Annotated in this window: 51 protein-coding genes (2 of these 51 only partly in view); 22 read left to right on the top strand and 29 right to left on the bottom strand. The window is 65.2% G+C overall.

The features are described from left to right. Window positions 1-645, top strand: the 3' portion of a protein-coding gene (locus K7G82_RS04525) for an N-acetylmuramic acid 6-phosphate etherase (RefSeq protein ID WP_222988656.1). 237 nt of this gene lie to the left of the window's left edge; 645 of the gene's 882 nt are visible here — the last part of the coding sequence; its start codon lies off the left edge, out of view; its stop codon occupies window positions 643-645. Here the strand turns inward: K7G82_RS04525 and K7G82_RS04520 are convergent. The 6 genes from K7G82_RS04520 to K7G82_RS04495 form a co-directional block, all read right to left on the bottom strand. Then, a complete protein-coding gene (locus K7G82_RS04520; protein WP_222988655.1) occupies window positions 642-1823 on the bottom strand; it encodes a BaiN/RdsA family NAD(P)/FAD-dependent oxidoreductase in 1182 nt (393 codons plus the stop codon). The genes K7G82_RS04525 and K7G82_RS04520 overlap by 4 nt on opposite strands. A 58-nt stretch (window positions 1824-1881) precedes the next feature. Continuing rightward, window positions 1882-3042: an alpha-hydroxy acid oxidase gene (locus K7G82_RS04515; protein WP_222988654.1), complete on the bottom strand. Its 1161-nt coding sequence runs from the start codon at window positions 3040-3042 to the stop codon at window positions 1882-1884. A gap of 87 nt (window positions 3043-3129) precedes the next feature. Next, the gene (locus K7G82_RS04510; RefSeq protein WP_222988653.1) at window positions 3130-3639 is read right to left on the bottom strand and encodes an SRPBCC domain-containing protein; all 510 of its coding nucleotides are present in this window, start codon (window positions 3637-3639) and stop codon (window positions 3130-3132) included. A 5-nt stretch (window positions 3640-3644) separates the two neighbouring features. Further along, window positions 3645-3980, bottom strand: a complete 336-nt coding sequence (locus K7G82_RS04505; protein ID WP_222988652.1) for an ArsR/SmtB family transcription factor — start codon at window positions 3978-3980, stop codon at window positions 3645-3647. Window positions 3981-4072: 92 nt separating this feature from the next. After that, the gene (locus K7G82_RS04500) at window positions 4073-4492 is read right to left on the bottom strand and encodes a CHRD domain-containing protein (RefSeq protein WP_222988651.1); all 420 of its coding nucleotides are present in this window, start codon (window positions 4490-4492) and stop codon (window positions 4073-4075) included. Window positions 4493-4592: 100 nt separating this feature from the next. Then, the gene (locus tag K7G82_RS04495; RefSeq protein ID WP_222988650.1) at window positions 4593-5381 is read right to left on the bottom strand and encodes an AraC family transcriptional regulator; all 789 of its coding nucleotides are present in this window, start codon (window positions 5379-5381) and stop codon (window positions 4593-4595) included. A gap of 87 nt (window positions 5382-5468) precedes the next feature. Here K7G82_RS04495 and K7G82_RS04490 point away from each other — a divergent pair, with 87 nt between their 5' ends. Further along, on the top strand, window positions 5469-6737 hold the full coding sequence (locus K7G82_RS04490) for an MFS transporter (protein ID WP_222988649.1): 1269 nt from the start codon (window positions 5469-5471) through the stop codon (window positions 6735-6737). Here the strand turns inward: K7G82_RS04490 and K7G82_RS04485 are convergent. Both K7G82_RS04485 and K7G82_RS04480 read right to left on the bottom strand, forming a co-directional pair. Beyond that, entirely contained in the window at window positions 6727-7290 is a 564-nt protein-coding gene (locus K7G82_RS04485) for an esterase/lipase family protein (RefSeq protein WP_222988648.1), read from the bottom strand. The genes K7G82_RS04490 and K7G82_RS04485 overlap by 11 nt on opposite strands. A 28-nt stretch (window positions 7291-7318) precedes the next feature. Next, the gene (locus K7G82_RS04480; RefSeq protein WP_222988647.1) at window positions 7319-8842 is read right to left on the bottom strand and encodes a M20/M25/M40 family metallo-hydrolase; all 1524 of its coding nucleotides are present in this window, start codon (window positions 8840-8842) and stop codon (window positions 7319-7321) included. A 186-nt stretch (window positions 8843-9028) separates the two neighbouring features. On the opposite strand from K7G82_RS04480, the gene K7G82_RS04475 reads away from it, so the two are divergent. Then, the gene (locus K7G82_RS04475) at window positions 9029-10204 is read left to right on the top strand and encodes a hypothetical protein (RefSeq protein WP_222988646.1); all 1176 of its coding nucleotides are present in this window, start codon (window positions 9029-9031) and stop codon (window positions 10202-10204) included. A gap of 9 nt (window positions 10205-10213) precedes the next feature. Here the strand turns inward: K7G82_RS04475 and K7G82_RS04470 are convergent, their stop codons facing one another. The 5 genes from K7G82_RS04470 to K7G82_RS04450 all read right to left on the bottom strand — a co-directional run bounded on the left by K7G82_RS04470 (window position 10214) and on the right by K7G82_RS04450 (window position 18632). Beyond that, window positions 10214-11830 carry an AMP-binding protein gene (locus K7G82_RS04470; protein ID WP_222988645.1) on the bottom strand — a complete coding sequence of 539 codons (1617 nt, stop codon included), beginning with the start codon at window positions 11828-11830 and terminating at the stop codon, window positions 10214-10216. 38 nt (window positions 11831-11868) lie between these two features. Next, window positions 11869-13848 carry a flavin-containing monooxygenase gene (locus K7G82_RS04465; protein WP_222988644.1) on the bottom strand — a complete coding sequence of 660 codons (1980 nt, stop codon included), beginning with the start codon at window positions 13846-13848 and terminating at the stop codon, window positions 11869-11871. Between the two features lie 62 nt (window positions 13849-13910). Next, a complete protein-coding gene (locus K7G82_RS04460) occupies window positions 13911-15062 on the bottom strand; it encodes an MDR/zinc-dependent alcohol dehydrogenase-like family protein (protein WP_246623265.1) in 1152 nt (383 codons plus the stop codon). 73 nt (window positions 15063-15135) lie between these two features. After that, the gene (locus K7G82_RS04455) at window positions 15136-16251 is read right to left on the bottom strand and encodes a CaiB/BaiF CoA transferase family protein (protein ID WP_222988643.1); all 1116 of its coding nucleotides are present in this window, start codon (window positions 16249-16251) and stop codon (window positions 15136-15138) included. Window positions 16252-16286: 35 nt separating this feature from the next. Next, the gene (locus K7G82_RS04450) at window positions 16287-18632 is read right to left on the bottom strand and encodes a TonB-dependent receptor (protein WP_222988642.1); all 2346 of its coding nucleotides are present in this window, start codon (window positions 18630-18632) and stop codon (window positions 16287-16289) included. Window positions 18633-18774: 142 nt separating this feature from the next. Between K7G82_RS04450 and K7G82_RS04445 the strand changes: the two genes are divergently transcribed. After that, window positions 18775-20895 carry an alpha/beta hydrolase fold domain-containing protein gene (locus K7G82_RS04445; RefSeq protein WP_222988641.1) on the top strand — a complete coding sequence of 707 codons (2121 nt, stop codon included), beginning with the start codon at window positions 18775-18777 and terminating at the stop codon, window positions 20893-20895. A gap of 109 nt (window positions 20896-21004) precedes the next feature. Then, window positions 21005-21610 carry a TetR/AcrR family transcriptional regulator gene (locus K7G82_RS04440; protein ID WP_222988640.1) on the top strand — a complete coding sequence of 202 codons (606 nt, stop codon included), beginning with the start codon at window positions 21005-21007 and terminating at the stop codon, window positions 21608-21610. Window positions 21611-21639: 29 nt separating this feature from the next. Here the strand turns inward: K7G82_RS04440 and K7G82_RS04435 are convergent, their stop codons facing one another. Both K7G82_RS04435 and K7G82_RS04430 read right to left on the bottom strand, forming a co-directional pair. Further along, window positions 21640-22953 carry a sensor histidine kinase gene (locus tag K7G82_RS04435; protein ID WP_222988639.1) on the bottom strand — a complete coding sequence of 438 codons (1314 nt, stop codon included), beginning with the start codon at window positions 22951-22953 and terminating at the stop codon, window positions 21640-21642. A gap of 10 nt (window positions 22954-22963) precedes the next feature. Then, window positions 22964-23689 carry a response regulator gene (locus tag K7G82_RS04430; protein WP_222988638.1) on the bottom strand — a complete coding sequence of 242 codons (726 nt, stop codon included), beginning with the start codon at window positions 23687-23689 and terminating at the stop codon, window positions 22964-22966. Between the two features lie 69 nt (window positions 23690-23758). Here K7G82_RS04430 and K7G82_RS04425 point away from each other — a divergent pair, with 69 nt between their 5' ends. After that, window positions 23759-24640, top strand: a complete 882-nt coding sequence (locus tag K7G82_RS04425) for a MipA/OmpV family protein (RefSeq protein WP_222988637.1) — start codon at window positions 23759-23761, stop codon at window positions 24638-24640. Beyond that, window positions 24637-24936 (top strand): hypothetical protein, encoded by a 300-nt coding sequence (locus K7G82_RS04420; protein ID WP_222988636.1) that lies wholly within the window; start codon window positions 24637-24639, stop codon window positions 24934-24936. The genes K7G82_RS04425 and K7G82_RS04420 overlap by 4 nt, the downstream gene beginning before the upstream one ends. Here K7G82_RS04420 and K7G82_RS04415 read toward each other — a convergent pair. From K7G82_RS04415 to K7G82_RS04405, 3 genes are all read right to left on the bottom strand, one after another. Next, window positions 24912-26156, bottom strand: a complete 1245-nt coding sequence (locus K7G82_RS04415) for a dicarboxylate/amino acid:cation symporter (RefSeq protein WP_222988635.1) — start codon at window positions 26154-26156, stop codon at window positions 24912-24914. The two genes, K7G82_RS04420 and K7G82_RS04415, sit on opposite strands and share 25 nt — an antisense overlap. Window positions 26157-26258: 102 nt before the next feature. Further along, on the bottom strand, window positions 26259-27260 hold the full coding sequence (gene dgcN / locus K7G82_RS04410) for an N-acetyltransferase DgcN (protein ID WP_222988634.1): 1002 nt from the start codon (window positions 27258-27260) through the stop codon (window positions 26259-26261). Between the two features lie 68 nt (window positions 27261-27328). Further along, a complete protein-coding gene (locus K7G82_RS04405; RefSeq protein ID WP_222988633.1) occupies window positions 27329-28213 on the bottom strand; it encodes a LysR family transcriptional regulator in 885 nt (294 codons plus the stop codon). Window positions 28214-28368: 155 nt separating this feature from the next. Between K7G82_RS04405 and K7G82_RS04400 the strand changes: the two genes are divergently transcribed. After that, complete coding sequence (locus K7G82_RS04400) at window positions 28369-28848, top strand: GreA/GreB family elongation factor (RefSeq protein ID WP_222988632.1); 480 nt, start codon at window positions 28369-28371, stop codon at window positions 28846-28848. A gap of 106 nt (window positions 28849-28954) precedes the next feature. Beyond that, on the top strand, window positions 28955-29665 hold the full coding sequence (locus K7G82_RS04395; protein ID WP_222988631.1) for an HPP family protein: 711 nt from the start codon (window positions 28955-28957) through the stop codon (window positions 29663-29665). Here the strand turns inward: K7G82_RS04395 and K7G82_RS04390 are convergent. Continuing rightward, on the bottom strand, window positions 29653-30024 hold the full coding sequence (locus K7G82_RS04390; protein ID WP_343228537.1) for a YbaN family protein: 372 nt from the start codon (window positions 30022-30024) through the stop codon (window positions 29653-29655). The genes K7G82_RS04395 and K7G82_RS04390 overlap by 13 nt on opposite strands. A 236-nt stretch (window positions 30025-30260) precedes the next feature. Between K7G82_RS04390 and K7G82_RS04385 the strand changes: the two genes are divergently transcribed. From K7G82_RS04385 to K7G82_RS04370, 4 genes are all read left to right on the top strand, one after another. After that, window positions 30261-30584 carry a DMT family transporter gene (locus K7G82_RS04385; protein ID WP_222988630.1) on the top strand — a complete coding sequence of 108 codons (324 nt, stop codon included), beginning with the start codon at window positions 30261-30263 and terminating at the stop codon, window positions 30582-30584. Between the two features lie 237 nt (window positions 30585-30821). Then, window positions 30822-32447: an amidohydrolase gene (locus tag K7G82_RS04380; RefSeq protein WP_222988629.1), complete on the top strand. Its 1626-nt coding sequence runs from the start codon at window positions 30822-30824 to the stop codon at window positions 32445-32447. Window positions 32448-32507: 60 nt separating this feature from the next. After that, the gene (locus K7G82_RS04375; RefSeq protein ID WP_222988628.1) at window positions 32508-34115 is read left to right on the top strand and encodes an MFS transporter; all 1608 of its coding nucleotides are present in this window, start codon (window positions 32508-32510) and stop codon (window positions 34113-34115) included. Next, window positions 34115-35170, top strand: a complete 1056-nt coding sequence (locus K7G82_RS04370; RefSeq protein WP_222988627.1) for an alanine racemase — start codon at window positions 34115-34117, stop codon at window positions 35168-35170. The genes K7G82_RS04375 and K7G82_RS04370 overlap by 1 nt, the downstream gene beginning before the upstream one ends. Window positions 35171-35239: 69 nt before the next feature. Here K7G82_RS04370 and K7G82_RS04365 read toward each other — a convergent pair whose 3' ends face one another. Then, complete coding sequence (locus tag K7G82_RS04365) at window positions 35240-36412, bottom strand: acetyl-CoA C-acetyltransferase (protein WP_222988626.1); 1173 nt, start codon at window positions 36410-36412, stop codon at window positions 35240-35242. A gap of 36 nt (window positions 36413-36448) precedes the next feature. Then, window positions 36449-37510, bottom strand: a complete 1062-nt coding sequence (locus K7G82_RS04360) for an alpha/beta hydrolase (protein WP_222988625.1) — start codon at window positions 37508-37510, stop codon at window positions 36449-36451. Between the two features lie 25 nt (window positions 37511-37535). On the opposite strand from K7G82_RS04360, the gene phaR reads away from it, so the two are divergent. From phaR to ligD, 3 genes are all read left to right on the top strand, one after another. Continuing rightward, on the top strand, window positions 37536-38081 hold the full coding sequence (gene phaR, locus K7G82_RS04355; protein ID WP_222988624.1) for a polyhydroxyalkanoate synthesis repressor PhaR: 546 nt from the start codon (window positions 37536-37538) through the stop codon (window positions 38079-38081). A 138-nt stretch (window positions 38082-38219) separates the two neighbouring features. Then, on the top strand, window positions 38220-39089 hold the full coding sequence (gene ku, locus K7G82_RS04350) for a non-homologous end joining protein Ku (protein WP_222988623.1): 870 nt from the start codon (window positions 38220-38222) through the stop codon (window positions 39087-39089). Between the two features lie 131 nt (window positions 39090-39220). After that, window positions 39221-41821 carry a DNA ligase D gene (gene ligD / locus K7G82_RS04345; protein ID WP_222988622.1) on the top strand — a complete coding sequence of 867 codons (2601 nt, stop codon included), beginning with the start codon at window positions 39221-39223 and terminating at the stop codon, window positions 41819-41821. Between the two features lie 114 nt (window positions 41822-41935). On the opposite strand, the gene K7G82_RS04340 is transcribed toward ligD, so the two are convergent. Further along, window positions 41936-42742: a class I SAM-dependent methyltransferase gene (locus tag K7G82_RS04340; RefSeq protein ID WP_222988621.1), complete on the bottom strand. Its 807-nt coding sequence runs from the start codon at window positions 42740-42742 to the stop codon at window positions 41936-41938. 59 nt (window positions 42743-42801) lie between these two features. On the opposite strand from K7G82_RS04340, the gene K7G82_RS04335 reads away from it, so the two are divergent. The 4 genes from K7G82_RS04335 to K7G82_RS04320 all read left to right on the top strand — a co-directional run bounded on the left by K7G82_RS04335 (window position 42802) and on the right by K7G82_RS04320 (window position 48380). Next, window positions 42802-42987 (top strand): hypothetical protein, encoded by a 186-nt coding sequence (locus K7G82_RS04335; protein WP_222988620.1) that lies wholly within the window; start codon window positions 42802-42804, stop codon window positions 42985-42987. Between the two features lie 122 nt (window positions 42988-43109). After that, the gene (locus K7G82_RS04330) at window positions 43110-45932 is read left to right on the top strand and encodes a TonB-dependent receptor (protein WP_222988619.1); all 2823 of its coding nucleotides are present in this window, start codon (window positions 43110-43112) and stop codon (window positions 45930-45932) included. Next, a complete protein-coding gene (locus tag K7G82_RS04325) occupies window positions 45932-47332 on the top strand; it encodes a purple acid phosphatase family protein (RefSeq protein WP_222988618.1) in 1401 nt (466 codons plus the stop codon). The genes K7G82_RS04330 and K7G82_RS04325 overlap by 1 nt, the downstream gene beginning before the upstream one ends. A 1-nt stretch (window position 47333) precedes the next feature. After that, window positions 47334-48380, top strand: coding sequence for a phytase (locus tag K7G82_RS04320; protein ID WP_222988617.1), 1047 nt, complete (start codon window positions 47334-47336; stop codon window positions 48378-48380). A gap of 39 nt (window positions 48381-48419) precedes the next feature. Here K7G82_RS04320 and K7G82_RS04315 read toward each other — a convergent pair whose 3' ends face one another. Both K7G82_RS04315 and K7G82_RS30175 read right to left on the bottom strand, forming a co-directional pair. Then, complete coding sequence (locus K7G82_RS04315; protein WP_222988616.1) at window positions 48420-49952, bottom strand: TadA family conjugal transfer-associated ATPase; 1533 nt, start codon at window positions 49950-49952, stop codon at window positions 48420-48422. A gap of 94 nt (window positions 49953-50046) precedes the next feature. Then, entirely contained in the window at window positions 50047-50766 is a 720-nt protein-coding gene (locus K7G82_RS30175) for a helix-turn-helix domain-containing protein (protein WP_222988615.1), read from the bottom strand. Window positions 50767-50847: 81 nt separating this feature from the next. On the opposite strand from K7G82_RS30175, the gene K7G82_RS04305 reads away from it, so the two are divergent. Next, entirely contained in the window at window positions 50848-51294 is a 447-nt protein-coding gene (locus K7G82_RS04305; RefSeq protein WP_222988614.1) for a DUF6265 family protein, read from the top strand. A gap of 133 nt (window positions 51295-51427) precedes the next feature. On the opposite strand, the gene K7G82_RS04300 is transcribed toward K7G82_RS04305, so the two are convergent. From K7G82_RS04300 to K7G82_RS04280, 5 genes are all read right to left on the bottom strand, one after another. Then, window positions 51428-51688: an ATP synthase F1 subunit epsilon gene (locus K7G82_RS04300; protein ID WP_222988613.1), complete on the bottom strand. Its 261-nt coding sequence runs from the start codon at window positions 51686-51688 to the stop codon at window positions 51428-51430. A 143-nt stretch (window positions 51689-51831) separates the two neighbouring features. Then, a complete protein-coding gene (gene atpD / locus K7G82_RS04295) occupies window positions 51832-53355 on the bottom strand; it encodes a F0F1 ATP synthase subunit beta (protein ID WP_246623262.1) in 1524 nt (507 codons plus the stop codon). Window positions 53356-53382: 27 nt separating this feature from the next. After that, window positions 53383-54264, bottom strand: a complete 882-nt coding sequence (locus K7G82_RS04290; protein ID WP_222988612.1) for a F0F1 ATP synthase subunit gamma — start codon at window positions 54262-54264, stop codon at window positions 53383-53385. A gap of 19 nt (window positions 54265-54283) precedes the next feature. Beyond that, on the bottom strand, window positions 54284-55813 hold the full coding sequence (gene atpA / locus K7G82_RS04285) for a F0F1 ATP synthase subunit alpha (protein ID WP_222988611.1): 1530 nt from the start codon (window positions 55811-55813) through the stop codon (window positions 54284-54286). A 2-nt stretch (window positions 55814-55815) separates the two neighbouring features. Next, window positions 55816-56370, bottom strand: coding sequence for a F0F1 ATP synthase subunit delta (locus K7G82_RS04280; protein WP_222989012.1), 555 nt, complete (start codon window positions 56368-56370; stop codon window positions 55816-55818). A 197-nt stretch (window positions 56371-56567) separates the two neighbouring features. Between K7G82_RS04280 and K7G82_RS04275 the strand changes: the two genes are divergently transcribed. Then, window positions 56568-57100 carry the 5' portion of a dienelactone hydrolase family protein gene (locus K7G82_RS04275; RefSeq protein WP_222988610.1) on the top strand. The gene runs 145 nt beyond the window's last position, so 533 of the gene's 678 nt are visible here — the first part of the coding sequence; it begins with the start codon at window positions 56568-56570; its stop codon lies beyond the right edge, outside the window.

The raw sequence follows: 57100 nt of genomic DNA, 5'->3' as shown, positions 1-57100 counted from the left end.
ACCCCCACCTATGACTGGCCGTCCGATCGCCTCGTCTATCTGATGGCGGGCGGCATGGGCGCGCTCACCGAAAGCGTGGAGGGGGCGGAGGACGATGCCGATGCCGCGCGCGCTGAAATCGCCGCGGCCGGTGTCGGCCCGCTCGATGTGGTCATCGGCGTCGCCGCGAGCGGGCGCACCCCCTATACCGTCGCCGCCGTGGAGGCGGGGCGGGCCGCCGGCGCGCTCACCATCGGCATCGCCAACAATAAAGGCGCGCCACTGCTCGCGGCGGCCGAGCATGCGCTGCTCGCCGAAACGGGCAGCGAACTGGTGGCGGGATCGACGCGCATGAAGGCGGGCACGGCGCAGAAAGCGGTGCTCAACCTGTTCTCGACCGCGACGATGCTGCGTTGTGGCCGCGTCTATCGCGGGCTGATGGTGGATATGCGCATTTCCAACATCAAATTGCAGCGCCGCGCCGCCGCGATGGTCCGCGATCTTGCCGGCGTCGATGAAGCGACCGCACAGGCCGCGCTCGACGCCGCAGGGCGCGACATCAAGGCGGCGGTGCTGATCGCGGGTGGCGCCAATGTTGATGAAGCGCGTGAACGACTGGCGGCTGCCAAGGGCAATCTCCGCTCGGCTCTTGAACGGAAGCCTTAGATCGCCTGGCCGGCGGCCCAGCCGCTGGCCCAGGCCCATTGGAAGTTATAGCCGCCCAGCCAGCCGGTGACATCGACGGCTTCGCCGATCGCGTAGAGCCCCGGAACCTTGCGGGCTTCCATCGTCTGTGACGACAGCCCGTCGGTGGCGATCCCGCCCACCGTCACTTCAGCCTTGGCGAAGCCTTCGCTGCCATTGGGCATGAAGCGCCAGTCCGCGATCAGGCGCTCGGCCTGTTTCAGCGCGGTGTCGCTTTGCGCGCCGAGTTCGCCCGCGGGCAGCCTGTCCGCGAGCGCGGTTGCCAGCCGGTCGGGCAGGGTCGCGCCCAGTGCGGTGCGCAGGGTGGTGCGTGGACGCTGGCGTTTCGCCTGGATCAGCCAATCGGCTTCGGCGCCGGGGGCGAAGTCGATCGAGATCGGCTGGCCGTGCCGCCAATAGGAAGAGACCTGCAGGATCGCAGGGCCGGAAAGGCCGCGATGTGTGAACAATGCCGCTTCGGCGAAGCTGGCCTTGCCGCACCGGGCGATGACGGGCGCGGAGACGCCGGACAGGGACCGGAACAGGGCCTCGCTGTCGGGCAGCGTCAGCGGAACCAGCGCGGGGCGGGGCTCCACCACTTTCAGCCCGAAACGGCGCGCAAGATCATAGGCGAAGCCCGTCGCGCCAAGCTTGGGGATCGACGGCCCGCCCGTCGCGATCACCAACGCCGGCGCGGTCGATACGCGATCGCCATGCATGACGCGAAAGCCGCCATCGGCGTGCGCGACGTCGCGGATCGGCGATCCCAACGCCAGCCGGACACCGCCGGCATCGCATTCGTCGAGCAGCATCGCCACGATCTGGCGGGCGGAGCCGTCGCAGAAAAGCTGGCCCAGGGTCTTTTCATGCCAGGCGATGCCGTGGCGATCGACCAGATCGATGAAATCCTGTGCGCGATAGCGGCTGAGCGCCGATTTGGCGAAATGCGGATTGGCCGAGAGATAGCGATCGGGGGCGACGTCGATATTGGTGAAGTTGCAGCGTCCGCCGCCTGAAATCAGGATCTTCTTGCCCGCCGCATCGGCGTGGTCGATCACCAGCACGCGTCGCCCGCGCTGGCCGGCGACCGATGCACACATCAGCCCCGCCCCCCCGGCACCAAGGATGATCGCATCGAACTGGCTGGGGTCGGCGGGCATGGCGATGCCCGTGGCACAGATCGCGGCGGCGGGGGAGGGCGTTTTTATCCGCGGGCCGTCAGCCGCGCGAAATGCCGCGAATATGGCGGGGCTGGATCTCGCCGATATCGGCGATGCCGGCGAGCACCATCGTGCGGTCGAATTCCTCGCGCAGCAAGGTCAGCGCGCGATCGACGCCGGCTTCGCCGCCAGCGGCCAGGCCGAACAGATAGGGGCGCCCGATCGAGCAGCCGGTGGCGCCCAGCGCCAGCGCCTTCACCACATCCGATCCGCGCCGTATCCCACCATCGCAGATCACGTCCGGCCCGTCGCCCAGCGCTTCGCGGATCGGCGCGACCTGATCGATCGGCGCGGGGGCTCCGTCGAGCTGGCGCCCGCCATGATTGGAGATCATCACCCCCGTCGCCCCCGCCGCGATCGCGTGTTTCGCATCCTGCGGCGTCATCACGCCCTTGATCGAGAGCGGTCCGCCCCATTCGGCCGCGAGCCATTCGACGTCGCGCCAGGTCAGCGTCCGGTCGAACTGGCCGCCGATATAATCGAACAGGCTCATCGGTCCATCGGCCAGCGCATCGACGCGGTGGCTGACATTGGCGAAATCGAAGCGCGCGGCGGAGAGCGCGGGGATCGACCAGCCGGGATGGCGGGCATAGCTGAGCATCGAACGCAGCGTCAGGCGCGGCGGCACCGCCAGGCCGTTGACCCGGTCGCGCTCGCGATTGCCCGCGACCGGCGTGTCGACGGTGAGCGCCAGGCCGTGAAATCCTGCCGCCTTGCAGCGTGCGACGAATTCGGCAGTGAGGCCGCGATCCTTGAAGATATAGATCTGGAAGATCTTGGGCCCGCCAAACGCTTTGGCGAGATCCTCCAGCCGCGTCGTGCCCAGCGTCGAGAGGCCGTAGGGCAAGCCGTGGCGCGCGGCGGCGCGGGCGACGGCGAGCTCGGCGTCGCCATGAAACATCCGGTTGAGCCCGGTCGGCGACAGCATCAGCGGCCAGGCGGCGGGCTGGCCGAACATCCTGGTTTCGGTGCGGATGCGCGAGACGTCGACAAGGACGTCGGGCACCAGTTCGTACCGCGAAAAGGCGGACATGTTGCGCGCCAGCGTCACTTCGTCGTCGGCGCCGCCATCGATATAGTCGAAGATCGGGCGCGGCAGCCGCCGTCGCGCCATCAGGCGCAGGTCCGCGATATTGTAAGCGCGCTCCAACCGTTTCACCCGGGTCTCCGCAAACCTGCCCGGCATCGTACCGGGCAGGCCGTTCCTATCAGGATGCGGAGAACGCGCCAGTCAGAACGAGCGGGGTCATGCGGGCTGCGACGCCAGCACGGCGTCGAGTTGCTCGAAGCTGCCGCCCCAGCCCTCGTTCATCGAGGGGATCTGCTCGATGAAGATGCGGCATTCCTCCGCCGTCGCGCCGATCGTTTCCGATGTCAGCGTCATCCGGGTGCGGGCGCCGTCTTCCTCGAACACCACGCTGTTGAGCAGTTCGAGCGGCCAGATGCCGTCGAAAAAGGGCGCGCGCGCCAGCTCTCCCCGTTCGTCGGCGAAGGAGTGCACCCAGCTCAGCCGAGTGGGCTCCGTCACTTCGCGATGGACGAACCGCGCCCAGATCGCGCCGCCGCCGGGCATGTCCATGCGCAGATGCGTGACGCCGCCGGGGCGCGGATCATGCGCCAGGACCGTGGTGGCCGTGCCTTTCGGGCCGAACCAGCGGGCGAGCAGGGCCGGATCCGTCCAGGCCCGCCAGACGAGCGCGCGCGGCGCATCGAGCATCCGGGTCAGGGTGAAATGGGCATTGTTGGTTTCGGTCATCGGGATCATTCCTTGCTTTCGGGTTGCTGCAAATCGGCGAGAAGTTCGTCGAGCCGGTCGAAACTGTCGTCCCAGAGCTGGCGCACGCCATCGATCCAGGCGCCGGCCTCGGCGAGCGCCGCCGTGTTCAATCGCCGCGGTCGCGACTGGGCCGCGCGGCCGCGCTCGATCAGTCCGGCGCCCTCGAGCACTTTCAGATGCTTGGAGATCGCGGGCTGGCTGATGCCGAACGGCTTCTGGAGATCGGTGACGGTCGCCTCTCCCTGCGCGAGCATGGCGAGAATGCCCCGGCGCGTGGGATCGGCGAGCGCGGCGAATTTCAGGTTGAGCGAGTCATTCATAACGACTCGTCTATATATCTAGTTGGCTATATAATCAAGCGAGCGCAAGGATGCCCGGCGCGGATCGCGCTGCAAGCGAGCCATTCCTTGTCCTATTTGCCGAGCTGGCCGCGAACCGCGCCCTTGGGGAAGGCCGCATTATGGACGTTCACATAATGATCGGCCGGGGCGGCGATAAGCGCGGCGATCACGGCCGCTTCCGCCGCCTTGCAGCCTTCGGACGTGCCGCCGGCCGGCGCGTCGAGCGTGACCACCGGCGGGCCGGCAACGCCGGTCGCGCCCTTGTGGATATGCGCCATCGTCGCCGCATCGATGCCATCGACGGAGAGCGTGTAGCAGACTTCGCCCTTGGCGGCGTTCACGCTCACCGTCGCGGTGCCGCTGCCGTCGGGATCGCCCGGGCCGGGCACTTCGGCGGCGCCGCTCAGCTTGGTGACCATCTTGACCGGATCGGCGGCAATGGCGGGCGTCGCGACGATCGCGGCCGCTGCCAGGATCAGCATGGTTCGCATGGCATCTCTCCTCTCAGGCTATCGCGCGACCATAGGCGCTGGCGGCGATCAGGCGCCATTCCTTTGTCGGGCGATGTCTGCGGTTGAGCCTGCCCGGCACTCATCCCGTCGCGGAGCGGTCCGCGCGATAGCGTGCCGGGGAGATGCCGAGCAGCCGCTTGAACATGGTGGAGAACGCGGCCGGGCTGTCATAGCCGAGGTCCATCGCGATCGCGGTGATCGGCGCGCCGGTCGCAAGGCGGGGCAGGGCGACGAGCAGGCAGGCCTGTTGCCGCCATTCGCCGAAGCTCATGCCGGTTTCGCGCCTGAACGTCCTTGTGAATGTGCGCCGTTCCATGCCGAGGCGTGTCGCCCAGTCGTCGATCGTGTCATGCGGCGCCGGCGTTTCCAGGAAATCATGGCACAGGCGCGCCAGCGCGACGCTGGCGGGGAAGGGCACGGCCAGCGGAATCCGTGGCGCGCGTTCGAGTTCGGCGACGATCAGCGCCATGACAAGGCCATCGCGGCCGGCCATCTCGTAATTGGGATCGATATCGACCGACACGGCGAGCAGGCTGCGCAGCAGCGGAGAGACCGCCAGCACCATGCAGTCGCCGCCCAACGCGCGGCTCGCCGTCGCGTTGAGCAGCAGGCTGCGCGTTGAAACCGGGCCGACCATGCGCACCGCATGCATGATCCCGGCGGGTATCCACACCGCGCGCTCGGGCGGGGCGATCCAGACGCCCTGGGGCGTGGTGGCGACGACGACGCCGCTGGCGGCGTAGAGCAATTGTCCCCGGCCGTGCCGATGCGGCGCAAGCTCGAACGAGGGCGGATAATCATTGCCGATCGCGACCACGGGGCGCGGCGCATGATCGTAATCGTCCGGATCGGTCCACGGTTTCGCCATGTCCCACTCGCAAAACTGAAAGTCCCAAGCGAAGATGCGGGACAGGTTTGGCGGGCCTATCGCATCGTGACGTCAAAGGAAATGCCGATGTCCAGCAGCCCGATCGATGCACCCCAATCCGCCGCGCCACAACCCGTCGCGCCACTACCCGTCGCGGTCGAGACCACCGTGTTCCCGGTGATCTTCGCGATCAGCTTCTGCCATCTGCTCAACGACATGATGCAGGCGCTGCTGCCGGCCATCTATCCCAATCTGAAGGAAGAACTGGGGCTCAGCTTCAGCCAGATCGGCCTCGTCACCCTGGTCTATCAGATCACGGCGTCGATCCTCCAGCCGCTGATCGGGCTCTATTCGGACAGGAAACCGTCGCCGCTGGCCTTGCCGGGCGGAACCCTGTTCTCGCTCGCTGGGCTGGCGGTGCTCTCCGTCGCGCACAGCTATGCCTTGCTGTTGGTCGGCGCGTCTCTGCTCGGCATGGGATCCTCGGTCTTCCACCCCGAATCCTCGCGGGTCGCGCGTATGGCGGCGGGGCCGCGCAAGGGCATGGCGCAATCGCTGTTCCAGGTGGGCGGCAATGCCGGCTCGGCGCTGGGGCCGCTCGCCGCCGCGCTGATCGTTGTGCGCTTCGGCCAGAACAGTCTCGCCTTTTTCGCGCTGCTCGCGCTCTTGTCCTGCGCGATCCTTTGGCAGGTGGGCATCTGGTACCGCGATCACGGCCTCGCGCGATTGCGGGCGGGTCACAAGAGGCTGGAGGGGCTGGAACTGCCGCGCGGCGCGGCGCGCAGGGGCATATTGATCCTGCTCGCGCTGACCTTCTCGAAATATGTCTATCTGGGCAGCATCACCAGCTATTTCACCTTCTACCTGATCCATCGCTTCGGCGTGTCGGTGGAGACCGCGCAATTCCATCTGTTCGTGTTCCTGGGCGCCGTCGCGGTCGGCACATTTGTCGGCGGCCCGGTGGGCGATCGCATCGGCCGCAAGTTCGTGATCTGGATCTCGATCCTGGCGGTGCTGCCATTCAGCCTGCTGATGCCGCATGTCGATCTGTTCTGGACGAGCGTGCTCAGCGTCGTGATCGGCCTGTTGCTGGCATCGGCCTTCCCGGCGATCGTGGTGTTCGCGCAGGAATTGATGCCCGGCAAGGTCGGCATGATCTCCGGCATGTTCTTCGGATTCTCGTTCGGCGTCGGCGGGCTCGGCGCGGCCGTGCTGGGCGAGGTGGCGGACATCTACGGGATCGAGACGGTCTATACGATCTGCTCGTTCATGCCCGCGATCGGGCTGATCGCCGCCTTCCTGCCCGATCTGCGGCATCCGCGATCCGGGCCGAAGGAGGCCGTGGCTACCGGCTGAAACGGCCGTTCCGCAGAAACGCCAAGGCCTGGGCGCGGACACGGCGGTCATAGACCATCAGCGTATGCGATACCGGCAGCACGATATGGTCGCGCATGCCCGCGACGCGCGTGGCGCTGACGCTCACCTTCCCGTCATTGGGGCGCGGCACCAGCAATCTGGGAAAGACCGGATCGATCGGGCGATCCCCTGCGATCACGCCGAGATCGAAATCGACGGGGCCGAGCACCGCTTCCTCGGCCGCCGCCCGGCCAGTGCGGAGATGGGGGCCGCTTGCCCCCAGCATGACGACACGTCCCGCCCGTGCCGGGCGATGCGCCTTGAACAGCGCACGGGCGACCAGACCGCCCAGCGAATGCGTCACCATATGAAGCGGGCCGCCACATTCGGCGGCGAAGGTCGCGACGCGCGGTTGCAGCCCGTCGACGATCGCGTTCAGCGATCGCCGCGCAGGATAGTGCGGCGCCAGGGTCGCATAGCCCGCCTTGCGCAATGTCGCGGCCAGGCCGCGCATCGAATGGCCGGTGCGGCCATGGCCGTGCAGCAGCAACACGCCACCGCACGGCCCATCGGTGTCCGTCTCAGGCAGTCGCCGCGACCTGATAGAGGAAATCGACAAAGGCGAGCGCCGCGTCGTCCATGCCCAGCACCTTGGGATTGGCGCTTTCGATCAGGAAGAACTCGTTGGGTGCATGCGCGCCCGAACCATGGCCCAGCCCGAACTGGCCGGCGGGCAGGTTGAGCGGCGGGCCGGTGAAGATCACGCCCGGCCAGCTTCCCGCGATGCGCGGATAGACCGTGGTCTCGACGCCGAACCGCTCATAGGTGGCAAGCTGCGCGCGCGTCAGTGCCGCGGTTTCCGGCGTCTCGGTCGGGCCATAGCCGCCGGTGACGTTCACCTCGACATCGGTGAAGCCGCGCTTGTCGAGATGCGCGCGCAGTTTCGCGACCGTCTCTTCCTTGGTCATGTTGGGCACCAGCCGCATTTCCACCTTAGCGACCGCGCGGCCGGGCAACACGGTCTTGCCGCCGGGGCCGGTATAGCCGGAGACGAGGCCCTGGATGTTGATCGTCGGCACCGCCGCCAGCCGTTCGAGCGACTGTTCCCACGTCATGTCGTCGATCCAGCGCTGCACGCCCAGTTGCTTCTTGGTCGATGCCTCGTCGGTCTTGGCGGCCGTCGCCGCGATCAGCGCGCGTTCGCGATCGGTGAGCGGGCGCACCTGATCCTGGATGCCGTCGATCATCACGGTGTTGCCGTCGGGGCTCACCAGCGTCGAAAGTGCCGCGACCAGCCGCCATGGCGGGCTGTCGACACGCGCCTTTTCGCTGGAATGGATGTCGCCCTTGGGGCCGCGGCCCCATTTCTCGCCCGAGACGACGATCTCCATCTCGATCGCGCCCTTGGCGCCCAGGAACAATGTGACCGCGCCGTTCGCCGGATTCTGCGCGGCGAAGGGAATGATCACGCCCACACTCTTCTTCAGCGCTTCTGCGACATGCGGCCTGGTGACGATCTCGTGGAAGTTGGGGGAGGCGATCTCTTCCTCGCCTTCGGCGACCAGCACGAGATTGACGGGCAGCTTGCGGCCCGCCGCCTTCATCGCGTGGAGCGCCGCGAGCACCGTCGATTCCGGGCCCTTCTGGTTGACGGCGCCACGGCCCATCAGGATCTTGCCCATGCCCGGCCGGTCGAGGATGCGGCCTTCCAGCGGCGGGCTTTCCCATTCGGATGCGACGAACTGCTTCACGTCGTACATGAAATACAGGCCCAGCGTCTTCTTGGCGCCCGCGTCGAGCGTCGCGAACACGCCTGGCTTGCCCTTGGACGGCACGATCTCGGCATGCTGGAAACCCGCATCGAGCGCGAGCTTGCGCATATAGTCCGCGCCCGCCGGATAGTTGAGATTCTCGGCCGCGATCGAGGGCAGGGCGATCCAGTCCTGCAAGCGCTTGACCGATGCGTCATGGCCCGCCGCGATCGCCTTCTTGACGTCGGCCAGCTTGTCCGTCTTCGCCAGCGCCGCGCCCGGCGCCATCATCGCCGCGCCGGTAACCGCCGCGGCGCTCGCCAGCAGGGTGCGCCGATCCGTTCCATTCTTCATCCCGTCCGCCATGATGATCCCTTTGTTGGTGTTCGGCACAGCAGTATCCGCTGAAATGACAAGCGCAAGCCGCAGACGTCATTGGTCGAACTCTGTCGGCGGTGATCGGCGGGGTGCTTGACCGGCGATGGCGGTCGCGTACGCCTTGTGCTCTCAGGTTGTGCCCGCAGGAAGGGATGCCGGATCATGTGTCGTCGATTGATCGCGCTGCTCGGGCTGTTGTTCTTCGCGCAGCGCGTGGCGGCGGAGGCGCCGACTCGCGTGATCGTGCTCGGCGTCGAACATGCCGCGCAGCTTGTTGCGAAGGGCGACCAGCCGGGCGCGCTTGCTGCCTTCGCCACCGCGCTCGCGCCCGATGCGATCTGTATCGAACGGGCGCCCGAGCAGTTCGCGCGCGGCGACCATTATGAATTCACCTACGAGATCCAGGGCATCCTGCTACCGCTGGCGGCGGAAACCGGCGTGGATATCTGCCCGTTCGACTGGATGCCCCCGGTCGAGGACCAGAAGCTGGCGCTGGGCCTCGACCTGGAGACGCCGCCGGAGATCCGTCCGCAATCGGGATTTCGCGGTTTCCTGAGCTTTCCCGATCCGGCGATCCTGAAACGCGATCTGTTCGACGCCGACCGCGCCGAAACCACCGGGCAGACGCGCCGCTGGGCGGGAACGGCGGCGCCCCGGGCGGATCGCGATTTCCCCAGGCGGCTCTACCTCTATCGCACCTTCATGCAGGCCCGGCGCATCCGCGCGGCGGCGGCGCGGCATCCGGGCGGCACCGTGCTCGTCGTGGTCGGTCAGTTCCACAAGCCCGATATCGAGGCGATCCTGCGTGACGATCCGGCGATCGCGCTCGTCCAGCCCTCCAGCCTGCCGCGCCCGAGCCCGGACGAGGTCGCGCGCGCAACCAGCCAGGCGCATCGCGCGGCGATCCTGTCGTTCAACCTGCTGGGCGTGCAGGGCGAGGGCGGCACCGTTGACTGGCCATGGGTGGGGGCGGTGCTCGATGCGTTCGAGGCCGGCTCGCCGGGGCCGGAGGCGCGGCTCTATCGCATCCGTTACCGTCAGTTGACCAAGGCGGCGGCGCTCGCGGAAGCGATCGCGGCCTATCGGGCGCTTGCGCGCGATCCCGGCGCCTCGGTCATGCCGGTCTGGAACGGCGCGAAGGATCCGGCGCGGATCGATTCCTATTTCGATCCCTTCGGCAACCTCTCCATCGCCCAGCGGGCCGGGGTGGAACTGGCGCGTTGCCTCGCCGCGAACGGCAAGCGCCGCGACGCGGCCGATGAACTGGCCCGGGTCCGCGCCGACCTGCCGGACGGCAAGGCGCGACAGTTGGATGGTTATGCATCCCGGCTGTGGTGATCGCGGGGATCAGCCCAGTTGCCGGCGCTTCGCGATCAACCCGGCCGTTGCCGCGTCCCAGCAATCTTCGGTCACGCCGGCGTCGCGCAGCTCGCCCTTCTTCACTTTCAGGCTGGGTGTCTTCGGCAGCGCATCGACCAGCCTGATATAGCGCGGCACCATGAAATGGGGGAGGCGCTGCTGAAGGAAGCGGGTCAGTTCTCCAGGGTCGAAACGGGCTTCATCGACGATGGAGAGCACGGCCATCACTTCCTGCTCGCCCAGGGGGCTGGGAACGCCGACCGCCGCGGCTTCGCGGATGCCGGGATAGGCCAGGATCTCACGCTCGACCTCGAAGGACGAGATATTCTCGCCGCGACGGCGGATCGCATCCTTCACGCGATCGACGAAATAATAAAAACCATCCTCATCGCGCCGGAACAGGTCCCCGGTGTGGAACCAGCCATTTCTCCATGCCCTGGCGGTCGCGTCCGGCGTACCCAGATATCCGCTGTTGAGAGCCCAGGGCAGATCGGTCCGGACGATCATTTCCCCGATATCGCCGGTCGCGACGTCGATGTCGTTGCCGTCGACCAGGCGGACGTCGACGCCATCGCGCTTGACCCCGCACGTGCCCGCACGCGATGGATGGGGGCCGGAAACGATCGGCGACGAGATCTCGGTCATGTTGAACAGCGTGAACGCGGTCACGCCGAAGCGATCTTCGAACGCCGCCGCGTCGGCGGGAAGCGGCACCAGCACGACGGTTTTCAGGTCGTGCCGCCTGTCTCCGTCGTCCGCAGGCTGCGATGACAGGAAATTGGCCATCGCCCCGATCAGGAACGCGACCGTGCATCGCGTGCGGCGGACCAGCGGCCAGAAGGCGGCGGTCGAGAATTTCTCCATCAGGACGATCGATCCGCCACGGATCAGCATTGCGATCGGCAGGCCGATCCCGCCGAAATGAAAGATCGGCATGTTGACGAGGAACCGGTCGTCCGGCCCGACAAAGGGCCAGGCGTCCGGCCCCGCACTTTGATAACAATGGAAATAGGAGGAGATGACGCCCTTGGACGGGCCCGTCGTGCCCGATGTATAGCAGATGGTCTGCGGATCCCATGGCTCGATCGGTCGTTCGGGCGGCGACAGCCCGTCCGGGTCCCCGTCGATCGCATCGAACAGCCGGCAATCGAAGCCGGCGGGCAGCGCCGGCGGCAGGCGATCGGGAAAAATAAGACCATCGATCCTGCCGGTTTCGACCGCTGCGATCTGATCGACCAGATCGGAGTGGAGAATGAGGAATCGCGCGTCGCTGAGCTTGAGCGCATGTTCCAGCATCGAGCCGCGAAACGCGGGGTTGAGGGGAACGAGGACCGCGCCGATATAGTTGACGGCGAAGAAGGAGAGCAGCGCCGCGGGGCCGTCCGGCAGCATCAGCGCGACATGGTCGCCCTGGTCGATGCCGAGCATCCGCAACCCCGCCGCCTTGGCGCGGACGCGCTCGCGCATCTCGTGATAGGTCCAGCTCTCGCCGGTCTCGAAAACCACGTAGATATCGTCCGGCTGGCGTTCCGCGCGGTCGTCCAGCACATAACGCAGCACGCAGCGGCGCCTGTCGAACAGGGCGCCCATCTGATCGTCGCTCATCGCGTCTCTTCTCCCATCCAGCCGCGTGCTCTTTCCGGTTATGCGATGTCCGGCGCCGGACGCCCGCCGCCGCCGAACCTGATCGCCGCCGGATCCAGCGATCCCGTCATCTTCCAGAAATCGACCAGGCGATAGGGCAGGACAGCAAAGACCCGGCCGGCCGGATTGCGATACCAGCTTTTGACGCCGGGATAGGACCAGACCATGCCGTCGTGCAGACGATCGACATCCTCGACATAGGCGTCATGCGCCTGATCGGTGACCTCGGCCGCCTCATGGCCGCCATCGAGCATCTGTTTGATGCACAGCATGACGAAGCGCATCTGGCATTCCGTCACGAAGATCGCGTTGCCGCCATGCGCCAGGCTGGTGTTCGGCCCCAGCAGCGTGAAGAAGTTGGGGAATCCGGGCATCATCGTTCCCAGATAGGCCGTCGCATCATCGGGTTTCCAGATCTTGCGGAGCTGGACACCGTCGCGCCCGACGATCTCCATCGGCGCCAGCATCCTGCTCGCCTGAAATCCGGTGGCGCAGACGATGGCGTCCACCTCATGGACAATGCCGTCGGCGGTCTCGACGCCCTCTGGCCGAACGGCGACGATGTCGTCGGTCACCAGCGCGACATTGTCCCGCCGCAGCATGGCGTACCAGCGATTATCGATCAGGATCCGTTTTCCATAAGGCGGATAGTCGGGAAGGACTTTGGGAATCAGCGGCGATCCCTCGCCAAGTTCGGATTCGATGAACCGCTCCATGAAGGCGCGATGCCGGTCGTTGGCGGCATTGATCGATCGTCCGTCGCCATTCCAGCCAGGATCCACGCGCAAGGCGTCGTGCAGGCCGTCGGCGAAGGCCCAGAACAGCTGGAAGCGATACCAGCGCGCATAGAAGGGGATATGCTCGAGCGCCCATTTCTTGCCCTCGGACACGCCGAGGAAATAATTGGGATTGGGCACCACCCAATGGGGGGAGCGCTGGAAGATCGTCAGTTCGGCGACGTCGGGTGCGATCGTCGGCGCGATCTGGTGGCCCGATGCGCCCGTGCCGATCATCGCGATGCGCTTGCCGCGCCAGTCGAAATCGGGATCCCAGGCGCCGCTGTGCAGCAGCGTGCCGCCGAAGCTTTCCAGCCCCTCTATCTCCGGCCATTTCGGGCGGTTGAGCACGCCGACCGCCGAAATGACGACGCGCGCCGTCACCGTTTCCGTCGCGCCGTCTCTCTCCCGGAACACGACCGTCCAGCGCGCGGATGTTTCGTCATAGGTCGCACTGATGACCTCGGTGCCGAAACGCGTGTGGGGGCGAAGCCTGTGCCTGTCGGCGACATCCTCGAAATAGCGCCATAATTCGTCGCGTTTCGCGAAGAAGTGCGACCAGTCGTTGTTCGGTTCGAACGAATAGGAATAGAAGTGATTGGGCGTATCGACGCCGCATCCCGGATAGCGGTTCTGATACCAGGTGCCGCCGAACGCGGCGTCCTTTTCGAGGATGGTGAAAGGGATGCCCGCCTGCTGGAGATAGATGGCGGCGGCGATGCCCGACATGCCCGCGCCGATGATGACCGCATCCATGTCGATCGGTGCGTCCCCGCCTTGGCCGAACGGGCCCGGTTCCGCCGGTGCATAATGGTCCGGATCGAGATCCTGATGCATCATCGCGGCATAGTCGCGCCCGATCGGCTCCCCGACCGCCGTGCTCAACATCTCTTCGAGCAACGCGCCTTCCGGAATCGGCGGCCATTCCCGGCCATCGCCCGCGAACGCCAGCAGATGGGCAAGCAGCGCCTCGCGGATCTCGGCACGAAGCTGATCAGGCATCTTCTCCTGATAGTTCATGGGCCCGGAAATATAGGGGCGCGCGCGCTCCAGCCAATGACGCTCGCCGGTCAGCTGGACCAGGACGAGGAGCAGGGTGGCCGAATCGGCTGCTTTCATCGCCTCGACAAGACCGGCCTTGTCCGAAGGGCCGTCCGCAGCCGGGATATGGCTGGCGGGATGGGAAGGGGGCGGGGTGTCCATCGGCATCTGTCCTGCGGTCGTATCGATATACTTTTAGTAAGTAAAATATACTAATGAGTAGATCAAGCTGTTTCGGAGGGACGGCGAGCTGGGTTGACCAGCATCTTCGCGCCGGTTCCATTGCGTGCGCAGGCCCGGAGCGTTTCGGGCGTCAGCAACTCCGCAAGCGATATCTCGCGCGCGTACCGGGTTCGGAATATGGTGCCGAGATCGGCGATCACGCGCTCGCGCAGGCGGGCGGCGCGCTCCGGGCCGATCCGCTCCAGAAACGGCAGGACCAGCCAGCCGCCGATACCCCAGGCCATGCCCGCCTTGCGATCGATGATCGTCGGGCCGGGATCCAGGCTGCCATAGATATAGACCTGCTTGTGCACCGCCGATCCGTAACGGCTGTAGCTCCCGGCGCGCCGATCGAGCGCCTTCTCCATGCTGCTCAGGATCCGGCCCGCCAGTCCGCCGCCGCCCACGGCATCGAACGCCAGTGTCGCGCCGGTTTCGGCGAGTGCCGCGACCAGGATTTCCTCGAAATCGGGTGCGCTACTGTCGCAGACAAAAGCCGCGCCGGCGTCGCGAAGCAGCGCGGCCTGGGGCGCAGAGCGAACGACATTCACCAGCGGAATATTGTCCCTGATGCATAGCCGGTTGAGCATCTGGCCAAGATTGGAGGCGGCGGCGGTGTGGAGCAGCGCGTGATGCCCCTCGCTGCGCATCACCTCGACCATGCCGAGCGCCGTCAGCGGATTGACGAAAGCGGCCGCGCCCTTCGCGGGATCCGTTCCCGGCGGCAGAACCAGGCAGTCGCGCGCGTTGATGGTGCGATATTCAGCGTACATCGCGCCGCCGAACATCGCGACGCGCTTGCCGATCATTGCGCGCATGGCGCCGCCGGCTTCGACCACAATGCCGGCGGCCTCGTTGCCGACGCGCAATTCCTCTCCGAAGCGCCCGGCCAGCCGCCCCCGGTGTTCGGGCGCGATCATGCCGGTGACATAGGCCGTTTCCCCGTCGCCATGGCGGGTGAGGCTCGCGAGATCGACCGGGCCGAGCAATGTTCCCAGATCCGACGGATTGACCGGCGATGCCTCGATCCTGACGGTGATCTCGTCATCGGCGGGCGGCGGGACGGGCATTGTCCGGAGATGCAGCCGGAGTTCGCCTCCGGCGCTGACCAGCGACCGCAGTTCCAGGCCGTGCAGCATGTGCGTGCCGGTCAAGTTGATCCTCCATGACATGGATGATGTGGCGGCCGTCCGCCGGAGCGGGACGGCCGGTTCGGGCAGGTGCTCGTCACGCGCGGTCCAGCCCCCATCGCGCGAGAATGTCGGCGGAGGAGGCGCCACGTCCATCGGGTGCCCGCAACCGTGATCGGGGGTGACCGGCGAAGCGTGGCGCTGGCGCCGGGACGGCCTGGCCCATCATCTCTCCGAACAATCCGCGTGAGACGTTCGCGGGGGCGATCACGGCCTCTGCGGGCGAAAGCACGGGCGTCACACAGGCATCGATCGGCGCGAAGATATCCGCCCATGCGTCGCGCGTTCGTGTGGCGATCCGCGCCGCCAGCCGTTCCCGACGGGGGCGCCATGACGCGCGGTCGAACTGATCGGGGAATTCGGCCGGATCGAAGCCGAAGCCCCGAAGCATCGCTGCATGAAATTGCGGCTCTATCGCCCCGATTGCGAGATATCCGCCATCCGCGGTTTCGTAGCATCGATAGAAATATGCTGCGCCGTCGAGCAGGTTGCTCTCGCGGGCATCATGCCAGAAGCCCATCGCACGCCAGGCATGAAGCTGCGTCGCCAGCAGCGCGGCGCCGTCGATCATCGCCGCATCGATCACCTGCCCCCTGGCGGTGACGGTCCGCCGGAGGAGTGCCGCGACGATGCCGACGACCGCGAACAGCGCGCCCCCGCCGAAATCCCCGACCAGATTCAGCGGCGGCGGCGGCGGTGCGTCCGATGGCCCCATCGCATGGAGGACACCGGCCTGCGCGATATAGTTGATGTCGTGCCCGGCCTTGTCGGCAAGCGGGCCGGATTGTCCCCAACCCGTCATCCGCGCGTAGACGAGCGCCGGATTCCGCGTGAGGCAGGTCTCCGGCCCCAGGCCCAGGCGTTCCATCACGCCCGGCCGGTTCCCCTCGATCATGGCATCGGCGCGGTCGATCAGCCCGAGCGCGATTGCGCGGTCATTCTCGTCCTTCAGGTCGAGCGCGATCGAAGGGCGCCCGCGATTCAGCGCGTCGAGCGCGGCATTGCCGGCCGACACCTCCGGCCCGGTGCGTCGATCGATGCGGATGACGTCCGCTCCCAGATCGGCAAGCATCATCGCCGCGAAGGGTGTCGGCCCGAGCCCCTCGAATTCGATGATCCTGATGCCATCGAGCTGACCGCCGAAACCGGGCATCTGCACCGTGTCCATGAGGAAACGACCGGACGATTTCAGAACCGGACGCCCAGCGACGCGCCGAGCGTGCGGGGCGCGGCGACCTGGCAGCGGACGGCGGTACCGCCAGTGGCCGGATTGCGGACACCGAATGCGTTGTCGAGAACCTGATAATAGGTCTGAACGCAATAACCCTTGTCGGTAAGATTGTCGCCGAACAGGCTGATATTCCAGCGATCGTCCCTGCCATAGAGCGTCAGTCGCGCGCCGATCAGCGCATAGCCGTCCTGGATCGTCTGCGGATTGTTGTCGGTCACCTGTCCGATATTCATGTCGGAAACGAAGGATATGTTCGCGCGCGCCATGAAGCGCATGCCCGTATTGCCGATCTCGTTCTTGTAGGTCGCGCCGAAGGATCCGGAATATTTGGGCGAAAAGGTTGCCGGAGCGCCCGTCAGATCCTGGGTTCCGCCGAACGCGGGCAGGCCGGATGCGCCCTTGAATTCCAGGAATTTGGAATCGAGATAGGCAAGCGACCAGTCGACCTGGAAATTCCGGTCGGGCGACAGGATCGCGTTCAGTTCGGCGCCCTGCTGCCGCAACCCGCCGGCATTGCTCACGACGAAGCTGACGCCGTCGAAACTGCGATCCTGAAATCCGGCTATATCCATGCGGAACAGCGTCGCGTTGAAGATCAGGCCGCCATCGAGCCATCTGGTCTTCGCGCCGATCTCGTAATTCTTGACGAATTCGGGCTGGAACACCCGGCGCGCACCCAGCACGGTGCTGCCGCCGCCGGAATTGAAACCGCCCGATTTGTAACCGGTCGAATAGGAGGCGAAGAGCATCTTGCCGTCGGCCGGCTTCCAGCCGACCTGTGCGCGCCAGGTCAGCCGGTCTCCCGAGAATGCCAGATTCGCGGTTTCCGGTGCGCGCAGCACGATCCCGACGGGATTGGGGCTGGTCTGGACGAACGAACCGGTCTTGTCGTCGCGCGTCCAGCGCGCGCCCAGGGTCAGATCGAGCGTGTCGGTGAAGGCATAGGTGGCCTGACCATAAGCGGCATAGCTGTCCACCGACTGGCCGAACCGCAGATCGGTGGCGCCGGTGCTCGGCCCGGCAAGGCAGGCGTTCACCAGATTGGGCGCGAGCAGCCCCACGATGGTCGGGCAGAAGCTGGGCAGGAAGGCGAAGCGCTCGACGATCTTGTAGCGCTCGTGGAAATAGTAGAGCCCGGCCACGAAATCGAGCCGTCCGCCCATCAGGCGTCCCTTGGGGGAAATGATCTGCAATTCATGGCTTTGGCTCTTGCTGTCATAGACGCCGTCCCGTCGCAGGATCGGGATCGGGACGAACAGGAGATCGCCATCCTCCTGCCGGCTTTCCCAATCGCGATAGCCGTTGAGCATCCGGGCGGTGAAGCCGTCGCCGAAGTCCAGCGACAGGTCGCTGGAGATCCCCCATTGCCTGTCGTCGACAAAATCGTCGAGATACTGGTTGCTGCGCCGGTCGAATGGATCCAGATCGGGCAGCACGCCTCCCAGCCTTGCCTTGAACGTCGCCAGCCCGGCCGGCGTCACTGAATCGGACAGGAACCCGACCAGCGGGAATCCGCTGCCTTTGAGCCTGGAATAGTCGGCGCGCACCAGCCAGGTGACGGCCCCGGGCGTCGCCTTCATCGACAGGCGCCCGGCGATGGTATCGGCGCCGCCAAATCGGCGATCATGCTGATCACTGAACCAGAGGCCGTCGAATTTCTCGCCGATCGCGGCCGCCCGGAATGCCAATGTATCGTTCACCGGCAGATTGACGAAACCGTCCAGCCGATAGCGGGCGCCGGTTCCGATCTCGGCGCGCAGTTCGCCCGAAAAATCATTCTCGGGCTCGATCGAGCGCAACGCCACCGCGCCCACGCTGGCATTGCGCCCGAACAGCGTGCCTTGCGGTCCCCGGAGCACCTCGACGCCCTCGACGTCGAGCATCGATCCGAACAGCGCACCGGGCCGCGCCACATAGATCCCGTCGAGGAAGGTCGCGACGCTCGGTTCGACGGCGGTGTTGCCGGAGGCGCCGATGCCGCGGATGTTCAGGCGCGCACTCGCCAATTGCGGACCACGCGTGACGGTGAAGTTCGGAACCAGCTTCGCAAGGCCGGTGACATCCGTCACATTCCGGTCGGCCAGCCCCTGTCCGCTGAACGCCGCGATCGAGATGGCGACATCCTGGATGTTTTCTGCCCGCTTCTGCGCGGTGACGACGATGTCGCCGCCATCGGCCCAGTCAGGGGCGGCGGCTTGTTCCTGGGCGGCGTTTCCGGCCTGGTCCGGTGCTGCAAGGCCAGCGCCGTGCATCGCAAAAACGGTGAGTCCCAGCGATAGCTGGCGCAGCTTCCGGCCGTTCATATCCATCTCCCGAAATCGTCGTTATGATTAATATACTCATCGGTATATTTGAGTTCTATCGGGTAGACATGGCGTTTGCAAGCGGATAATATCGGCAGCAGCAGGCCGGTCGCACACCGGCGAGGCGATATTGGGAGACGGTATGAAGGCATTGATTGCGGGCGGTGGCGTTGCCGGGCTCACCGCGGCGCTCGCGCTGTTGCGCGAGGGCATTGATGTCCAGCTATTCGAGCGCGCACCCGAAATGAGCGAGATCGGGGCTGGCATCCAGATGTCGCCCAACGGCACCCGCATTCTCGATCATCTGGGTCTTCTCGATGCCTTCCGGGAACGGGCGGTGGCGACGGAACGTCTGGATTTCCACGATCTGGAAACCGGCTCGCCGGTCTATACGGTGCCGTTGGGCGCGGGCGCGGCGGAGCGCTATGGCCAGACCTTCTATCAATGCCATCGCGCCGATCTGCTCCAGGTCATGGTCGACCGATTGCCCCCGAACATCGTTTCGCTGGGGGCGGACATTGTCGGCGTTGGCCAGGATGGCGATCGGGCATGGCTGAAAACAGCCGATGGCGTACGCCATTGGGGCGATGTCGTGCTCGCCTGCGACGGCATTCATTCGGTCGTCCGGGATCGGGTCTTCAATGCCGTGCCGCTCCGCGATTCCGGACTGTCGGCATGGCGGGCGCTGATCCCATGGGAAATCGCGCGGGATTTCGGCATCGGGCACATCTCGGCTGCATGGTTCGGCAAGGCCCGCGCCGCCGTCGCCTATTGGGTGAGGCCGGGCGAACTGTTCAATCTTGTCGGCATTGTCACGGCGACCGAGGTCAATGCCGAATCCTGGACAAGGCGCGGCGCCGTGACCGCGCTTCGCAAGAGTTTCGACGGGTGCAATCCGGTATTGCGCAGGATCGTCGACAGCGTCGATGATGCGTTCCTGACCGGGTTCATGCATCGTTCGGCGCTGGAAAGCTATGTCAGCGGCCGCATCGCGCTGGTCGGCGACGCGGCGCATGCCATGCTGCCTTTTCTGGCGCAGGGCGGCGTGCAGGCGATGGAGGACGCGGTGACGCTTGCGCGGCTTCTCGCGAAGCACGGCGCGGGGGACGTGGCGGGTGCGATGGCGGCCTATGATGCGCTGCGGCGGCCGCGCGCCAATCTCGTCCAGAGCACCGCGACCGCGATGGCGTCGCTATGGACCATCGGCGACGAGCAGCAGATCCGCATGCGCAACGGCCGATTTCGCGGCATCATGCGGATCGATCCCTATGCGGAGACGATCTGGGGATGGCTTTACGGTCATGATGCGGTCGCGGCCGCCGATGCCCGCATCGTCGATGCCCCGCCACCGCCGGCACTCGATCGTGACGTCGCTCGGCACGCTTTTGAAATCTGCTCGACATTCATCACACCGGAAGATCATGAACGCGGCATTCCCGGGCTGCGGGACGCCTATAATCGCCTGCTGGCGCGCTTTCCCGCGACGCCGGGCACGCAGGTCACTCCGGTGTCGTGCAACGGCGTGTCCTGCCTGATCGTCAGCGACCCCTCCGCCTCTGAAGAATTGCGGGTAATGCATTTCCACGGTGGCGGCTATGTCGTGGGCTCGGCCGAGGGCGCGGTGGAATATGCCGGCCGATTGTCGCGCGCGTCGGGCCATTCCGTGCTGGTCGTCGATTATCGCCTGGCGCCCGAGCATCCCTTTCCCGCTGCGGTCGAAGATGCCGGCGCGGCCTATGCGTGGCTATGCGAACAGCATGAGGCGCCGATCCTGATCAGCGGCGAATCCGCGGGAGGGGGATTGGCGGTGATCCTGGGCCTGCGCGTGCGCGACGAAGGCGTGCAGCGGGCGCCTGCCGGCTATTATCTGCTGTCGCCCTACACCGATCTGGAGATCACCGGGGCCTCAGTGGACGAAGCGAAGGGCAGGGACCCGCTGGCCAACCGGGATCTGCTCGTCGCGCTTTCGGGCGCCTATCTGCAAGGCCATGATCCCTGCGATCCGATGGCATCGCCGATCCACGCCGATCTGACGGGTCTCGCGCCGATGCTGATCGGCTGTTCGGCTGTCGAGGCGTTGCGCGGCGACAGCGAGCGCCTGTTCGCAGTCGCACAGGCGAACGGGGTGCCGTCGCGCCTGCTGGTCTATCCGGACACGTTGCACATCTTCGCGCTGTTCCCGTTCCTGCCGGAAGCCGATGAGTGGCTTGGCGAATTGCCGGCGTTCGCGAACGCGGCCCATGGGGGCCTGTGCGAAGCGTGAAACGAAGGCCGGGCCGCAGCTATTTGATGTTGCGTCGCTTCATGGGAAAACCGGTTCCTACTTTTCCGCACGATGTTCTATATGCGGACAACGCAGAGGAAGAGTTTGAATGGCCCGTGCAAGTGCATTGAAGACCGAGGTCGCCGCGCTCAAGCGCGCGCGCATACTCGAACATTCGCGGGAGCTGTTCGCGCGCAAGGGCTATCAGAACACCACGCTGGACGAGATCGCCGGCAGCCTCGAAGTGACCAAGCCCTTCATCTATTCCTATTATGCGAACAAGGGCGCGATATTGTTCGAGATCTCCCAATTGGGAATCGCCTGTTCGCTGCAGGTGATGAACGAGATCCGCGCCCATGACATCTCGCCCAGGGAAAAGCTCTTCAGGCTGGTCGAAGAGGTGACGGTCGTCACCTTGCAGAACCAGGACAATCTTGCGGTCTATCTGCGGGAGGAGAAAGAGCTCGATCCCGACAGGTCGAAGGAGATCATGGAAAAGCGCGGCGAGTTCGACCACGGAATAGCCGATATCCTCGAAGACGGAATCGCGAAGGGGCAGTTCGATATCAACGATGTCAGCGTCACGTCCAAAACCATCGGCGGCATGATCAGCTGGGTCGTTTACTGGTACCGGCCGGGCGGATCGCAATCGCACGAAGCCGTTGGCAGGATGATCGCGGACATGGTCATGAAGATCGTTTCCCGCCCCGGCTGAGCGGAGTACGAAATCGCCGATCCTGCCCTCTATCGCACCAGCGTGACCCGCACGGTAAATCCCTCCGGCAGCGCGACGAAGGCGATTTCACCGCCCTGACCGGCCACCGCCTCGCGTGCGATCGTCAGGCCCAGGCCGGTTCCGCCGGAATCCCGGCTGCGCGATGCTTCAAGCCGTTCGAATGGCTCGAAGGCGCGTTCCGCTTCGGCCGGCGGAATGCCCGGTCCATGATCGATGATATCGACGACGGCGACGTCGCCCGCGGAAGACAGGCGGATCCGCGCGACCTCGCCATATTGGCAGGCATTGGCGATCAGATTGGCGAATGCGCGCTTCATTGCAACCGGACGGCATGAAAGCGTCAGATGATCCGGCCCTTCATACAGCACATCTTCTCCGGAATCGGAAAATGTGTCGGCCAGGCTGATCAGCAACGCAGCCAGATCGATCGCCTGTTCGGGCTCGCGCCGCATTTCCGCGCCGGCAAAGGCGAGCGCGTCGGACAGCATCGTCTCCATGTCGCCGATATCGGCGAGCATGCGTGCGCGCTGATCTTCGGGCACATATTCTGCGAGCAGGCGCAGCCGCGTCAACGGCGTGCGCAGATCGTGCGAGATGGCGGCGAGCATCTGTGTGCGGCCGTCGACATGGCGCTTCAGCCGCATCTGCATCTCGTTGAACGTGTCGGCGATCGCGGCATATTCCGGCGCGCTCATGCCGGTGATCAGCGTGGGCTCGCGATCGCGCCCCATTTTCTCGGCGGCCGCGGAAAGCCGGCTGAGCGGGCGCAGGATCATCCGCGCCATCGCATAGGAAAACAGGATGATCAGCAGGATCCGGCCGACCAGCCCGCTCAGGTACAGGGCGTAGCGGCTGAACATGTCCGCCGGCGCCTTTTCGCGGACGATCAGCCAGACGCCCTTGTCGAGCTGAACGGCGATCTGGAGGTTGCGCAGCGTTCGGGACGACAAGGCGTCCTGAAGCGGATCGTCCCCCTGGTGGCGCGCCATCAGGATCACCTGGGGCGCCTGCGGGCCATAGCGAAACGGTCCCATCACCGCCTCGTCCGGGATCGCCGGCAGGATGCGATAGTCGAGCGTCCGGGCCGAATCGAGGCGAGCCAGCGCCGCCGCGCGCTCGGCGGGCGGCGTCGAGAGCACGGTCTGCGCGGCTTCCTCGATCGCATCGGACAACCAGCTTCGTTGCACGACGAGTTCCGGTGCGGGGGGCAACAGGTCTCGCAAACCGCGCTCGAGCACGCCCGCGATCAGGATGGCGAGCACCAGTGCGATGGCGACGCGCGGCGCGACGCCCAGCCGGGTGAATCGCCGGAGGTGCTTCATCGCACCGGGCTCATGGATGATCCTCGGTGACGGGTACCGACAGGAAATAGCCGCCGTTGCGCACCGTCTTGATCAGCAGCGGGGCATTGGGATTGGCTTCAATCTTGCGGCGCAGCCGGCTCATCTGCACATCGATGCTGCGATCGATATTGATACTCGTCCGGCCATGGACGAGGTCGAGCAACTGGTCTCGGCTCATCACGCTTTGCGGATGCTGGACAAGCGCCGCCAGCAGGTCGAACTCGCCGCTGGTCAGCTCGGTCAGCGCGCCTTCGGGGGAGAGCAGCGTGCGCCGGCCGGTGTCGAGGATCCAGCCTGCGAAACGATAGATGCCGGGCGAGCGGGTGGCCCTGTCTCCGCCTTGCTGGCCTGTCCGGCGGAGCACGGCACGGATACGCGCCAGCAATTCGCGCGGGTTGAACGGCTTGGCGACATAATCGTCGGCGCCCAGTTCCAGGCCGACGACGCGATCGGTATCGCCCCCGCGCGCGGTGAGCAGGATGACGGGCAGGCTGCCCTCGGCCCGCAGCCGGCCGCACAGGGTGAAACCGTCATCGCCCGGCAGCATCACGTCGAGCACGATCAGGTCGGGCCGTGTCGCGCGCATCCGTGCCTGCATCTCCCGCCCGTCACGCGCCTCGGCGACGCTCAGGCCGTGATCGGTCAGGAAGCGGCCGAGCATCGTCCGGATATGCAGATCGTCGTCGACGACAAGGATATGGGGCCTTGGGCTCATGCGCGGTTGATGCGCATATGATCGCGCGAAGTCCAATCCGATCGGCGGACTGAAACAAACTGAAACACGATGTCATCGCGCCGTAATCGCCGGCGGCCGGCGCCGGTCTATCTCGGCGGCTGTTCTCCACAGCCCGAGGCGGTCGTCATGCCGGAACTGCGTACATCCTTCCACATCATCGCGGGCGCGCTTGCCCTGGGCGCATTGGCGCCGGATCGCGCCGCCGCGCAGCCCCGCGAGGACGGGGACTGGCAGTTGACCATCGGTGCCGGCGTCATCGTCATGCCCGAATATGAAGGATCGGACGATCACCGGATCCAGCCATTTCCGGTGCTGGCGCTCGACTACAAGAACATCGTCTCGATCCGCGGGCCGGAGATCCAGGTCTCGATCGCCGATGTCGCGCTGTCGGGTGACGTGCGCTTCCGCTTCGGCCCGGCGGCGCGCTATCGCCAAGGCCGCGACGAGAAGGACGATGCCGATCTGGTCGGGCTCGGCGATGTCGACGATTCGATCGAGCTGGGTGGTTTCGCGCGTGTCGGCAGTGATCGCTGGTGGCTGCAGGTGAGCGGCGGCAAGGATGTGGCGGGCGGCCATGACGGCGTGGTCGCCGAGATCGAGGCGGGCCTCCGCTTCGACCTTTCGGACACGCTCTCCGCGCAGCTGAGGACGATGACGTCCTGGGCGAACCGCAAATATATGCGCGGCAATTTCGGCATCGACGCCGCGCAATCGGCGGCGAGCGGACTGGCGCGCTACGCCCCCGATGCCGGTCTGAAGGATGCGGGCGTCGGCATCGGCGTCAACTACCGGCTCGACGATCGCTGGAGCATCGGCGGGGATGGGGGATATCGTCGATTGCTCGGCGACGCGGCGGATAGCCCGATCGTCGCGAAGCGCGGCTCGGCCGATCAACTCCACGGCCTGCTTTATCTGAGCTACCGGTTATGAGCTTCTCGACGCTCGAATGGACGGTCATCCGTCTGGCGGCGGCGCCACGAGAGGCGCGATCGGCCCGGATCGGTGCGTTTCATCGGATGCTGCGGCATATTGCGCCTTTGCTGCGCGCGCCGGCCCCGCTCGCCGATCCCAGGCTGGAAGCGCTTCGTGTCCTTGCCGCGGCGCTGCATCGCCGCCGCCCGGCGACGGCGGAGGATATGGCGGAGTTCCTGGCCGCCGGGTGGGGAGAGGGGGATGCGGCGCGCGTCGTGCGCGCGGTCGATCAGGTGTCGGCGCGCGAGCGATAGACCGCTTCGTCGAACTCGCCTTCCCAGCGCGCGACCGTGGTGGCCACCGTCAGATTCGCGCTGGCGCTGGGAACGGTGCGCGTCATGTCGAGCAGTCTGTCGAAGGGCAGGACGAAGCCGACGACGAGCGCGGTCTGCTCGGGCGGGATGCCCACGGCCGAGAGCACGGCGGCAAGCATGAACAGGGACGCGGAAGGCATCGGCGCGGTACCGAAGGCGGCAAGTGCGCCGGTCAGCAGCACGATGCCATAGACCTGCGGCGTGAGTGGCGTGCCGAAGGCCTGGAGCGCGAACATGCTGAGCAGGCCGACATACATCGCCGTGCCGTCCTTGCCGATGCTGGCGCCCAGCGGCAGCACGGTCGAGAATACCGAGCGGCCGACCCCCAGATTCTTCTCGGCGACGCGCATCGCGACCGGCAGCGTCGCCGAGCTGGATGCGGTGGAGAAGGCGACGGCCAGCGCGTCGACGATGCCGCGAAAGAAGGGCAGCACCGGCAGCCGCGCGAAGAATTTCAGGATCAGGCTGTGGACCAATATGATCTGCAAGGCCGATCCGACGACGACGGCGAGCGCGAGCCAGCCGACATGGACGAACACGCCGGTGCCGTTCGCCGCCACCGCATTGGCGATCAGCGCGAAGACGCCGAAGGGCGTCGCTTCCATGATCACGCCGACAATCTTGAGCAGCACGGCTGAAATCGACTGGAGCAGGTTGGCGAGCGGCTTGCCCGCCTCGCCGGCCAGCACGGTGCCGACGCCGACCAGGATCGCGACGAAGATCAGCGCCAGCATGTCGCCCTTGGCCATCGCATCGACGATATTGGTCGGGATGATGCCGAGAAGCTGTTCATAGGGCGTGAGCGGCTTGCCCAGCGCATGCGGCGCGGCGGTGCCCAGCGCGGCGCCCTCTCCGGGGGTGAGGATCGTCGCGACAAGCATGCCGATCGAGACCGCGATCGCGGTGGTGAAGGCGAACAGGCCGACGGTGCGCCCGCCCAGGCTGCCCAGCCTTTTGGGGTCGGCGAGCGAGGTGATGCCGGCGGCGATCGTGATCAGCACGATCGGCGCCACCAGCATCCGGATGGCGCGGACGAACAGATCGCCCATGAAGGCGACCGAAGGCGTTGCCGAGGGCCACACCAATGCAAAGACAAGGCCGAGCGCAAGCGCGCCCAGCACGCGCTTCCACAGCGCGATCCCGAACCAGGCGCGCAGCACCGTTACCGGCTCGCCTTCGCGAGGTGCGCCGTGGATCGGCCGGGTTCAGGGCATCGTCGTGCCGTCATGCTCTATCCCCCTTGCGCCGTGGCGACCTGCCGGTCAGCCCGCCAGCAATGCGTCGACGATCGTATCGGTGCCGAAGGCGATCGGATCGGTGCAGGGCAGGCCGAGCTGTTCGGCGATGGTGTCGCACAGCTTGCGCGCGTCGTCACGATCCATCGCGGAGGTGTTGAGGCAGATTCCGACCGCGCGGACATCGGGGCTGGTGAGCCGCGCGACGCGCAGATTATGCTCCAGGCATTCGGCGAGATCGGGCAGCGCACGGCCGGGAATGCCGCGCATATGCTCGCGCATCGGATCATGGCACATCACCAGAGCTTCGGCCTGGGCACCGTGCAGCAAGCCCGTCGACACGCCCGCGAAGGAGGGGTGAAACAGCGATCCCTGGCCCTCGATCACATCCCAGCCATTGTCGTTGCGGGCAGGTGCCAGTTGCTCGATGGCACCGGAGATGAAATCGGCGACCACGGCATCGACGGGAACGCCATCGCCCGCGATCAGGATACCGGTCTGGCCGGTCGCCCGGAAATCGGCGGGAATGCCGCGCGCTTGGATCGCGCGGGTGAGTGCGATCGTGGTGTACATCTTGCCGACCGAACAGTCGGTGCCCACGGTCAGCAGGCGATGGCCGGCACGCGGATTGCCGTTGCCCACCGGCAGGTTCGCCGGCGGATCGCGCACGTCGAACAGCGAAAGGCCGCGCTCCTCCGCGAGGCTGGCGATCTCGGGCACGTCGCGCAGCCTTTGATGGAGGCCGGCGGCGACGTTCATGCCGGCTTCGAGCGCGGCGACGGCGTCGGCGATCAGGTCCGCGCCCATCTTGCCGCCCGAATTGGCGATGCCGAGCACCAGCGTCTTCGCGCCGGCGGCCGCACCCTCGGCCATGGTCAATCGCGGCAGGCCAAGCGTGAGCGGGCCGTCGTCATGGCGGAATTCGCCGACGCAATCGTCGGGGCGGAACTCGGCCAGGCCGCGCGAGGTCTTGATGCCGACCGCGTCGTTGCTGCGGCCAAGATAGAGGAGATAGGGTGCTGGTATCATGACGATCAGCGTATCGCCGGCCGCGTCGTTACGCGCATAGCGAGTGCAATACCGGCCATAGCCTCTCGTTATGGTGTGTCGATGACCCGTGCGAGCGTCTTGAGGAACTCGGTGGCGAGCGCCGTCGGCGGCCGGTTGAGCAGGAACATCGCATGGACGTCGAAGGTCAGTTGCGGCTTCAATGGCCGGACCGAAAGCCCCGGCGCAAGCGAAGCCTGGGCGGTGAAGCTGTCGACCACCGCCATGCCGACGCCCTGACGCACCAGCGAGGTCGCGATATAGAAGGTGCGCGCCGAAACCACCTCATCGAGTTCCAGGTCCAGGCGCTGGAGTTCCTGACCGAAAAGCTGGCCGATCGGGCCGCTCGCCGCCAGGCTGACGAAGCGCTGGCCGCGCAGTCGCTCCAGTTCGATGCGCGGCGGCGCATTGGGCATGTCCTGCTCGCGATAGAGCACGACCAGTTCGCCTTCGCCGAGCCAGCGCTGGCCGATCGGTGCGGCCGGCGGCACTTCATAGGCGATGGCGATATCGGTCTCGCGTTCGTAGAGTTTGCGCAGCAGATCGTCGTGATGGACGGTCTGCAGGTCGAAGCGGACATTCTCATGCGTCTTGAGAAAGCGGGAAACCGCCGTCGGCAAAGCGTCCAGCGCCAGCGAGGGCAGGGCGGAGACGCGCAGCACGCCGCTTGATCCACGTCGCAGGTTGCGGCCTGCTTCGCGCAAGGCATAGACGCGGTCCTGGATCTCGCTGACTTCACTGAACAGAGTATGTGCGTCGTCGGTCGGGACCAGCCGGCCATTGGTGCGTTCGAACAGCGGAAAACCGAGCAGCGATTCCGCGTGGCGCAGCATCTTGGAAACCGAGGGCTGCGAGACGTTGAGCGCACGCGCGGCCGCGCTGACCGAACCGTTCACGTAAACGGCATGGAATATCTCGATATGGCGCAGATTCATGAGCTTCGAACTTCCGGCATGGCGGTATGCTAGGGAAGCTATGCAGTTGGGGCAACGGTAGACACGATTTCACGCGATCGATGCATGGTTCGCATGCTGGACTATCGCGGCGGCAAGCGCCAGAAGCCCCGGCTTCGCAGCGAAGGGAGAAGGCGATGAGCGTCGCATTTCGTCGGGAAAGCGACGAGGAGCATAAGGAACCGCGGTTCGAACTGCCGATACCGGCCGGTCCCAATCTGGTCACCGCGCGCGGCCTGGCGTTGACGCGCGCGAAGGTCGAGGCGCTGGAAGCCGAAGTGGCGGGCGAAACCGACGAGGCGCGCCGCGAATCGATCCGGCGAGATCTGCGCTATTGGCATACCCGGCTCGCCACGGCGGAGTTGGCGCCGGTGCCGACGCTCGACGAGGTCGCTTTCGGCACGCGCGTGACCTTCCGCCTGAACGGCACGGAGCGCGTGCTCGATATCGTCGGCGACGACGAGGCGGAGCCCGCTGCCGGCCGCATTTCCTTTTCGGCGCCGCTCGCGCGCGCGCTGATCGGCGGCTTCGAGGGCGAGCAGGTCGATTTCGGCGGCAAGACCGAAGCGATCGAGATCCTGGCCATCGCGGCGATACCGGAGGATGCCGGCCGCTGATATCTCCGCTTGTCGCCGGCGAGGCTTTCTTCGCTGGCGATGATCATGCGGTTTGGGCATGGACGCGCCCTGATTCCGCCGCCGCCATTCCGATGTGACCCTTTCCATGCCGTTCAGATTCTTCAGGCCGCTGCTCGCGGGCGGCAATTTCAACGACCGGCTGCTCGCCTGCGCCGGCGCGCTGATGGGCATCGGCTTGACGGGGCTGGTCTGTACCTGGCTCGGCGCGGGCGATCAGGCCCTGCCGCTTCTGGTCGCGCCGATCGGCGCGTCGGCGGTGCTGCTCTTCGCGGTGCCGGCAAGCCCGCTCGCGCAGCCCTGGTCGGTCGTCGGCGGCAATGTCGTGTCCGCACTGGTCGGCATCGCTGTCGCATCGCTGGTCCCGGATCGGGTGATCGCAGCCGGCCTTGCGGTTTCGCTCGCGATCCTGGCGATGTCGCTGCTGCGCTGCCTGCATCCTCCCGGGGGCGCCGCCGCGCTGACCGCGGTGATCGGCGGTCCGGCGGTCGCCGCGGCCGGCTACGGCTTCGCGCTGATGCCGGTCGGGCTCAACTCGGTGCTGCTGGTCGGATTGGGCTGGCTGTTCCACCGTTTTTCGGGGCACAGCTATCCGCATCGGCCGGTCCCGGTCGTGCCAGCGCCTGCTCCAGTGAGCATCGCCCCGGGCCTGTCGATCGAGGATATCGATCTGGCACTGGAGGAACTGGGCGAGACTTTCGACGTCAGCCGCGAGGATCTCGATGCGCTGTTCCGCAAGGCGGAGGCGAATGCCGCGGCGCGCCTCGCGCGCGATGGGCCAGGCGATTACGTGATCTGATCGCGAGCGGGGCGGGGAAGGGGGCGGCTGAGGATATAGGCGGCGCAGCCCGCGAGAATCGCCGCGACGGACACCGCCAGCCAGGCCGAAGGTCGTGAACTCCAATAGAAGATCGCATAGCCGATGGTGATCCCGGCGCAGGCCGCGACCTTGCCCCGCAGCGGTATCGCGCCTTCCGCGCGCCATGCGCGAAGCGACGGGCCGAAGCGCGGATGATCGAGCAGCCAGGCTTCGAAACGCGGTGAGGATCGCGCGAAGCATGAAGCGGCGAGGATCAGGAAGATTGTTGTCGGCATCAGCGGCAGCAAGGCGCCGATGATGCCGAGCCCGACGCAGAAAAAGCCGAGCGCGAGCCATATCAGCCGCAGCTTTTGTGCTGGCGGAGCATCGGGATCGGGATCGTCGGTGCGGATGTTCGCGAGTCCTCGATAAGCGACCGTGCGCCATCGTTAGTGGGGTCGCGAACCATTCGCAACAAGCTGCGACACTTGCCCATGGCGTGGTCGGCACCTATTTGCAGGGAACGGGGCCACGACCCCTCCCATCATGGGCAGCAACGACCGGGACGGCCCGGCCCTTTGAAAGGAGGGCCGCCATGGCCTGGTTTATTCTATTGCTTGCGGGTTTGCTCGAGATCGTCTGGGCTTATTCGATGAAGCTCTCCGAGGGTTTCAGCCGCCCCGGGCCCACCGCCGTCACCATCGTCGCGATGATCGCCAGTTTCGGGCTGTTGTCGATGGCGATGCGCACGCTGCCGCTGGGTACCGCCTATACCGTCTGGACCGGGATCGGTGCGCTCGGCGCGTTCGTGCTCGGAATCGTGCTGCTCGGCGAACAGGCCGGCGCCGGCCGCATTTTCGCGGCGGTACTGATCGTCACCGGCCTTGTCGTGATGAAACTCTCCACGCCATCAGCGTAACAGTCTGTTTTGAAATGCGCCTTTGGCGCATTGCCGCACCAGCCCGCTCCCCCACCCGGCCTCCCAGAAGATACTGCCGTTGGGAGGCCGGGTGGGGGAGCGGGCTGGTGCGGTGCTGGAAATGTGCTCTTCCGCACATTTCCATACGGACTCTAAAGTTGGGCACGTGCCCATTGCGGCTCCCGCGATTGCGGCATAGCAATGCATCTTTCCGATTTTGAAAAATGAGGGGGAATTATGCGTGGCGCTCGACTGATTCACGGATTGATCGCAATTGCCTGTGCGGCGGGGTTGCCGGCTGCCGCGTCCGCCCAGTCGAAGCCAAGCGGGCTCAAGGCGCGGGCGATCTCGGGCGTCGAGGCGCGCGCCAAGCTGGCGCAGGTGGTCAATGACTCGGTTTTCAGCTTCGCCGAACTCGGCCTGCATGAAACCGAAACCAGCCGCTATCTGACCGAACTGCTCGAAAAGGAGGGCTTCACCGTCGAACGGGGCGTTTCCGGCCTGCCCACCGGCTGGGTCGCGCGCTGGACGCATGGCAGCGGCGGCCCGGTGATCGCGGTCGGCAGCGATATCGACGGCATTCCCAAGGCCTCGCAGAAGCCCGGCATCCCCTGGCATGATCCGATGGTGCCCGGCGGCCCCGGCCATGGCGAGGGCCACAATAGCGGCCAGGCCGTCAACATCGTCGCGGCTCTCGCAGTCAAGGAGTTGATGCAGAAGGAGAATATCGCTGGAACGCTGGTGCTCTGGCCGGGCGTTGCGGAGGAACTTCTGGCCGGCAAGGCCTATTTCGTGCGCGACGGCGTGTTCAAGGATGTCGATGCCGTGCTCTTCACCCATGTCAGCAACAATCTCGGCACCGCTTATGGGCAGCCCGGCGGCACCGGGCTGGTCTCGGTCGAATATACTTTTTCGGGCGAAAGCGCCCACTCCGCCGGGGCGCCCTGGCGCGGCAAGTCCGCGCTCGACGGCGTCATGCTGATGGGCACGGGCTGGGATTTCCGCCGCGAGCATCTCCGTCCCGAGCAGCGCTCGCACTATGTGATCACCGATGGCGGCGACCAGCCCAATGTCGTGCCGCAACGCGCCTCGATCTGGTTCTATTTCCGCGAGATCGGCTTCGACGGCATCAAGAAGAATTTCGAGATCGGCAACACCATCGCGGATGCCGCCGCGAAGATGACCGACACCACGGTCACACGGCGGATCCTGGGCACCGCCGCGCCGCGCCATTTCAACAAGCCGATGGCCGAGGCCGCCTATGCGAACATCAGGATGGTGGGTCTGCCGCAATGGAGCGCCGACGATCAGGCGTTCGCCAAGGCGGTTCAGACCAATCTCAAGGCGGAGAAGGTCGAGGGGCTGGCGACGAAGATCGAGGACCTGAAACCGCCCGTCGAGAATCCGCCGAGCGGCGGATCGGACGATATCGGCGATGTCGCCTGGACGGTGCCGACGATCACGATCGGCTATCCGTCGAACATCCCCGGCCTTCCGGGGCACAACTGGTCCAACGCGATCGCGATGGCGACGCCGATCGCGCACAAGGGCGTGGTCGCCGGCGCGAAGGTGATGGCGATGACGATGATCGACCTGCTGACGAAGCCGGAACTGCTCAAGGCGTCCAAGGCCTATTTCACCGACGTCCAGACCAAGAACCAGAAATATGTGTCGATGATCAGCGCGACCGACAAGCCGGCACTCGAACTCAACGCCGACATCATGGCGCGCTTCAAGCCCGAGCTCAGCAAATATTATTATCAGCCCGAACGTTACGGTACCTATCTTGAGCAGCTTGGCATAAAGTGGCCGACGCTGACCAAGGCTGACGTGGCGAAAGGCACGGGCGACGGGGGCCAGTAAGGGACCGGGTCGGAGTGCGTCGGGGGCGTCCGGCGCATTCCGGCGGCAAATGGGGGCGGAATGGCAAGCATCGCGGTTGAAGGCGTGCGGGAACCGACGCGCAAGGAGATTCGGCTGGTCATCGCCGCCTCCACGCTCGGCACCGTGTTCGAATGGTATGATTTCTTCATCTACGGCACGCTTGCCGCCATCATCGGCCGCACCTTCTTTCCCACCGGCAACCCGACGATCGAACTGATCCTGTCGCTGCTCGGCTTCGCCATCGGTTTCGGCTTCCGGCCGCTGGGCGCCATTCTCTTCGGCTATCTGGGCGACCGGCTGGGCCGAAAATACACGTTCCTCGTCACCATCACGATGATGGGGCTGGCCACGGCCGCGATCGGATTCGTGCCGTCGGCCGCCAGCATCGGCCTGGGGGCGCCCGTGATCCTGCTCGCGCTGCGCATTCTGCAGGGGCTGGCGCTGGGCGGGGAATATGGCGGCGCCGCGATCTATGTCGCCGAACATGCGCCGAACGGCAAACGCGGCTTCTTCACAAGTTTTATTCAGGCGAGCGTTTCCGGCGGGTTCGCGCTCAGCCTGGCGGTGGTGCTCGGTACCCAGGCCGTGGTCGGCCCCGAGAACTGGGAAGCGTGGGGCTGGCGGATTCCCTTCATCGTTTCGCTGCTGCTGCTCGGCATTTCGCTGTGGATGCGGCTCAAGCTTTCGGAAAGCCCGGTTTTCCAGGCAATGAAGGCGGCCGGGCAGGTTTCGAGCAATCCGCTGAAGGAAAGCTTCACCCATCCGGGCAATATGAAGCGGATCCTGGTCGCGCTGTTCGGCCTTGCCGCGGGCGTCACCGTCATCTGGTACACCGCGCTGTTCCAGGTGCTCTATTTCGTCCAGAATGCGATGAAGGTCGATGATCGCACCGCGCAGATCATCGTCGGCATCGGCGCGATGTCGGGGCTGTTCTGGTTCATATTGTTCGGCTGGCTGTCGGACAGGATCGGCCGCAAAAAGCCGATCATCATCGGTTACGTCCTGACGTTGCTGCTGCTCTTTCCGCTGTTCAAACTGATCGGCGGCGCCGCCAATCCGCAAATGGCGCAGGCGTCGCGTGCCGCGCCGGTCGTCGTCGCGGGCCGGGATTGCGCCTATGATCCCTTCGCGAAGGCGCAGGCCGACGAATGCGGCAAGCTGCTCGACCATCTCTCGCGCAAGGGCGTGCATTATTCGACGGTCGATGCGAGCATAGTCGGCGTCAGCATCGGCGGCGTGGCGGTCGCCGATACGAGCCCTGCGGGGCTCGACGCGGCGTTGAACGCCGCCGGCTACAGTTTCGACAAGGTACGGCCGTCGCACGGCAATATGGCATTGATGGTGCTTGGAATTCTCGTGCTGTCGGCATTGTCTGGCCTGACGTTCGGCCCGATGGCGGCATGCATGGCGGAGTTTTTCCCCGCGCGGATCCGCTACAGTTCGATGTCAATCCCCTATCACATCGGAACTGGATATTTCGGCGGTTTCCTGCCGGTGATCAGCCAGTATATCGTGGCACGGACGGGCGATCCCTATTCCGGGCTCTGGTACACCTTTTCGGTGACGCTGGTGGCGCTCGTCGTCGCGATATTCTGGTTGCCGGAGACGACACGCTTGAACCTCGACACTGCAGGGCGGGACGACTGATGTCCGTGCCGACGATCGAGATTTCCGCTCCATTGCGCATCCGCCTGGATGGCGATGCACTGGTCGGCAATTGGCGCTGGCTGGACGCGCGCAGCGGTTCGGCCGCGTGCGGCGCGGCATTGAAGGCCAATGGGTACGGGCTGGGCGCGCGCGAAGTGGCCATAAGGCTTGCCGATGCCGGGTGCCGCGACTTCTTCGTCGCAACCTGGGCGGAGGCGCAGGCGCTCCTGCCGGTGATCGATGGCGCGGCGCTCTCGGTTCTGCACGGTGTGCGTGCCGACGACATGGCCTTTGCCGTCGGATCACGCGCACGGCCGGTGCTCAACACGCCCGAGCAGGTCCGCCGCTGGCGCGAGGCGGGCGGCGGCGCATGCGACGTTATGGTCGATACGGGCATGAACCGCCTGGGCGTGTCGGTGGCCGATGTGGCGAGCGGGTTGCTCGACGGGCTGGAGATCGAGACGCTGATGACGCATCTCGCCAGCGCGGACGAGGATCTGCCGGTGAACGGGCTCCAGCGCGACGCCCTGACCGATCTGCGTGGCAAGACCAGCGCCCGGCGTCTGAGCGTCGCCAACAGCGCGGGTATCTGCCTGGGCGATAGCTATGCCCTCGATCTGACGCGGCCCGGCATCGCGCTTTATGGCGGCGTTCCGCGCATGGAGGCGGCAGGCGATATCCGTCAGGTCGTGGCGATCGAAACCCAGATCCTGCAGCGCCGCCGCGTCGCCGCGGGCGATATGGTGGGATATAACGGTACCTTCCGGGCGACGCGCGCGATGGAACTGGCGATCCTCAACCTGGGCTATGCGGATGGCTATCTGCGCTGTTTCTCCGGCACAGGCTATGCGCTGGCGGGCGGGCATGAATTGCCGGTGATCGGCCGCGTCTCGATGGATCTGACCGCGATCTGCATCGACACCTGTTCGGACCTGCACGAAGGCGACTGGGTGGAGATCGGCTACGACCTGCCCGATGCCGCGATGCGTTCGGGGCTTTCGCAATATGAACTGCTGACCGGGCTGGGCCAGCGTTATGCGCGGGTCTGGTCCTAGGACCTAAACACCGGATTGATGCGTCATCGTGATTGGTGGGCGCGCGCTCCGCACGCCCACCAATCCGGTTCAGCGTTCGACGCACATGGCGATGCCCATGCCGCCACCGATGCACAGGGTCGCCAGGCCCTTCTTCGCGTCGCGGCGTTCCATCTCGTAGAGCAGCGTCGTCAACACGCGCGCACCGGAGGCACCGATCGGATGGCCGATCGCGATCGCGCCGCCATTGACGTTCACCTTCTCGGGATCGAGCCCCAGTTCCTTGCCCACCGCCAGCGCCTGGGCGGCGAAGGCTTCATTGGCCTCGATCAGGTCGAGGTCGCCGACGCTCCAGCCCGCCTTTTCCAGCGCCCTCCTGGTCGCGGGCACCGGGCCCAGGCCCATCACCGCCGGATCGACGCCGGCAGACGCCCAGCTTGCGATCCGCGCCAGCACCCTGGCGCCGCGCTTCTCGGCTTCCTCGCGCGTCATGAGCACGATCGCCGCAGCACCGTCATTGATCCCGCTGGCATTGGCGGCGGTCACCGAACCATCCTTCTTGAAAGCGGGCTTGAGGCCAGCCATTGCTTCGATCGTCGCGCCGTCGCGAATATACTCGTCGCGATCGACGACGGTGTCGCCCTTGCGGCCCTTGACCGTCACCGGCGCGATCTCGTCGGCGAAGCGGCCGGCGGCGCGCGCCGCCGACGCGAGCGTCTGCGAGCGGACGGCGAACGCATCCTGCTGCTCGCGCGTCACCTGGCATTGCTCGGCGACATTCTCGGCGGTGATGCCCATATGATAATTGTTGAAGGCGTCGGTCAGCCCGTCGGTGATCATGGTATCGACCAGCGACACCGCGCCCATCTTCTGCCCCGCGCGCAGCGCCTGGGCATGGTTGGAAAGCGACATGCTTTCCTGTCCGCCCGCTACGACGATGCTCGCATCGCCATTGGCGATCGCCTGTACGCCGAGCGCGACCGCGCGCAGCCCCGATCCGCAGACCTGATTGACGCCCCAGGCGGGCACTTCCTTGGGGATACCTGCCGCCATCGATGCCTGACGTGCCGGGTTCTGGCCCTGCGCGGCGGTCAGCACCTGACCCATGATGACTTCGGAGACGTCGGCGGCGTCGACGCCGGCCTGCGCCAGAGCGGCCTCGATCGCGATCCGGCCCAGTTCATGCGCCGGCACCGATCCGAATGCGCCCAGAAAGCTGCCCACGGGCGTGCGCTTGGCCGCGGTGATCACGATATCGGTCATTGGAAATCTCCGGTGGAAGAGGTTTCCGGCAATCTATCAACGATTGTGCAAGTGCGAAAGCCAGGCGGCGAGCGGCTCCCAAAGCTGGGCTCTGGCGCGGCTGCCGACGACCATGCCGACATGGCCGGCGCTCAATTCGATTCGCGTGTCGAGTCCGGTCGAGGACGCGGCGGGGACGATGCGGTCGCTGAGTGAAACCAGATCGAGCAACGGGCAGGAGAGGCGGGCCGGATCGATCGTCTTGCCGGTCACTTGCCAGCGGCCGGCGCCGGGAAGGTCGGCCGCGAACAGATCCTCGAACGCCTCGCGCCCGGCTTCATATGTCAGCGGCGCGCCAGCATTGGCCCAATCCTCCAGCGCAACAAAGGCGCGTGCTTCCGCCGACTCCGGATCGAGCAGAGCGAAGCGCTCGTATTTGCCGATGGTACGGCCCGGATCGAGTTTCCAGAAGGCGGTCTGCAGGATCTCCATCGGCAGGTAGCCGAGCGTCTCGCACGTCGGTTTTGCGCTTTCCCAGAGTGACGTCATGTCATTGCGTGCGCCCTGTGGGAAACCGGAAAAATGCCAGGGCGCGGCGATCAGCGCGAGGCCTGTGACCGGCCGCAGCGCCGCTGCCGCCACCGCCATGGTGCCGCCCAGGCAATAGCCGACCAGCGCCGCATTTTCGCCAAGCGCGTCGAGAAGCGGCAGCAATAGCGTTTCGACATGGCCGGCGATCCCCATCCCGCTTTCCTCGGGCAAGGGAGCGCCCCAGTCGAGCAACAGCGGCCTGATCCCCTGACCGGCGATCCAGCGCAGCAGCGAATTGTCCGGCGAGAGATCGAGCACGAAAGGCGGATTGATCAGCGAGGGGACGAAGACGACGGGGCGGCCGGTGCCGCCATAATCGCGCAGGCAGGCGCGGCCGATCCGCGCGGCGACGGGCATGGGCGGCCCGCGATCGGCACGGGGCGCATGTTGATACGCCTTCAGGCCCTTGATCGCCGCCGCAGCGCGATCGGGCGATGCTGCGGTTTCGCTGCGCAGCAACTCCAGGAACAGCGGCAAGGGGCGTGGCCCGTGTTGCGGTGCGGCATCAAATGGTGCAGGGTGAGCCATTGTCTTGCGGGGGATGCTCCAGACCATGAAGAAGAACGCAGCCGCCGACGGCATCGTCATCATCAAGAAATACGCCAATCGTCGGCTCTATAATACCGACACGTCGAGCTATATCACGCTTGAGCATCTGGCGGCGATGGTTCGCGAGAATCGCGAGTTCAAGGTTCTGGACGCCAAGACCGAAGAGGATATCACGCACAGCGTCCTCACCCAGATCATCATGGAAGAGGAACAGCGCGGCCAGGCGATGCTGCCCGTCAACTTCCTCCGCCAGCTCATCTCGATGTACGGCGATTCGATGCAGGCGGTGGTGCCGGGCTATCTCGAAGCCTCGATGGAGGCGTTCCGCCGCAATCAGGAACAGTTCCGCAGCGCCGTGGAAGGCGCGTTCGGCGCCGGGCCGTTCGCGGAAATGGCGAAGCGCAACATGGCGATGTTCGAAGCCGCCACCAGCGCATTCAAGCCGGGCGCCGCGAAACCCGCCGAAGCGGCGGGCAAGGACGATGAGATCGACGCGCTGAAGGCCGAACTGGCCAGTCTCAAGGACAAGATCGAGAAGCTCGGCAAATAGCCGACGTTCGGCTGCCCGAGCCGGCCGAATTCGTGATGAAGGACGGCGGGGCGGTGAAGCCGCTTCGCCGGGGCGCAGGCGAGTTCGGAACCCGCACCCACCGTCGCTCATTCTGCTCCGGTAACGACGGAGCTTCATATGGCGGCACGCGCATATTGGCAGGGGCAGATCCGGCTCGCGCTGGTTTCGATCCCGGTCGAGATCTATCCGGCGACCAAATCGACCGCGACGGTCGCGTTCCATCAGATCCACGAGCCTTCGGGCAAGCGCATCAAATATGAAAAGGTCGTGCCCGGTATCGGCCCGGTCGATGCCGACGAGATCATGAAGGGGTTCGAGATCGCCAAGGGCGATTATGTCCTGCTCGAACAGGACGAGATCGACGCGGTGAAGCTCGAAAGCCGCAAGACTCTGGAGCTTGTCCAGTTCGTCGATGCCAGCGAGATCGACGTGCTCTATTTCGAAAAGCCCTATTTCGTGGTGCCGGCCGACGATCTGGCCGAGGAAGCCTATGTGGTGCTGCGTGAGGCGCTGAAGCGCAGCAGGAAAGTGGGGCTGGGTCAGCTCGCGATGCGCGGGCGCGAATATGTGGTCAGCCTGAAGCCGTGCGGGCGCGGTATGGTGCTGGAAACATTGCGCTATGCCGAGGAAGTCAACAAGGCGCAGGGCTATTTTCGCGATATCGGTGATGCGAAGGCCGATCCCGAACTGCTCGATCTTGCCGAAACCCTGATCGAGAAGAAAAGCGCGGCCTTCGATCCGAAGAAGTTCACCGACCATTATACCGATGCGGTGCGCGCACTGGTCGAACGCAAGCGCAAGGCCAAGGGCCGGAAGATCACGGCGGAGCCGGACGAGGCGCGCCCGAGCGGATCCAATGTCGTCGATCTGATGGCCGCACTCAAGAAATCGCTCGAACGACCGGGTGCGAAGGCGCCCGCGAAAAAGCCTGCGGCGAAGAAGGCGGCGCCCAGGAAAGCGCCGGCGCGAAAGCGGGCGGCGGGGTGAAGATGCGCCCGCCTTACACGTCACCCCGGCGAAAGCCGGGATCTCCCAACCTGATCGCGCCTTTCTCGTCCGGAGACGCCGGCTTTCGCCGGGGTGACGGCCCCGGTCGTGGATTGAGCTGACCCAGTCCCATGCCGCGCGCAGCCGATCCCCTTGCCACCTATAACGCCAAGCGCGACTTCGCGAAAACGGCGGAGCCGGCGGGCAGGAAGGGAAGGGCGCGGGGAAACGGCTTCATGGTGCAGAAGCATGATGCCACCCGTCTGCACTGGGATTTCCGGCTGGAACTGGACGGCGTGCTGAAGAGCTGGGCGGTCACGCGCGGGCCGAGCCTCGATCCCGATGACAAAAGGCTGGCGGTCCGCACCGAGGATCACCCCCTCAGCTATGCCAGCTTCGAGGGAACGATCCCCAAGGGCGAATATGGCGGTGGCACCGTCATGCTGTGGGATCGGGGCACATGGACGCCTGCACCCGGCAAGGATCCACGCAAGACGCTTGAGCAGGGGCATCTGCATTTCACGCTTGATGGCGAGCGGATGAAGGGCGAATGGCTGCTGATCCGCCTCAAGCCGCGCGCCGGTGAAAAACGGGAAAACTGGCTGCTCCGCAAGCTGGATGATGCCCATGCCGGCGGCAGTGACGATCTGGTCGCGCATGCGCTGACGAGCGTGGAGACGGGACGCTCGATGGCGGAGATCGCCCGCGGCGCGAAACCCGTTTCGCTGAAGGGCAAGCGCGGCAAGGCCTTCGACGCGGCGATGAAGAAGGCGGAAAAGGCAACGCAAGCCGCTGCGTCATCCCCGCGAACGCGGGGATCCAGTGCGGCGCCGGGGGCGGCAGAATCGCGTTCGGTGGCCCTGGCTTCCCGCCCCTCGACCGCGCTCGGGAGAGCCGTTCGCGGGAATGACAAGGGAAGGGGAACGGGGAGACTTCCCGCTTTTCGTGCGGTGCAGAAAGCGACGCTCGTCGATCATGCGCCTACCGGCAATGGCTGGTTCCACGAGATGAAATATGACGGCTATCGCTGCCTGCTGGCGATCGGTGGCGGCAAGGTGAGGATCCATACGCGCACGGGCCTGGACTGGACCGACAGGTTTTCGGGGATCGCCGAAGCGGCGCAGGCGCTGGATCTGCCGGCGTCGCTGATCGACGGCGAGATCGTGATGCTGAACAGGGAAGGAAACCCCGATTTCTCGGCGTTGCAGGCGGCGCTTCGCGAGGACCGGCAGGGATTTACCTTCTTCGCCTTCGATCTGTTGTCGTTGCAGGGCCGGGATCTGACGAAAACACCCAATATCGCGCGCAAGGAGAAGCTGGCCGCATTGCTGGCCGATGCGAGGCCTCCGATCGTCTATGCCGAACATGTCCTCGGATCCGGCGAACGCCTGTTCGATGCTATGTGCGGGGCGGGGCAGGAAGGCGTCGTCTCGAAAAAGGCCGATGCCCCCTATCGCGGCGGCCGGACCAGGGCGTGGCTCAAGGTGAAGTGCACGCGGCGGCAGGAGTTCGTGATCCTCGGCTGGCTGCCGTCCACCGCCGGCGGGCGAAGCCTGAGATCGCTCTATCTCGGCACGCGCGAGGATGGTCAGCTCCGCTATGCCGGAAAGGTCGGAACCGGCTTCAACGCCGACAATTCGAACGATCTGATGGCTCGTCTTGCCCGGATCGAGCGCAAAACCCCTGCGGTCGAGATTCCGCGCGCGATCGCGCGTGGCGGCCACTGGGTGACGCCGAAACTGGTCGCCGAAGTCGCCTTCGCAGAATTCACCGCCGACAAGGTGGTGCGTCACGCAAGTTTTCTCGGATTGCGCGAGGACAAGGAGGGCGGGCAGGTGTCGCTGGAGAAACCGGGCAGGCTGGATGAGGAAGACCTCGTCAGGATCACAAATCGCGACCGCCTGATCTTTCCCGAGGCGAAGGTGACCAAGGGCGACCTTGCCGACTATTACGAGGCGATCGGCCCCGCCATGGCGCCCTGGGCGCTCGGCAGGCCGATCAGCCTGGTCCGCTGCCCGCAGGGGCGTGCGAAGAAATGCTTTTTCCAGAAGCATGATGCCGGTAGTTTCGGAGAGGCGGTGCGCCATCTCGACATTCGCGAAAAGGACGGCGGCGTCGAACCCTATCTCTATGTCGAAACGATCGTTGGATTGCTCGCTTGCGTCCAGATGGGGACCATTGAATTTCATGGCTGGGGGGCTTCGGTTTCCGACATCGAAAAGCCCGACCGGCTGATCTTCGATCTCGATCCCGATCCCGCGGTGGGTTTCGACGATGTGAAGAAGGCCGCCGATGATATCCGCAGCACGCTGGAAGAGATCGGGCTGGCGAGTTTCGCGATGCTTTCGGGCGGCAAGGGCATCCACGTCGTGGTCCCGCTGACGCCGAAGGCGAAATGGCCAGAGGTCAAGGATTTCGCACAGCGTTTCGCGCTTTCGCTGGCCCAGGCGGAACCCGAACGCTTCATCGCGACCATGTCCAAGGCCAAGCGCAAGGGCCTGATCTTTATCGACTGGCTACGCAACCAGCGGGGTGCGACGGCGATCCTGCCGTATTCGGCGCGCGCGCGCCCCGGGGCGCCGGTCGCGGTGCCGTTGAACTGGTCGGAACTGAAAACCGTAGAAAGCGCCGGGCTCTATTCGGTCAAGGATGTGAAGGCGCTGCTCAAGCGGGCCGGCTCGGCGGTGCTGCAGGGATGGGGAGAGGCAGCGCAGGTGCTGCCGGATATCTGATCTCGAACCCCTTCCTTTCAGGGGAGGGGCCGGCGCCAAAAGAAAAGCCGGGGTGTCGAACCCCGGCTTCTCGTCCACCCCGTGCCCTTCCTTCAAAAGAGAGGGGCCTTGGCGTCATTTGGGCTTCACGAATTTCAGCGTCATGCGGTCGCTTTCGCCGATCGCGGCATATTTGGCCTTGTCGACTTCGCCGTTGCGATAGGTGGGGGGCAGCGTCCAGACGCCTTTCTCCCAGTCCGCCGTGTCCTTGGAATTGGCGTTGATCTCGCTTTCGCCCGCCAGCTTGAAGCCCGCCTTTTCCGCAAGCGCCACAACCGTCGAGCGCTTCAGATATCCGCTGGTCTTCTCCAGCGCGGAATCGCGGCTTTCGGGCAGCCGGTGATCGACGATGCCCAGGACGCCGCCGGGCTTCAGCGACTTGAAGAAGCTGGCGAAGATATCATCGGCGGCGGTGCCGCCGCGCATGATGAAATTATGGACGTTGCGGAAGGTCAGGATCGCATCGACGCTGCCCGGCGCGACATCGTCGACCGGCAATCCGGTCCATTTCACCTTGCCATAGGTCGCCGCATCGGTGCCGAGCTTCTCCGCCAGCGTATCCCTGCCCTTGCCGGGGGCCTGCGCCAGGACAAGCGAGCCCTTGGCCTTCAGATACGGCGCCAGGATCTCGGTATACCAGCCGCCGCCGGGCTGGACCTCGATCACCGTATCGCCCGGCTTGACCCCGAAAAAGGCCAGGGTTTCGGCCGGATGGCGATATTGATCGCGGGCGCGGTTGGCATCGGTCCGCGTCGGCGCCGCGACGGCAGCCGTCAGCGCGGGGGAGGGAGCGATCATGTGGCCGGCATGGCCTTGATGCTGGGCGGCGGCGGGGGCGCCGATGCCGATCAGCAGCGCGGAAAGCATCAGGGTCTTTCGCATCTCGATTCCTCTCCTATCTGGGTGCGACGAACATTGGCGACGGCGAAGGGGACTGGCAAGTGCAACTCTGGACGATGGCGGGGGCGTCCGCCGCGCTGGCCGCATTTTCGAGCTTCGCCGACTGGAAGCGCCAGCGCCGATCCGACCCCGATCGGGTCGGTTTCATGCCATGGACGTCGCTTTCGCTGATCGGGATCGTCGCGACGATGATCTTCATCGCGCTGGCGCTCAAGATGCCCGGGTGACGCGCAGCCGTCATATGATCGCAACCGAACTGACTTCGATGCGCAAGGTGCACGTCACCACCGCCGGATAGCGGCGGCCCCGAAAAGGATTCCGATCCGCGAATCCAACCAGGGGTCTATCCATGAAATTCCATTCCGTCGCCCGCCGTGGCGGCCTGCTCGCCGCAACCCTGCTGTCGACCACGATGCTCGCCGGCGTGGCTCATGCCGAAACCCTGCGTGGCGGCGTTGTCGATGCCAGCGGCACCCGCGCCTTGCAGGGCACGGAGATCACGATCGTCGAGCTTGGCCGAACCACCGAGGCGGCGGCCGATGGCAGCTTTCGTTTCCCCGACGTTCCGGCGGGCAGCTACACGGTCATCGCGCGCTATGCCGGCGCGGACGAGGCGGCCGAGAAGGTGACCGTCGTCGAAGGTACGCCCGCGACGGTCTCGTTCAGCATGGGAGCGGCTGGCAGCGACATTCTGGTGATCGGTCAGCAGGCGAATCTCTCGAGCTCGCTGTCGCGCCAGCGTGCCGCGGACGGTGTCGAAAGCGTTCTCACGCGCGACGGCATCGGCCAGTTTCCCGATCAGAATGTCGCGGAATCACTCCGCCGCCTGCCCGGCGTGAACATCCTCAACGATCAGGGCGAAGGGCGTTTCGTATCGGTTCGCGGTCTCGATCCGGAGCTCAATGCCGCATCAGTCAACGGCGTGCGCCTGCCGGCGCCCGAATCCGATGTCCGCTCGGTCGCGCTCGACGTGATCTCGAGCGACCTGATCGAATCGATCGAGGTCAAGAAATCGCTGACCCCGGACATGGATGCAGACACGATCGGCGCCTCCATCGAGATCAACACGACCAGCGCCTTCGATCGCAAGAAGAACCTGTTCAAGGTGAGCGCGGAGGGCAGCTACAACGACCTGATCAACGAATTCTCGCCAAAGGGCAGCGTCGATTTCTCGGCCAAGCTCGGCGAGAATGTCGGCGTCGCGGGCGGCCTTTCCTATTATCGGCGCAAGTTCGCGACCGACAATATGGAGATGGACGGCTGGGGCGAGGATGACGGCATCGTCTATGCCGATACCGTGGAGTATCGCGACTATGACGTCACGCGCGAACGCATCAGCGCGTCGCTCGGCTTCGACTTCCGCGTCGGCGACACGACCAAGCTCTATGCACGCGGCCTTTACAGCCAGTTCGACGATCAGGAATATCGCCGTCGCCTGATCTTCGAGATGGACGAGGCGCCGAGCAGCGGCACCGCGAGCAGCGCGACTTTCCGTTCGGACGATGGCGAGATCAGCGTTCAGCGCGACCTGAAGGATCGCTTCGAGTCGCAGAAGATTCGCTCGCTTTCGGCAGGCGGCGAAACCGAGACAGGCCCATGGAAGATCACCTATTCGGCCAGCTACGCCAAATCGACGGAGAATGAGCGCGGTTCGATCGACCCGGTGGTATTCGAGCAGAAGTTCGAGGATCCCGGCCAGCTTGGTGTCGTGTTCGATTACGGCAAGGCCAATTACACCGGCTATGCCATCACCACCGGCCAGGCCGATTTCCTCAATCCCGGCAAATACGAATTCGACAAGGTCGAACGGACCACGCGCAGCGCCTCGCAGGATCGGGAATGGGCGCTCAGAGCCGATGTGTCGCGCGCTTTTGCGGTCGAAGGCGGCGAGTTCACCGTCCAGGCTGGCGCGAAGGCGCGCTGGCGCAAGAAGTCCTATGACGGCCAGTTCGACATCTATGACGGCTATGATGGCGATCTGACGCTCGCCGATGTGCTGGGCAAGCAGGATTACGGACTTGCGCTGATCGATCCCGTGCCCGCCAAGGCCAGTTTCCGGCCGATCTTCCGGGACAATCTCGGCGATTTCGAACTCGATCCGATCGATACCGCGACGGCGTCGGCGGAATCGGACTATCGCGTCGACGAGGATGTGACGGCCGCCTATCTTCTCGGTCGCTGGGACAGTGCGACGCTGCGTGTCGTCGGTGGCCTCCGCATGGAGCGGACCAGGAACAGCATCACCGGCAACATCGTCACCATCGTGCCGGAGGAGGAGGATGACGAGGGCAACGTCACGCAGGAGGAAGCGGTTCTCGTCTCGCCGCAATCCTTCAAGCGCAGCTATACCGACTGGCTGCCCAGCCTGACGGTGCGATACGAGCCGGTTCGCAATCTTGTCCTGCGTGCCGCAGGCTACAAGAATCTCGTGCGCCCCAAGCTGTCCAGGTTGGCGCCCCGCGCGGTGATCGAGGATAATGAAGGGGAATTCGGCAATCCCGATCTGAAACCCTATCGGGCGTGGAATGCCGATCTTTCGATCGAATATTATTTCGGCAAGAACAGCGCGATCTCCGCGGGCTTTTTCTACAAGGATATCAAGGACTATATCGTCGATCAGACGATCCAGGATGTGGTGTACAACGGCATCACGCTGGACGAAGGCACCACGTCGATCAATGGCGAAAGCGCGAAGATCAAGGGTTTCGAGTTCAGCTACAGTCAGGCATTCGGCTTCCTGCCGTCGCCGTTCGACGGCCTGCTCGCGCAGTTCAACTATACCTATACCGACGCGAAGGGCACCGTCTTCACCGATGGCGACATCACCGATCCGCGCCGCGTTTCGCTGCCGGCCTCGTCGAAGCACACGTTCAATGCGGTGCTCGGTTACGAAAAGGGGCCGCTCAGCCTGCGCATCGCCGGCACCTATCGCGACAAATATCTCGACGAGGTGGGCGGCAAGGCGAATGAGGACCGCTATGTCGCCAGTCATTTCCAGCTCGACCTGAGCGCGAAATACCGCATTACGGACAATGTGCGTCTGTTCGCGGAATGGGTGAACGTCACCGACGAACCCTATTTCGCCTATCAGAATTTCGGCGGATCGCGCCGCCTGCTTCAATATGAGGAATATAGCTGGACGGCGAAGTTCGGCGTGACGGCGAATTTCTGATGCGATTGAGAATCGGAGCCGTCCTGGCCGGCTGCGCGATCGCCTTTCCGGCGGTTGCGCAACCGGACAAGCCCGCCGTGCCGCATTCGCCGGGCCGCCCATATGCGGCACGCAATCTGGCGGACCGGATCGTGCTGAGCACGGGCGCGGATGCGGCGATCGAGATGGCCGTCGCATTCCGCACCGATACCGATCAGCCGATGGCGGAGGCGGAGATCGCGCCGGCGATCGACGGCCCCAGCCTCGCGGTGAAGGCAAGGCCCGTCCAGGGAACGAGCATTCCGATCTCGACCGAGAATGGACGGGCGATCTATCATCAGGTGCGATTTTCCGGCCTGACGCCCGATACGCCCTATGTCTATCGGGTGAGGGGATCGGCGGGATGGAGCGAATGGCTGCAATTCCGGACCGCCGCGCGCGACCCGCGCCCGTTCCGCTTCCTCTATTTCGGCGATACCCAGAATGGCATCCTGCCCATCGCCTCGCGCGTTATCCGTCAGGCCTTCCATGCCACCGCGACGCCGGCGCTCGTCGTCCATGCCGGCGATCTTGTCGCGCAACGCGACGATCTCGTCCATGATGACGAATGGGGCGAATGGACGCAGGCCGGCGGCTATAATTTCAGCATCGTGCCGCAGCTGCCGGCCACCGGAAACCATGAATATGTCGATGCGGTCGCTGCCGATGGCGGAGAGACCAGGCATTTGGGTCCGCACTGGACGGCGGGCTTCGCCTTGCCCGGCAATGGCAGCCCCGCAGCCGCGGCGACGACCTATCATGTCGATTATCAGGGTGTTCGCTTCATCGTGATGGACGGCACATCCGCGATCGATTTCGGAACGGCCAGGGCGCAGGCTGACTGGCTGGACAAGGCCCTCTCCACCAGTAAGGCGAACTGGAATGTCGTGATCTTCCATCAGCCGATCTTCACCTGCGCGCGCCCAGACGACACGGCCGAACTCAAAAGCGCGTGGAAACCGGTTTTCGACAGGCATGACGTGGATCTGGTGCTGCAGGGCCATGACCATTGCTACAGTCGCCTGACCGCGGAGGACGGTCGCGATGCCGGGCGAACGCGGCGTGCCCAAGGCAGGGCGCAGGGGCCGGTCTATCTGGTCTCGGTGACCGGGCAGAAAATGTATGCGCTGAACGATCGCGCGCGCAGCCAGCCCGACCGGGTCGCCGAGGATACCGAACTTTACCAGGTGGTCGATGTCGAACCTCATCGGCTGAAATTCCGCACCTACACCACTTCGGGCGGGCTTTATGACGGCTTCGATCTTGTACGGCGGGCGGATGGCGGCAAGACATTGACGGATATCGAGGGGATCGGCCCGGCCAGGACATGCGCGGGTGGAACGGGGCCGGATGGCGGTGCTTGCAGCGCGCGGGGAAAATGAAATGACGATCCGTAAATTCGTTCCCGCTCTGGCCCTGCTGGCCACGGCCTGCGCAACCGCCGAGGAACCGGTGGCGGTCCGTATCGCGCGTGCGGCGCCGGCGGCGACGCTTCAGGCGCGCGGCGAAACCGTTCCGGTCGGCACCGCCAATGCCGACGCGGCGGATGATCCCGCGATCTGGCGGAATGCCGCCGACCCGGCCGCCAGCCTGATCGTCGGCACCGATAAAAAGGCCGGGCTCTACGTCTACGGCCTGGATGGCAAGGTGCGCGACTTCAACGATGCGGGCCGGGTGAACAATGTCGATCTGCGCGACATGGGGGCTGCCGGCATCATCGTTGTGGCGAGCGATCGCAACGATATCGCCAATGCCAGGCTGGTCGTGTTTCGGCTCGATCCGGCCACGGCGAAACTGGCGACGCTGGGCTCCGTCGCGGCAGGGAACGGTGAAGCCTATGGCATATGCCTTTCGCGGCGCGGCAATGCGCTCGACGCTTTCATGGTGGTGAAGGACGGCACGATCAACCAGGTGGCGCTCGACATTTCCGGCGGCGGAGTTTCCGGAAAGATCGTACGAACGATGAAACTGGGCACCCAATCCGAAGGCTGTGCGGTCGATGAGCGGAGCGACCGCCTGTATGTCGCCGAAGAGGATGTCGGCCTGTGGCGGTTCGAGGCGGCCGCGGGCGGTTCCAGGACGCCGGTGAAGGTCGCGCCGGCCGATGGCAGGCATCTTGTGGCTGATGCGGAGGGGGTTGCCATCGCACCGGTCGGAGAGCGCGGCGGCTATGTCATCGTCTCCAGCCAGGGTGACAACGCCTATACGCTCTATAGCCTGGAGGATGACAGCTATGTGGGCCGCTTCCGGATCGCGGCGGGCATCGTCGGCGCGACCGAGGAAACCGACGGGATCGATCTGGTGACGGGGGATTTCGGCCCTGCCTATCCGGGCGGACTGTTCATCGCGCAGGACGGTTTCAACGACGCCGGCGCCCAGAATTTCAAGCTGGTCGCCTGGGATGACGTCAAGAAGGCCTTGGGCCTTTAGGTCGTGCATTCCGGCGAAAGCCGGAATGATGGCGCATCGTTACAGGCACGCCTCAAGGAACGCCTGGTCGAAGCCATATTGCTTGGCTTTCTCCAGCGTATAGGGACGCAGGCCCATCGGGCGATATTCGCCGATGATCTTGCCATCGGCGCTCTCGTCCAGATATTCGAACTTGAAGAGCTCCTGGGTAACGATCACGTCGCCTTCCATGCCGATCACCTCGGTGATGTTGGTCGTACGGCGCGAACCGTCGCGAAGGCGCTTCACCTGTACGATCAGGTCGACCGAATCGGCGATCTGGCGCGAGATCGCTTCCTTCGGCACCTTGATGTCGGACATCATCACCATGTTCTCCATACGCGCCAGCGCCTCGCGCGGGCTGTTGGAGTGGAGCGTACACATGGATCCGTCGTGACCCGTGTTCATGGCGGCGAGCATGTCGAAACATTCGGCGCCACGAATTTCGCCCAGGATGATGCGATCCGGACGCATACGCAGCGCGTTGATGACGAGATCGCGGATGCTGATCTGGCCCTGGCCCTCAAGGTTCGCGGGGCGGGTTTCGAGCGGCAGCCAGTGCGGTTGCTGCAAGCGAAGCTCGGCCGCGTCCTCGATCGTCAGCACGCGTTCGCCCGGATCGATCATCTTCGACAGGGCGTTGAGCATCGTCGTCTTGCCCGAGCCGGTACCGCCCGAGATGACGATGTTGAAGCGGCTGGCGCCGGCGACCTTGAGCGCGGTCGCCATCTTTTGCGACATCGAACCGAAGCCCGCCATCATGTCGAGCGTGATCGGCTTGTCGGAGAATTTACGAATCGAGATCGCGGTGCCGCGCAGGCTGAGCGGCGGCACGATCACGTTGACGCGGCTGCCGTCCTTCAGGCGGGCGTCGGCAAGCGGCGTCGTCTGGTCGACGCGGCGGCCGACCTGGTTGACGATGCGCTGCGCGATCTGGAGCAGATGTTCCTCGTCGCGGAAGCGGATATTGGCGAGCTCCAGCTTGCCCTTGCGCTCGATATAGGTCTGCTCGGGGCCGTTCACCATGATATCGGAGATGGCCGGATCGGACAGCAGCTCTTCGAGTGGGCCGAGGCCCAGCAGTTCGTCGACCAGCACCTTTTCCAGCGCGAACTGTTCGCGCCGGTTGAGCGTCAGCTTCAGCTCGGCGAGGACCTCGCCGATGATCGGGCGGAATTCCTCGGCCAGTTCGTCCTTGTTGAGCGTGGCGGCGGCTTCGGGATCGACGCGTTCGAGCAGGCGCGGCAGCACCTGTTCCTTGATCTTGTGGATCGAGGCTTCGAAACCTTCGACCCGGCTGACATTGTCGTGGACTTCGTTGACGCGGCTTTCGAGCCGCTTCATCGCGTCGGTGATCGCTGCCGGCTGCGTGCTGTCCTCGGCGTCTCCGGGCAGGGGCAGGGTGTCGAGCGGCGGAAACTGGTTGCCGCCCTCTTGCTCGTCGGGCGCGCGCCGCTGCGTGGGAGACCCCTGCATCGGTTTCGCGACTCCGAAGGATGGGCGACTTCCTGACGGTGTTCCGCCAATTCCACCCCGTTTTCCGAAAGCGCTCATGCTACGCTGCCATTCCTCTGTCCGATCCCCGAACTGGTATCGGGAAAAGGTGAATAGAGTGGAAACTTTGACAATTACCTAATTCCACCCCGTTTCAGATGAAGGGTCCGCGCCCCCGCGCACGGACGGCGTGCGCGGTATCGCCGGCCAGTTCGCGAAAATCGCGCGCCATATGCGCCTGATCGGCATAGCCACGCTGGGCCGCCTGTTCCGTGAGCCGGGCGGAACTCGATTGCACGTCGACAAAGGCGCGCTGAAACCGGAGCAGTTTGACGTAGCGGCGCGGCGGCATCCCGATCTCGGATGCGAACCAGCGCTGGATCTGGCGATAGGAAAGGCCGCTGCGGATCGAAACCTCCGCGACGTTGCGCGATCGCAGGATCGCCGGCGCGATCGGCGGAATCGAGAAACCGGCCATCGCTTCACTCAGTGCGGCAACGACGCGGTCGGGATCGGCGAGAAGCAGCGACGCCAGCGATTCCGGCGGGGCCGCGAACCAGTCGTTCAGGAATTGCGGCGTCGATGGAGACCCCAGCAGGTTCCATGCCCAGGGCCAGAGCCGGATGCCGACGAAGCGGGCATCGCCGCTCATCGTCAATGTCGTTGGCATCTCGATGACACCCGCCACGAACAGTTCGGGCTGGTCGCTCCGCCAGCGCGAGCGTCCGGAGAGGCGGCGAATGATCTCGACGCAGCCGTCCGGCGTGGCTTCCTGGGAAATCCATTCCCCGGCCTTGCCGGCGGCTTCCATCGTCCAGACGGTCTTGACCAGTCCATCCAGCGCATCGGGCAGCGGTATTTCGCGATAGTCCACGCGCGCTCTCGCCTGTCGTCTTCGTTCAAGCCATGATGCCCGCGTCAGGTTATCAAATGTTGAGCGACAGGAGGGGGAGCCATGCAATATTTCGGATTGATGACGGCGGCCGTGCTGTTGGTCGCGGCGGATGTGCCGGCGCCACCCGCGCCGAACTGGATGGCAGGCGCCTGGATCGAGCGGAAAGACGACCGATGGGCCGAGGAATACTGGACCGCTGCGCGCGGCGGGATGCAGATGGGATCGAGCCGATCCGGCACCGGGGCCAGGCTTGAAAGCTGGGAATTCGCGCGGATCGCACCCGATCGCGACGGCAGGCTCGCCTATTTCGCGTCGCCGCTCGGCAAGGCGCCGACGGTCTTCCGGATGACGCGGCAGGATGCCTTGTCGATCAGCTTCGAGAACGCCGCGCACGACTATCCGAAACGGATCCGCTACTGGCGCGAGGGCAGGCTGCTCAAGGCGGAGATATCGGGTGCCGATGGCGCGAACGCCAAGGCATGGACCTATCGGCCAATGGGTGAGTGATGTTCCAGCCCAGGAGCGATTTGCAGTTCGATGGAATCACCGAACGACTCGAAAGTCTTGCCAAAACAAAAGCCTGGAGCATGTGATCCGCTTTTAGCGGATCGCGGCATGTTCCAGGGCTGAAGGGGAAGGTTCAGCCTTCCGCCTTTTCGGCGAGGACGGTCAGGCCCTTTTCATTCACTTCGGCGAATCCGCCTTCGATGCGAATGCGTTCGGGCTCGCCCGTTTCGCTGCGATAGATGGCGAGATCGCCGTCACGCACCGTCGACATGAAGGGGGCATGCCCCGCCAGCACACCGAATTCGCCTTCGGTGCCGGGAACGACCACCATGTGAACCTCTTCCGAGCGGACGAGCTTTTCGGGAGTGACGAGTTCGAAATGGAGGGTGGCCATTGCTCTTTCCTTAAATCCGCTCGCGCATGCGCGCTTGCGATATGGGTGAGGGGCTTCTTCCGCCTGGGCAGTTCGGTGCCTGGAAGCGGAAGAAGACCCTCACCAGCCCCCGTCGCCGTGAGGCGAACGGGAGCATATTCAAATCAGGCTGCTTCCGCCGCCAGCTTCTGCGCCTTGGCGACGGCTTCGTCGATGCCGCCGACCATGTAGAAAGCGGCTTCGGGCAGATGGTCGTACTCGCCGTCGACGACGGCCTTAAACGACTTGATGGTGTCTTCGATCTGCACGAACTTGCCCGGGATGTTGGTGAACACCTCGGCGACGTGGAAAGGCTGCGACAGGAAGCGCTGGATCTTGCGGGCGCGCTGGACGGTCAGCTTATCCTCTTCGGACAGCTCGTCCATGCCCAGGATCGCGATGATGTCCTGAAGCGACTTGTACTTCTGGAGCAGCGACTGAACGGCGCGGGCGGTCTCGTAATGCTCCTGGCCGACGACGCGCGGCTCGAGCACGCGGCTGGTCGAGTCCAGCGGATCCACCGCCGGGTAGATGCCGAGTTCCGAGATGGCGCGCGACAGCACGGTCGTGGCGTCCAGGTGGGCGAACGAGGTGGCCGGCGCGGGGTCGGTCAAGTCGTCGGCGGGCACGTACACGGCCTGCACCGAGGTGATCGAACCCTTGTTGGTGGAGGTGATGCGCTCCTGCAGCGCGCCCATGTCGGTCGACAGGGTCGGCTGGTAACCCACGGCCGAAGGAATACGGCCGAGCAGAGCCGACACCTCGGCGCCCGCCTGGGTGAAGCGGAAGATGTTGTCGACGAAGAACAGCACGTCCTGGCCTTCCTGGTCGCGGAAATATTCCGCGATGGTGAGGCCCGAGAGCGCGACGCGGGCGCGGGCGCCCGGCGGCTCGTTCATCTGGCCGAAGACCAGCGCCACCTTCGAACCCTCGGCGATCGGATTGCCGTCGGCATCCTTGGCGATAACGCCCGCGTCGAGGAACTCGTGATAAAGGTCGTTGCCCTCGCGGGTCCGCTCACCGACGCCCGCGAACACCGAAGTGCCGCCATGGCCCTTGGCGATGTTGTTGATCAGTTCCTGGATGAGCACGGTCTTGCCGACGCCCGCACCGCCGAACAGGCCGATCTTGCCGCCCTTCGAGTAAGGCGCGAGCAGATCGATCACTTTGATGCCCGTGACGAGGATCGAGCTTTCGGTCGACTGGTCGACGAACTCGGGGGCCTTGGCGTGGATCGGGGCGCGCAGGTCGGTCGCGACCGGGCCGCGCTCGTCGATCGGTTCGCCGACCACGTTCAGGATGCGGCCGAGCGTCGCGGGGCCGACGGGCACCTGGATCTGGTTGCCGGTGTCGGTGACGGGCTGACCGCGGGTCAGGCCCTCGGTCGAGTCCATCGCGATGGTGCGGACGGTGTTCTCGCCCAGATGCTGCGCGACCTCGAGAACCAGGCGGTTGCCGCCATTGTCGGTTTCAAGCGCAGAGAGAATGGCGGGCAGGCTGCCCTCGAAGCTCACGTCGACGACGGCGCCGATGACCTGGCTGATGCGGCCGGTGGCGGCACCGGTGGTCGCCGCGGCGGCGGGAGCGGCAGCCTTGGTCGCGCGGGGCGCGCGGGGCTTCTTGGCGGGTGCTTCGGGCGTGCTTGCCATGACTGGTTTCCTTGCCTTCTGAATAACTTAGAGCGCTTCGGCGCCCGAGATGATTTCGACGAGTTCGGTGGTGATCGCGGCCTGGCGGGTCCGGTTATACTGGATCGACAGGCGGTTGATCATGTCGCCCGCGTTGCGCGTGGCGTTGTCCATCGCGTTCATGCGGCTGCCCTGTTCGGACGCGGCATTTTCGAGGAGCGCGCGGAAGATCTGGATGGCGACGTTGCGGGGCAGCAGGTCCGCGAGGATCGATTCCTCGTCGGGCTCATACTCGACCGCAGCGCTGACGCCGCTGGCGTCCGCCGCAGCGGCCGGGATCGCGACCGGGACGATCTGCTGGCCGACAGGCTCCTGCACCAGCGCCGAGACGAACTTGGCGTAGAACAGGTGAGCCACATCGAACTCGCCGGCTTCGTAGCGCGCGATCACGTCCTCGGCCACGATCTGCGCGTCGGCGAAGGCGACGTTCTTGATGTGGCCCATTTCCTGATCGTGGATGATCTGCTTGGAATGGAAACGGCGCAGGACGCCGCGGCCCTTCTTGCCCGCGATGTAGAACTTCACGGTCTTGCCCGCGCGCTCCAACTCCTCGGCCTTCTTGCGCGCAGCGCGGACGATGTTCGAGTTGAACGCGCCGGCGAGGCCGCGCTCGGACGTCGCGACGATGATCAGGTGGACCTGATCGCTGCCGGTGCCCGCGAGCAGCTTCGGCGAAGAGGCGCTGATCGTCACCTTGGAGGCGAGGCTGGCCATCACCGCTTCCAGCCGCTCGGCATAGGGGCGGCCCGAAACGGCAGCCTCCTGCGCACGGCGCAGCTTCGCCGCGGCGACCATCTTCATCGCCTTGGTGATCTTCTGCGTCGACTTCACCGAGTTGATGCGGACCTTGAGAGCCTTGAGACTGGCCATCTCTTCCTACCCGTTCAGATCAGGCGAAGGTCTTGGCGAACGCGTCGAGCGCGCTCTTGAGCTTGCCCTTCACTTCGTCGCCCAGATCCTTGGTTTCGCGGATTGTCTTGAGCACATCGGCATGGTTGGCGCGCAGATCGGCGATCATCGCGGCTTCGTAGCGCACCACGTCCTGCACCGGGATCGTGTCGAGATAGCCGTTGGTGCCCGCGAAGATCGAGGCGGTCTGTTCCTCGAACGGCATCGGGTTGAACTGCGGCTGCTTGAGCAGCTCGGTCAGGCGCGCACCGCGGTTGAGCAGCTTCTGCGTCGAAGCGTCGAGGTCCGAACCGAACTGCGCGAAGGCGGCCATTTCGCGATACTGGGCCAGCTCGAGCTTGATCGAGCCCGACACCTTCTTCATCGCCTTGGTCTGCGCGGCCGAGCCGACGCGCGACACCGAGAGGCCTACGTTGATCGCGGGGCGGATGCCCGCGTTGAACAGGTCGGTCTCGAGGAAGATCTGGCCGTCGGTGATCGAGATCACGTTGGTCGGGATGTACGCCGAAACGTCGCCCGCCTGGGTCTCGATGATGGGAAGCGCGGTCAGCGAGCCATTGCCATTCTCGTCGTTGAGCTTGGCGGCGCGCTCCAGCAGGCGGCTGTGGAGATAGAAGACGTCACCCGGATAGGCTTCGCGGCCCGGCGGGCGGCGCAGCAGCAGCGACATCTGGCGATAGGCGACGGCCTGCTTGGACAGATCGTCATAGACGATCACGGCGTGCATGCCGTTGTCGCGGAAGAATTCGCCCATCGTCGCGCCGGTGTAGGGCGCGAGGAACTGGAGCGGCGCGGGCTCGGACGCGGTCGCGGCGACGACGATCGAATATTCCATCGCGCCATTCTCTTCGAGCTGGCGGACGATCTGCGCCACGGTGGAGCGCTTCTGACCGACGGCGACGTAGATGCAGTAGAGCTTCTGGCTCTCGTCGCTGCCCGCGTTCACCGTCTTCTGGTTGATGAAGGTGTCGATCGCCACGGCGGTCTTGCCGGTCTGGCGGTCGCCGATGATCAGCTCGCGCTGGCCGCGGCCGACGGGAACGAGCGCGTCGAGCGCCTTCAGGCCGGTCTGGACGGGCTCGTGCACCGACTTGCGCGGGATGATGCCGGGGGCCTTCACCTCGACGCGCATGCGCTTGTCGGCCACGATCGGGCCCTTGCCGTCGATCGGGTTGCCGAGGCCGTCGACCACGCGGCCGAGCAGCCCCTTGCCGACGGGAACGTCGACGATGGTGCCGGTGCGCTTGACGGTATCGCCTTCGCGGATCTCGCTGTCGGTGCCGAAGATCACGACGCCGACATTGTCGGCTTCGAGGTTCAGCGCCATGCCCTGAATGCCGTTGGCGAATTCGACCATCTCGCCGGCCTGGACATTGTCCAGCCCGTGGATGCGCGCGATGCCGTCACCGACCGAGAGCACGGTGCCGGTTTCGGAGACCTGGGCCTCGGAACCGAAATTGGCGATCTGGTCCTTGATGACCTTCGAGATTTCTGCGGCGCGGATATCCATGTTCAGCCTTTCATCGCGTGCGCGAGGGAATTGAGACGGGTGCGGATCGAGCTATCGATCATCTGGGAACCGATCTTGACGACCAGTCCGCCCAGGATTGCGGGATCGACGGTGAGGTCGACGGAAACGTTGCGGCCGACACGGGCCTTGAGCTGGCTCTGCAGCTCCTTGACCTGCGCAGAAGTCAGCGGATGAGCCGACGTGACCTGCGCCGTGGTTTCGCCGCGATGGGCGGCGGCGAGCTGGGCGAAGGCGCGGATGATGTCGCCGACCTGCGCGAGGCGGCGATTCTCGGCGAGCACGCCGAGGAAGTTCGCCGTCACCGGATCGAGCTTCATCGCCTTGGCGACGGCGGCGATGCCACGGCCGGCATCGTCGCGCGACAGCAACGGGCTGGCGGTCAGCGCCTTGAAATCACCCGATTCGGCCAGAGCGGCCTTCACGGCGCCGAGGCTCTTCTCGACAGTCTCGATCTTGTTGGATTCGCGGGCCAGATCGAACAGTGCGGTTGCGTACCGCCCTGCTAAGCTGGCCTGAATGCCGCCGGAAGTCTCCACGCGCCTGATATCCTCTTGGACAATCGGAATTGGCCCCATGCGAAAAGGGGGCGAACGAGCGCCCCCGATGGGTCGCGGCGCGGTTAGCATCGGTTGTTACAGGATGCAAGACGGGCTAGCTGCTGAATGAGCGTTGAATGAAATGTAAGTGCGCCGCCGGTGAATGGATCGGCGCGATACCGGGGAGAGGCGAGGTCGTGGCAGGCGAAACGATCCGGATGATCATGAACGACGGCGCCGAAATCAAGGTCTATCGGGCCCTGCCCGAGGGGGAGCGCCGGGGCGGCCTCGTGCTCGTCCAGGAAATCTTCGGCGTCACCGATCATATCCGCGACATGGCCGATGATTATGCCGCCGAAGGCTATGAAGTGCTCGCGCCGGCTTTGTTCGATCGCGAAGCGCCCGGATTCGAAGCGGGCTATACCGGCGCCGATCTTGAACGCGCCATGGATCTGGCGCGCAACCGGCACCCGTTCGAACTGTCGATGGCGGATGTCCAGAGCTGCATCGATGCCCTGCGCGACAAGGGGCCGGTATTCATCGTGGGCTATTGCTATGGCGGATCGGTGGCCTGGCTGGCGGCGGGGCGGCTCGACGGGCTGGATGCGGCTTCGGGCTATTATGGCAGTCTGGTGCCCGACAATGCGGGGCTGGAGCCGAAATGCGCGACGATCATGCATTTCGGGCGTTATGATATGGGCATTCCGATGGAAAGGGTGGAGGCCGTGAT

The organism is Sphingomonas colocasiae (assembly GCF_019880585.1).
Taxonomy (GTDB): domain Bacteria; phylum Pseudomonadota; class Alphaproteobacteria; order Sphingomonadales; family Sphingomonadaceae; genus Sphingobium_A; species Sphingobium_A colocasiae.
The sequence above is the reverse complement of the archived record's forward strand: the minus strand, read 5'-3'. Positions and strand labels throughout refer to the sequence as shown.

What these genes read in the sequence shown, in the direction of transcription:
- atpD (WP_246623262.1), bottom strand. Translation starts at nt 53,355, where the DNA reads ATGGCAAGCACGCCCGAAGCACCCGCCAAGAAGCCCCGCGCGCCCCGC.
- K7G82_RS04470 (WP_222988645.1), bottom strand. Translation starts at nt 11,830, where the DNA reads ATGAGCGACGATCAGATGGGCGCCCTGTTCGACAGGCGCCGCTGCGTG.
- ku (WP_222988623.1), top strand. Translation starts at nt 38,220, where the DNA reads ATGGCGGCACGCGCATATTGGCAGGGGCAGATCCGGCTCGCGCTGGTT.
- K7G82_RS04290 (WP_222988612.1), bottom strand. Translation starts at nt 54,264, where the DNA reads ATGGCCAGTCTCAAGGCTCTCAAGGTCCGCATCAACTCGGTGAAGTCG.
- K7G82_RS04490 (WP_222988649.1), top strand. Translation starts at nt 5,469, where the DNA reads ATGTCCAGCAGCCCGATCGATGCACCCCAATCCGCCGCGCCACAACCC.
- K7G82_RS04480 (WP_222988647.1), bottom strand. Translation starts at nt 8,842, where the DNA reads ATGAAGAATGGAACGGATCGGCGCACCCTGCTGGCGAGCGCCGCGGCG.
- K7G82_RS04440 (WP_222988640.1), top strand. Translation starts at nt 21,005, where the DNA reads ATGGCCCGTGCAAGTGCATTGAAGACCGAGGTCGCCGCGCTCAAGCGC.
- K7G82_RS04395 (WP_222988631.1), top strand. Translation starts at nt 28,955, where the DNA reads ATGCCGTTCAGATTCTTCAGGCCGCTGCTCGCGGGCGGCAATTTCAAC.
- K7G82_RS04465 (WP_222988644.1), bottom strand. Translation starts at nt 13,848, where the DNA reads ATGGACACCCCGCCCCCTTCCCATCCCGCCAGCCATATCCCGGCTGCG.
- K7G82_RS04475 (WP_222988646.1), top strand. Translation starts at nt 9,029, where the DNA reads ATGTGTCGTCGATTGATCGCGCTGCTCGGGCTGTTGTTCTTCGCGCAG.
- K7G82_RS04400 (WP_222988632.1), top strand. Translation starts at nt 28,369, where the DNA reads ATGAGCGTCGCATTTCGTCGGGAAAGCGACGAGGAGCATAAGGAACCG.
- K7G82_RS04380 (WP_222988629.1), top strand. Translation starts at nt 30,822, where the DNA reads ATGCGTGGCGCTCGACTGATTCACGGATTGATCGCAATTGCCTGTGCG.
- K7G82_RS04365 (WP_222988626.1), bottom strand. Translation starts at nt 36,412, where the DNA reads ATGACCGATATCGTGATCACCGCGGCCAAGCGCACGCCCGTGGGCAGC.
- K7G82_RS04325 (WP_222988618.1), top strand. Translation starts at nt 45,932, where the DNA reads ATGCGATTGAGAATCGGAGCCGTCCTGGCCGGCTGCGCGATCGCCTTT.
- atpA (WP_222988611.1), bottom strand. Translation starts at nt 55,813, where the DNA reads ATGGATATCCGCGCCGCAGAAATCTCGAAGGTCATCAAGGACCAGATC.
- K7G82_RS04420 (WP_222988636.1), top strand. Translation starts at nt 24,637, where the DNA reads ATGAGCTTCTCGACGCTCGAATGGACGGTCATCCGTCTGGCGGCGGCG.
- K7G82_RS04510 (WP_222988653.1), bottom strand. Translation starts at nt 3,639, where the DNA reads ATGACCGAAACCAACAATGCCCATTTCACCCTGACCCGGATGCTCGAT.
- K7G82_RS04330 (WP_222988619.1), top strand. Translation starts at nt 43,110, where the DNA reads ATGAAATTCCATTCCGTCGCCCGCCGTGGCGGCCTGCTCGCCGCAACC.
- ligD (WP_222988622.1), top strand. Translation starts at nt 39,221, where the DNA reads ATGCCGCGCGCAGCCGATCCCCTTGCCACCTATAACGCCAAGCGCGAC.
- K7G82_RS04500 (WP_222988651.1), bottom strand. Translation starts at nt 4,492, where the DNA reads ATGCGAACCATGCTGATCCTGGCAGCGGCCGCGATCGTCGCGACGCCC.
- K7G82_RS04340 (WP_222988621.1), bottom strand. Translation starts at nt 42,742, where the DNA reads ATGCGAAAGACCCTGATGCTTTCCGCGCTGCTGATCGGCATCGGCGCC.
- K7G82_RS04375 (WP_222988628.1), top strand. Translation starts at nt 32,508, where the DNA reads ATGGCAAGCATCGCGGTTGAAGGCGTGCGGGAACCGACGCGCAAGGAG.
- K7G82_RS04430 (WP_222988638.1), bottom strand. Translation starts at nt 23,689, where the DNA reads ATGAGCCCAAGGCCCCATATCCTTGTCGTCGACGACGATCTGCATATC.
- K7G82_RS04305 (WP_222988614.1), top strand. Translation starts at nt 50,848, where the DNA reads ATGCAATATTTCGGATTGATGACGGCGGCCGTGCTGTTGGTCGCGGCG.
- K7G82_RS04370 (WP_222988627.1), top strand. Translation starts at nt 34,115, where the DNA reads ATGTCCGTGCCGACGATCGAGATTTCCGCTCCATTGCGCATCCGCCTG.
- phaR (WP_222988624.1), top strand. Translation starts at nt 37,536, where the DNA reads ATGAAGAAGAACGCAGCCGCCGACGGCATCGTCATCATCAAGAAATAC.
- K7G82_RS04445 (WP_222988641.1), top strand. Translation starts at nt 18,775, where the DNA reads ATGAAGGCATTGATTGCGGGCGGTGGCGTTGCCGGGCTCACCGCGGCG.
- K7G82_RS04450 (WP_222988642.1), bottom strand. Translation starts at nt 18,632, where the DNA reads ATGAACGGCCGGAAGCTGCGCCAGCTATCGCTGGGACTCACCGTTTTT.
- K7G82_RS04520 (WP_222988655.1), bottom strand. Translation starts at nt 1,823, where the DNA reads ATGCCCGCCGACCCCAGCCAGTTCGATGCGATCATCCTTGGTGCCGGG.
- K7G82_RS04455 (WP_222988643.1), bottom strand. Translation starts at nt 16,251, where the DNA reads ATGCCCGGTTTCGGCGGTCAGCTCGATGGCATCAGGATCATCGAATTC.
- K7G82_RS04435 (WP_222988639.1), bottom strand. Translation starts at nt 22,953, where the DNA reads ATGAAGCACCTCCGGCGATTCACCCGGCTGGGCGTCGCGCCGCGCGTC.
- K7G82_RS04505 (WP_222988652.1), bottom strand. Translation starts at nt 3,980, where the DNA reads ATGAATGACTCGCTCAACCTGAAATTCGCCGCGCTCGCCGATCCCACG.
- K7G82_RS04425 (WP_222988637.1), top strand. Translation starts at nt 23,759, where the DNA reads ATGTCATCGCGCCGTAATCGCCGGCGGCCGGCGCCGGTCTATCTCGGC.
- dgcN (WP_222988634.1), bottom strand. Translation starts at nt 27,260, where the DNA reads ATGATACCAGCACCCTATCTCCTCTATCTTGGCCGCAGCAACGACGCG.
- K7G82_RS04385 (WP_222988630.1), top strand. Translation starts at nt 30,261, where the DNA reads ATGGCCTGGTTTATTCTATTGCTTGCGGGTTTGCTCGAGATCGTCTGG.
- K7G82_RS04300 (WP_222988613.1), bottom strand. Translation starts at nt 51,688, where the DNA reads ATGGCCACCCTCCATTTCGAACTCGTCACTCCCGAAAAGCTCGTCCGC.
- K7G82_RS04405 (WP_222988633.1), bottom strand. Translation starts at nt 28,213, where the DNA reads ATGAATCTGCGCCATATCGAGATATTCCATGCCGTTTACGTGAACGGT.
- K7G82_RS04360 (WP_222988625.1), bottom strand. Translation starts at nt 37,510, where the DNA reads ATGGCTCACCCTGCACCATTTGATGCCGCACCGCAACACGGGCCACGC.
- K7G82_RS04315 (WP_222988616.1), bottom strand. Translation starts at nt 49,952, where the DNA reads ATGAGCGCTTTCGGAAAACGGGGTGGAATTGGCGGAACACCGTCAGGA.
- K7G82_RS04495 (WP_222988650.1), bottom strand. Translation starts at nt 5,381, where the DNA reads ATGGCGAAACCGTGGACCGATCCGGACGATTACGATCATGCGCCGCGC.
- K7G82_RS04320 (WP_222988617.1), top strand. Translation starts at nt 47,334, where the DNA reads ATGACGATCCGTAAATTCGTTCCCGCTCTGGCCCTGCTGGCCACGGCC.